We start from the raw sequence: 53,634 nt of genomic DNA on the forward strand, positions 1-53,634 counted from the left end.
GTTCGCGTGCGCCTTCAACGTTATCTAAAATCCAACGAATTTTAGTGGCCGAAAAATAAGGGTCGAGCAATAAGCCTGTTTTTTCGCTTATAGTTTGGCAAAGCTCATCAGTTGTTAGGCTTTCGCAATAGTCACTTGTGCGACGGTCTTGCCATACAATAGCGTTATAAATTGTTTTGCCTGTTTTTTTGTTCCACACTAAAGTGGTTTCGCGCTGGTTGGTGATACCAATGGCAATAATTTCTTCAGGCTTTACATCGTTTTTAGTTAACACTTCGCGACTAGTGCTAAGCACTGTTTGCCAAATATCGTTAGGGTCGTGTTCTACCCAACCATTTTGTGGAAAATGCTGCGAAAATTCTTGTTGTGCTGTACCAAAAACGTCTGCATCTTTTGTAAACAAGATGGCCCGAGAGCTTGTGGTTCCTTGATCAATTGAGAGTATGTATTTGGACATAATTATTAATATTATTTATCTTATATATAGCTAGATTGCCTTTAACTGAGGCTAATGGCAATGATTTTTTCTTAAAATTCCTGATTAAAAAGTAAGCGTGTTTTTTTAACAGGTAACTCTTTAATAAAACACGTTTTACTTTGAGGTGATTTTAAGTGCGAACACGGCTATAAAAAAAGATAGCCGTGTTGAGTAAGTTATTTAGCGTGTGGTTTAGCTTGCTGCCAATCCATACCGGTAGAAAAGCGATTATCAAACCCGCGCCACTGTGGTAGTGGTTTACCGTCAACAACAGCTTGGTCGCCGTTTTGTGGTAAATCTAAGTATTCACATTGAGTGGTTATGCCTTTTACATGACAGTCCATCATCGCAAGTACAAAATGCTTGTTGGTTTCGTTAATTGTGCGCATAGACCACGAAGGCTCGTAGTAATGGCCTATATCTAGCTCACTGCTGCTTTGTGCAATAGCAGGGGCTGGGTGTGGTGCAATATTATGGCGTGCATTTTTGTAAGTAAGCATGTACTTATCTTTGCTGCCTGTTTGGTTATAAAGGTTTTTAATACCTTCATAGCCAGAAATGTCATCTAAGTTACCGGCGACATAAAGCGAAGGTACTTTAATATTTCCCATCGCTTTGGCATCAAATATAGCGTGCTGTCCGCCCCATGGTGCAAAGGCCACCATCGCTTTTATACGCGGGTCTACTTTTGGGTTTTGGTATTGCCCACCAGCGCAGCTGTTTAGTAATTGCTGTACTTGTTTAATTTGAGCTGGGTCTTTCATACCTGTAAACATAGCCGTAGTTTGCTCATTAAAAGCGTAACAACCACCTATCGTATTTACAGCGCCATAGCCACCCATTGAGTAACCAATTACGCCTGCGCTTTTGTTATCTACCTGCTTGCTTGCAAAGTTGTTTTGCTCATTAAAGTAATTAATAACAAACTGCTGATCGCGTGAGCGATTTATAAGCGTGCTAAAAAAGCCAGAGAACGGCGCATTTTTAAAATCAACATCGGCATTGGTTGAGTCAGTATGATCAATAGCTACCACAATGTAACCGTGCGACGCTAAATGCTCGCCAAGGTAGTACATAATTGTACGGTAACCGGTATAACCGTGCGAAAGCACTATCACAGGGTAGTGTTCTTTATTATTAATGGCGACATCACGCATTGCATCGGCTTGCAGAGTAAACTCTTTACCTGAGCGAGTTTCATCTGTGTAGCTGCTAAGTGGCGCTTTTGCTGTATTTGCAGCCGGATACCACACTTCTACTTTTAAAGGGCGATCTTTTTGACCTTGTGTAGCGGGGTCAAATTGCGCAGGGTTAACTAAATCAAGTGTTTGCACACCTACATTGTAGCTACCTTTAGCTGCAAGCTCTGGGAGTACTTCGCTAGTGATTGGCGGGTATAGCTGCTCTGGTTTATTAGATTCAGCAACAGCTACACTGGCAGATAAACTGCACGTAGCAAGTAATATGGCTTTTGAAAGCGCCTTGAGTGTGTGTGTCATTGTGTGTCCTTGTTGTGTATTTTTATTTTTTAATTTGTCAGTTCAGCTGACTCGATGGCATTGCTATATTGCAGCTGCCATTGTGCTCGTAAGGTATCCATTATGTTCATAACTCGTAAGCTAGTACCCAGTGGTAATACGCTGCTTTGGGTTTGTTTTTGTAATATACACTGCGTGACATGTGCAATTTCAAACTTAAAGTTTTCATCGTCGCTAAAGTCGTATTCAAAGTACTGAGGGTCTTGGTCGTTTATGTGTAGCTCTAGCGTTTTTGCACCTACAAACTGAGGTATTCTAATATAGCCAAGCTCACCATTAATACATGCTTCTGTTGGGCCATTTTGCTGCAGTGCGCTGGCAAGAGATGCAAATTGCCCGTTACCGTAATCAACTATAGCAGTGCTTCGCTCATCAACGCCGGTTGTGCTTTTATGTACAAAGGATTTGATGTGTTCAGGGGTTTTATTAAATACCACATCAGCAATCGAAATAGGGTAAATACCTAAATCGAGCAGGGCGCCACCCGCTGTTACAGGGTTCATTAATCGGTGAGTGTCGGCAAAGCTGCCAGGTAAACTAAAGTTGGCATTAACACTGTGCACATTACCAATAACACCTTCACTTAGGAGCTGTTGTAATTTTACTATAGCTGGTAAAAACCGCATCCAAACACCTTCCATTAAAAAGCAGTTTTGTTGCTTGGCAAGCTTAGTGAGGCTTTGTAACTGCTCAGCATTAACGGTAATTGGTTTTTCGCTTAGCACGTGCTTATTGTGTGTTAAGCATTCGGCTATCGTTTTAAAGTGTTGATCGTGCGTATTGGCAATATAAATAGCGTCAATGTTTGGGCATTGAATAAGTGCTTGGTAGCTCTCATAGCCTTGAATATTGTACGATGTGGCAAATTCTTTAGCGCGCTGCATACTCGTTGAAGCCGCGCCAATAAGCTGTGCATCACTACAATGCGCAATGCTTTTAGCAAAGGTGTGAGCTATATTGCCACACCCAATAATTCCCCAATTAACCTTTGCCATGCTTATTCCTTAAGTTTATTTAAAAAGACGTAATTTGTAATCCTGAGCCCGCTGAACATACGTAAATATCAGCATTTAGGCTAAAACGCTCAAAGTAATGCTTTTCTACCGCAGCTTTAATTAGTGGTACTTCCGCATCGCGACACAAACATACAATAGCACCACCAAAGCCGCCACCCGTCATACGTACTGCGCCGCGATCGCCCATCGCTTCTTTACAAATTTCTACTAGGCCATCGGTTGCTGGTACGGTTACTTCAAAGTCGTGTTTGAGAGATTGATGCGATGCAGCCATTAATTCGCGAAGCGCATCCATATCGTTATTTTGTAGTGCAGTAGTTGCTGCAATTACACGGTCGTTTTCGCTAATTACGTGGTGTGCACGTTTATATTCGTTTTCGCTTAATGTCGCTTTTACTGCTTGCAAGCCAGTCATGGTTGCTTGGCGAAGTGTTTCTACACCCATTTTTACAGCAGCTTGTTCGCAGTCAATACGGCGCTGGTTGTATTCGCTATCAACCAACTTGCGCGGGTAGTTAGAGTTAACAATAACAATATTTAAATCATCAGGAACTTTAACTGATTTGGTTGCTAGGTTTTCACAGTCGATTAATAGTGCATGCCCATTTTCGCCTTTAGCTGAAATAAGCTGATCCATAATGCCGCATTGGCAATGCATAAAGTCATTTTCGGCTTCTTGGCCAAATAGCGCAATTTGCTCTGGCGGTAAACCAAGCTGTGCAACATGGTTAAACATACCGCCAACTGCAACTTCTAGTGCTGCCGATGACGACAAGCCACTACCTTGCGGTAAGTTACTGTCAATTAGTAGATCGGCGCCACGCAGTGTGTAGCCCGCTCTTTTAAGAACATAAGAAACAGCACGAATGTAGTTACCCCATTGCGATTGGCCTTCAGTGATTTCTTCATCAACGCTAAAGCTGTCTTTTTCGCCTGGGTAATTTAAAGAATGCACAGTGATAATATTGTCGTCGCGCTCTTTAAACATTACTTGGGTACGAAACTCTAACGAACACGGTAAAACAAAACCGTCGTTGTAGTCGGTAAATTCGCCAATGAGGTTTACACGCCCCGGTGCTGCTGCAATACCTTGAGCAGGCGCGCCATACAGTGACAAAAATTGTTGTTGGAATTCGTTAAGCTTCATCTGTGTGTCCTGCTGTATCTTTATAGTGTGTTGTACTGGCTGCTTTTAAAATAGAAGCAGCGGTTTCTGCGCTTAAATCGCGTTGGCTTTCGCCTAGCATTTCGTAGCCTACCATGTGTTTTTTAACAGTAGCAGAACGAAGTAGCGGCGGATAAAAGTGTGCATGTAAGCGCCAATGCTGCTCATTAGAGCCTCTATTAGCGGGTGCATTGTGCCAACCCATTGAGTAGGGGAAGCTGCAATTAAATACGTTGTCGTACTTAGTGGTTAATACTTTAAGTGCCTGAGCCAAAGAGTCGGTTTGCGCATCGTTTAGCTGGCTAAAGTTTTGAATGTTATCTTTAGTTACTAGCATTGTTTCAAACGGCCATGCAGCCCAAAATGGCACAACAACAAGCCAATGTTCGTTTTCAAATACAACACGAGTTTTATCTGCTTGCTCTTTTTGCGCGTAATCGGCAAGCATGGCTGTGCCATGCTTTTTATAATAGGCAAGCTGCTGGTTATCTTCGGCTTCTATTTCGGTTGATAAATGCGAGTGAGCCCATACTTGGCCGTGAGGATGAGGTTGCGAACAACCCATGATCTCGCCTTTATTTTCAAAAACTTGTACGCATTCGTACTGCTGTGCAAGCTCAGTGTAATTTTGTTTCCAGGTTTTTACTACTTCGTGCAATGCGTTTTGGCTAAGCTCTGGTAGTGTTTTATTATGCTCTGGAGAAAAACAAATTACGCGGCATTCGCCACTGGCTTCGTCGGCAATAAATAAATCGCTGTCTGACTCTAAGCTTTGTAATTGCTCGCTGGCATTAGGTGTTAATGCGCCAAAGTCATTTCTAAATATGTGTGTGTATTTGTAATCTGGATTGCTGTCGCCATTTGCACGGGTATTGCTTGGGCAAAGTGGGCAGCTTTCATCGTGTTTTGGTAATACGTTTTCGTTAACGGCTTCTGTTGCGCCTAACCATGGGCGGTTATTACGATGTGGTGACACTAATACCCAACGACCCGTTAGCGGATTTTTACGTCTGTGAGTACTTTCTAATAAAGCCATGTTAACTCTCCAACCCACTTGGGTAATTAGTTTGCCAGCGCCATGTGTCGTTTGTCATGTCGCTAAGTGTTAGTTCTGCGTGCCAGTTAAGTGTGTTTTGCGCTTTTGTGGCATCGGCGTAGTTACAGGCAATATCACCTGCTCGGCGCGGCGCAATCTTATACGGAATATCTTTATTGGCTGATGCGCTAAATGCGTTGATCATATCAAGCACAGAATAACCTTGCCCTGTGCCTAAGTTGTAAGCATGAAAGGCGGTATCTGTTTTATGCTGCATAAATGCCGCAACATGACCTTTAGCTAAATCTAAAACATGAATATAGTCGCGCACGCCTGTGCCATCTTCGGTGTCGTAGTCGTCACCAAAAATATTGACCACGTCACGTTTACCTACTGCAGTTTGAGCAATAAAAGGCATTAAGTTATTAGGAATACCATTAGGGCTTTCACCTAATAAACCACTTGGGTGTGCACCTACTGGGTTAAAGTAACGAAGCGCAATACCCATAAATTGACTGTTGGCATTACATACGTCTTGCATGGCTTGTTCAACCATGACTTTAGTCCAACCATAAGGATTAGTTGCGCGTATAGGATGCTTTTCGTCAATAGGGAGGTAGTCTGGCTCACCGTATACTGTAGCCGATGAGCTAAATATAATATGGTTAACGCCTGCCTCTTGCATGTTTTGTAGCATGCTTAATGTGCCCGACACATTATTTTGATAATAACGCAGTGGTTGCTCAGTTGATTCGCCAACGGCTTTTAAAGCCGCAAAGTGAAAAACAGCTTCGGCTTTAGTATGTTTTAGGGCGAGTTTAAATTGTTGCTCGTCTTGAATGTCACCCAATATAAACTCAAACCGAGTGCCAGTAATCTTTTCGAGTTGGTCAAGTACCCGCGAACTAGCATTAGACAAGTTATCATAAATAACAGGTGTAATACCTGCTTCATGCAATGCAATACATGTGTGGCTACCTATGTAACCCATGCCGCCAGTGACTAAAACTTTCATGTTTATTCTCGAAAAGTGTATTTATATGATAAATACTACTATTAAGGTGGTTTAAAAACAATAGTTATGATTGTTGGATAATTCAAATAAAAGCATAAAAAACATTCAGATTAAACACTCGCCTGCCTCTAAATAGCATGCTTTTATTTTAACTAACAAAGGCTTAGATTTATCAATTGATTAGATAAACTGTTTCGATTATTGACCTAATTTCAGCGGTAGGGGGGCTGCTAATATAGCGAGAACAAAGTTAGGAGAGAGCAACATAAATAAAACAGTTTTACTTACCGGTGCTACCGATAGCACTGGCTAGAAACGCAAAGATGTTATTAACCCAAGCACTGTATTTATGAAACCTGTGGGTGGCTTTGTAAGGTTTAGAGAAAATAGCCATTGTTGATCTAAAGAGCTCACTTTATCAGTGAGCTCTTTTTATTTAGTTGCATTACTGCTCTTGCTGCAAGCGCTCGTATAGCCAATCTTTTAATTCCGTACGTTCGTGTTTTAGCTGATGCATTTGCTCGTCGCTTATGGGGGCATCTTTGAGCTCTAACACTCTAATTTCTTTATCTAGCTTGTCGTACTTATCTGCTTTTTTTGCAAATTCAGTATCGCTGTCATTTAACTCGGCAATGGTCTTTAAGTACTCTGGAAAGTCATTAGTTAATGAGTGGTCTTCGCCTAACATATTCGCTCCTTAATAGGATATAAATGAGCTCACAAGTAAGTGAGTTGTATAAGTGAATTACTGCCTTTCATATAATACACTGGGGCTTACATAGATATAATTCAACCATTGAGCCGCTAATTTGATGTAGCGCAAACAATCTGTTTATTTTGCTCAGTAAGGTATTTCACCAAAGTATTTAATAGAGCGATCAATAAACGCACGTACTTTAGAGGTCAATAATTTATTGTTGGGGTATACAGCCTAAAAGGTGTGTTAACTACTCGCGAAAAGCTTAAAGCTCGATATTATTGCTCAAGGTGCAAGGAATCTCTGGCTTGAGAGAATAAGTTTAAATATCACCATGATTTAATACGTTAATAAATCTCTTAACCAGAGTTCGGGTTAAGTGAACCAGTACCCACTAAAGACTTTAAAGAACTTTTAGCAAAAACAGTTAATTTTTAACACTTTTTGCTAATTTATGTTGGCTAGTTAATAGTGGTAGAATGCAGCGCTTAGTACCATTTGTGTGAAGTAAGTGGTCAATAATTTATAAGGTTTGTTGTGTAATGCTGTTAATGATCGATAACTACGATTCGTTTACTTACAACTTAGTGCAATATTTTCAGCGTTTAGATCAAGACGTTTTAGTGAAACGTAATGACGAGCTAAGCATTGCACAAATAAAGCAGTTGAACCCGAAACACATCGTTTTATCGCCGGGGCCATGCACCCCTAACGAAGCGGGTATTTCACTAAATGTTGTTGAGCAACTAAAAGGGCAATATCCTATTTTAGGAATTTGCTTGGGGCATCAAACTATCGCACAAGCTTTAGGAGGAGATGTAATACGTGCTAAAAAAGTAATGCACGGTAAAACATCACCCATAGTTCACACTAATAAAGGGGTGTTTAAAGGTTTAGCTAACCCGTTAACAGTGTGTCGTTATCATTCTTTAGTGGTTAAATCACAAACTTTGCCTAAAGAACTTGAAGTAACCGCATGGACTCAGACTGAGCAAGGCGAGTTTGACGAAATTATGGGGTTACTTCATAAAGAACTAGCAATCGAAGGTGTGCAGTTTCACCCCGAAGCTATTCTAACTGATCAAGGCTTAGAACTGCTTGATAACTTTTTAACTCGCTTCTAATGTTATAATACACAGAGCATTTAATACTTTATTAATGGATGTCATGACTGAACTTGTAGCCCAGCAGCGTACTGCCAAAATACTAAACCAACGGGCTCATGACTTATTGCTTGGGCACAGCTTTGCGCATCAGCAAATTGGTTTCATCCATACATTAGATATAGATTACGGCGAACCCATGAAGCAACGTACTTTGCTTCAGGTTGAAGTGGCCGCACAGAATAAACGCCAGCAAAGCAGTACTGCACATCATAAGTACCGCGCTCAAGCGAGTGAGCAACTGCACAAAACAATTGAAACAGCTATATATAAGCAGCTCGAAGATATAGATGGCGTAATTCACAGTACTATAGGTATTGAAGATGGTATTGCCAATATACTCGATATATTAGCGGTAAAGTCAGCGTCGGTAGGGCGTTTAGAGCCATTGGTAAATGATATAAGCTGGTTGGGTAGAGAGTTAGTAACGCTTGTTAATTTACCTTACTATCGTAATCAGCGTAGTAAAAATACGTCTGTAAAAGTAGATAAACCATCGCTTGCCCTTCGTTATATTGGCCTTGATAACTTACAGCTAGTTATTCCTACATTTGCTGCGCGTCATTGGATGCCACATAGCACCGAACCATTTTCATTATTAAAACGCCGGCTACGCGACAGCGCGATGGCAAACGCGATTGCTGCGCAAAAAATTGCACAAATTAATAATGTGAATGACGTACATGCATTTACCCTTGGAATGCTTTTAGATGTAGGGCGAATTGCATTAGTGCGCTTGTACTTAAAAACGTTTGAGAAAGTATGGCAACGCAAAGTGCAGTTAGCCCGAAATGAAAACCAAAAAGATTTACACACCGCATTATTAGAGCTACAGCCCGACCCGCTATTTTTAACCACTCTACTTAGCAATAAGTCGATAGAAGTAAGCGCCAAAGTAATAGACAAAATGGCTTTTAAATATTTACCGTTTAAAGGTGTAATGCAGCAGCTAGTAAATGGGGTAGATAAGGGCGATACATTACTGCCATTAACAGAAGTAATGCTAAAGGCACGTTGCTACTCTCAATATCTTAATTTAAAAGAGCATCAACTTATTGAGCCTGATGAAACTCTAAGCTGGTTTTCGTACTTTAAGTTCACTAAAACGGAACTAAAAACCCTCCAATCGAGTAATTTTACCAATTTAGCTATTCAAATTGACTAAAAATCTGAATTTTTTGTTAATTTTTTTGCGACTAACCATTCATTCTCACTCTATTGTTATATTGCATATTTGCCGATTAAAGCGTGCTTGCCTTGGTGCTCATGCGGTTAGTTGTCTAAAACCAAGTATGAATGGCTATGCAAATAGTTATTCACTATCTATGAAATAATATCTTTAGCCCTTTATTTTCAAGGGATACATGAAAGTTTTTAACGAGACAGATATAAGTAATTCTGAAATAATGTGCGTCTGAAAATTGAACCACAAAGCAATTTTGCGCAATTATCAGGTTACTGATCTTGCCTATAAAGTTGGTTACAAATATTAACCAAACACCTATTTTGATGTTTTGTGTTGCTCACAATTAAGAGGAAATAAAATGACAGTCAATCGCGAATTATTTGATCACGTAATGGTTCCTAACTACGCACCTTCAAGCGTAATTCCTGTTCGAGGCGAAGGTTCTCGCGTATGGGATCAAGAAGGTCGAGAGTTTATCGACTTTGCTGGTGGTATTGCAGTTAACTGTCTTGGCCATTGCCACCCTGCATTAGTAGGCGCATTAAAAGAGCAAGGCGAAAAAATCTGGCATCTATCAAATGTAATGACCAATGAGCCGGCACTTCGCCTAGCTAAAAAAATGGTTGATGCTACATTTGCTGAAAAAGTTTATTTTGCCAACTCAGGCGCAGAAGCAAACGAAGCAGCGCTTAAGTTAGCGCGTCGTTTTGCACTTGATAAGTTTGGCGCAGAAAAATCACAAATCATCGCGTTCAACAAAGGTTTCCACGGTCGTACATTCTTTACCGTAACTGTTGGCGGCCAAGCTGCATATTCAGATGGTTTTGGTCCTAAGCCTGGCGACATTGTACATTGTGATTACAATGACCTAGCTGCTTTTGAAGCGCTAATCAGCGACAAAACATGTGCCGTAATGATGGAACCTCTTCAAGGTGAAGGCGGTATTGTTTCACCCACTGACGAGTTTGCTCAAGGCGTTCGCGATTTATGTACTAAGCATAACGCACTGCTTATTTTTGATGAAGTACAAACAGGTGTTGGTCGTACTGGCGATTTATACGCATACCAAGGCTTAAACATAGTACCTGATATTTTAACTTCAGCTAAAGCACTTGGCGGCGGTTTCCCTATTGGCGCTATGATCACAACAACTGAAATTGCACAGCATCTTAAAGTAGGTACTCATGGTTCTACTTATGGCGGCAACCCGCTTGCGTGTGCTGTTGCAGAAGCTGCATTTGATACAGTAAATACGCCAGAAGTACTTGCTGGCGTAAAAGCTAAAGCAGCATTATTTAATGAACTACTTACTGCGGTTAACGAAAAATATAACGTATTTAGCGAAATCCGTGGCCAAGGTTTATTAATTGGTGCAGTAGTGAACGAGCAATATAAAGGTCGTGCAAAAGAGTTTTTAGTGGCAGGTACTGAGCAAGGCCTTATGTCATTAGTTGCTGGTGCAGACGTAATACGTTTCACTCCATCTTTAGTAATTCCTGATGCGGACATTTGCGAAGGTATGGCACGCTTTGAAAAAGCAGTAGTAAGCGTAGTAAACGTATAAGCGACTTAAGCCAACCAATAAAGGGCAAGCACTGCTTGCCCTGCAATTCCTATTTACCGTTATTTATAAGGGAGCAAGCGGACTCATGATGATCCTTCGCCCAATCCAGCAAAATGATTATTCAGCATTACTGAAAATTGCCCACGAATCAGGGCATGGTTTTACGTCTTTGCCATTAAACGAAGAACTATTGCAAAAAAAGATCGACCATTCAGTAAGCTCTTTTGCTAAACAAACGTCACAACCTGGTGACGAAGGCTACCTGTTTGTTCTTGAAGATAGCGAAACCGGTGAAGTTGTAGGGACATCTGCAATTGAAGCTGCGGTAGGGCTTGATGATGCATTTTATCATTATCACTTAAGTAAAGTGATTCACTCTTCGCGCACATTAGGCGTATACAAAGCGGTTGATATTCTAACGCTATGTAACGACTACACAGGTGCTACAGAGCTTTGCACATTGTTTTTAAAAGATGGTTATCGTAAAAATTGTAACGGTAAGCTACTTTCAAAAGCGCGCTTTATGTTTATAAAACAGCATCAAGAGCGTTTTGCGCAAACAGTAATCGCAGAAATGCGCGGTGTGTCTGACGAAAACGGCAGCAGCCCTTTTTGGCAGTGGCTTGAAGAGCACTTTTTCTCTATGGATTTTCCAACAGCCGATTACCTAACAGGTATTGGCCAAAAGGTTTTCATTGCTGAACTAATGCCTAAATACCCAATTTACGTAAACTTGCTAAGTAAAGATGCGCAAGCCGTAATTGGTAAAGTACACGACAACACTCGCCCAGCAATCGAGTTATTAAAAAGCGAAGGCTTTACGTTTAATGGCTACGTAGATATTTTTGACGGTGGCCCAACGGTTGAAGCAAAAGTAGATAACATTGCGACTATTCGTAATGCAAATCACTTTAACGTTGAAATTGGCGAAATGACTGGCGACACTATGGTGTTACTAGCTAACGAAAAGCTTGAAGGTTTCAGAGCAACCGTTGCACCAATGACATTTGACGAGCGCGCAAAAAGCCTTATTTTATCGCAAGAAATAGCAGATGCACTGCATTTGCAAACTGGCGATATTGTTAGTGCAACCACGATTTAATTTAGGAGAAAGTATATGACTCATCCTGCACAATTTATAAATGGTCAATGGTCACAAGGCCAAGGCACAGAATTTAATTCAGTAAACCCTGCAAATAACGACGTTATTTGGCAGGCTTCATCGGCAACTGCGACGCAAGTAGACACCGCAGTAAATGCAGCGCGCGAAGCGTTTTATGCATGGGCTGATAAAAGCTTTACTGAGCGTTTAGAAATAATTAAAGCATTTGCAGCGCAATTAAAAGAAAACAGCGAAGAGCTCGCTATTACTATTGCACAAGAAACAGGTAAGCCACTGTGGGAAACTCGCACAGAAGCGGGTGCTATGGTTGGTAAAATTGCCATTTCTGAAAAAGCATTTTTAGAGCGCACTGGCGACGTAGAAAACGCAATGCCACTTGGCCGTGCGATGATTCGTCATAAGCCACATGGTGTTGTAGCCGTATTTGGTCCGTATAACTTTCCGGGTCACTTACCTAATGGCCACATTGTGCCAGCGCTTTTAGCAGGTAACACGGTTGTGTTTAAACCGTCTGAACTTACTCCTAAAGTAGCTGAGCTTACGCTTAAACTGTGGGAAAAAGCAGGTTTACCAGCAGGTGTCATTAACCTTGTACAAGGTGAAGTAGAAACGGGTAAAGCCCTTGCTGCTCACAAAGGTATTGATGGCTTGTTCTTTACGGGTTCTTCGCGTACTGGTCATATTTTACATGAACAGTTTGCGGGTCAACCGGGTAAAATTTTAGCGCTAGAAATGGGTGGTAATAATCCACTTATTATTACTGACGTTGAAGATACTAAAGCGGTTGTTCACGATATTATTCAATCAGCGTTTATCTCAAGCGGCCAGCGTTGTACATGTGCACGTAAATTGTTTTTACCTAAAGGTAGCAAAGGCGATGCAATTTTAGAGCGCCTTATCACTGCAACTAAAGCGATTAAAGTAGGCAACTACGATGATGCAGACCAGCCATTTATGGGCTCTATGATCTCATCAGCTGCAGCTGCAGGCATGGTTAAAGCGCAAAAAGAGCTTGTTGAGCTTGGTGGTGAAGTATTAGTAGAACTTGAGCACACAGCTAATACTGGCTTTGTAACACCAGGTATTATTGAGTGTACAAATATTAGTGACTTCCCAGATGAAGAGCATTTTGGACCACTTTTAAAAGTATTCCGCTTTGACGACTTTGACCAAGCCATTGATAAAGCAAACGATACAACCTTTGGTTTATCGGCTGGTTTATTAAGTGACAGTGCAGCAGATTACGACCATTTCTTACGTCGTATTCGTGCAGGTATTGTTAACTGGAATCGCCCAATTACTGGCGCATCAAGCGCAGCACCGTTTGGTGGTATTGGCGCATCGGGCAACCACAGAGCAAGTGCGTATTACGCAGCCGATTACTGTGCATACCCAGTTGCTTCGGTAGAGCTTGAAAAAGTAGCTATGCCAGCAACACTAAGCCCAGGCTTAAAAATAGATTAAGTAGTAATACTACTTAATTATTATAAAAGCAGCTTCGGCTGCTTTTTTTGTATTGCTAACGCGCAAAGCTAGCAATCAACAGCGCTTTCTGCTTAAATCAAAAATAATTAATTATACAAAGGTGGTACAAAAATGGTTTTAGATAGGCAAGGGTACGATGATTTGATCATGTATCTAACTCAAAATTTAGCATTGTTTGAGAAGCCAGGCGAAATAAAACCAGGTGCCCCAACAGTAATGGAATTAATCGAAGACGTTATTGCACAAAATGTGATGCTTATTTGCGAGCAGCACACAAACCTCAACACAGAGCAGCGTAGTCAAATTGTACGCGAAGTTGATGGCATAGTTTACGATTTAGAAGAAGTCCTCAGCAGCATCACCTCACAGCCTGTCACGGTTGAACAGCATGCCTTTATAGATGAATTTGCAGGTTTAGTAAAAAACCTCTTTGATAGCGCTTTAACACAACAATCTTAGCCATTTTATAGCCCTGCGTTGCATTTTCATTTGCAACTACGGCTAACTTGCTTACAATCAAGAAAATATTTTTTTGAGATATAACAATGCAAGCAAATGTAAAATGGGTTGAAGGCGATACGTTTATTGGTCGTTCTAATTCTAACCACAATGTTGTGTTTGATGGCGGCAGCGATAGTGCAGCACCAAGCCCAATGGAAATGGTTTTAATGTCAGTTGGCTGTTGTTCATCAGTTGATGTGGTTAGTATTTTAAAAAAAGCCAAACAAGATTTTTCAGATGTACAAGTACAACTAAGTGCAGAGCGCGCCGAAACAGCCCCACGTGTGTTTACCAAAATCAACTTACACTTTGTTGTTAAAGGCAATAATGTGTCTGAAAAGCACCTTGCACGCGCCGTTTCACTCTCTGCTGAAAAGTATTGCTCAGTTGCATTAATGCTTGATAAAACAGTAGAAATTACGCATAGCCACGAAGTTGTGCAAGATCAAGCAAAATAACGCTTTTTCCACGAGGGAAATTCGTATAAAATCCGCGAACTTTTCATTCTGCAGGTGCAGAACCCACTAATTTATAGGTTGGTTTATTATGAACAAACCCTTCGATAAACTTAAACTTCATGGCTTTAACAATTTAACCAAAAGTTTAAGCTTTAGTATTTATGATATTTGTTACGCAAAGACCGAGCAACAACGTAAAGAATATATTGAATATATCGATGAGCAGTACAGTGCAGATAGACTAACCGACATTTTAGGTGAAGTTGTTGATATTATTGGTGCTAATATTTTAAATGTAGCGCGCCAAGATTATGAACCGCAAGGCGCAAGTGTAACTATTTTGGTTTCAGAAGAACCAGTAGAAGAGCAGCAAAATTACGATGCTGACGAAGCACCAGGCCCATTACCTGATTCAGTTGTTGCACACCTAGATAAAAGCCACATTTGTGTACACACATACCCAGAAGCTCACCCTGATGATGGTATTTGTACATTCCGTGCTGATATTGAAGTGTCTACTTGTGGCATTATTTCGCCACTTAAAGCGTTAAACTTCTTAATTCATAGCCTTGAGTCAGACGTAGTAACAATTGACTACCGCGTACGTGGTTTTACCCGCGACATAAACGGTGTTAAGCACTACATTGATCATGCTATTAGCTCGATTCAAAACTTCATGACAGAAGATACAAAAGAAGCGTACCAAATGATGGACGTGAACGTGTATCAAGAAAACCTGTTCCATACCAAAATGATGTTAAAAGAAACCGATCTAAACACGTATTTGTTCGGCCTTTCTACGGCAGATTTATCAGAGGGCGAAGAAGACGAAATTCGCTCAAAGCTGACCCGTGAAATGCAAGAAATATTCTATGGCCGTAACCTGCCAGATACAGAATAATAGCAACGAATTAAATTAAAAATGGCGCTCAGTGAGCGCCATTTTTTTATACTTTATTTTACAAGCAATAGCTGTGTTTGTCGGCCATTTAAATACCAGACACCGCTTTTATCAAAAATAGCATCTTCCTCTAGCATTATTCTTATTTCTTTATTCCACTGTTTTATAAACACAGCATTGTTAAGCTCAATTGAGTAAGCCGTATTTAAATGAAGCGGATAGTCACCATCTCCCGGTACACCTTGCTGAGAATCCCACATACCTAATGTAGTGCCAGCAGCATGACCATGATAGCCAATAGGATGAGTATAAATAGTGGGTTTTAATCCCTGATCAATAGCGGCTTTTCGTGCTGCAGCTAAAACCTCATTACCGGTTTTACCTACCGCAAATTGACTGGTAAATATGTCTTGTAGTTTATTACCGCTTTTTAGTGCTTCAACTAAGTAACTAGGTGCACTCGTTTCGTTTTCTTTGAGCACATACGCATGCTGCTGCGTGTCGGTATTTAAGCGTAAATCAGTAATACCAAAATCGACATGAAGCAAGTCACCGGCTTGTATAACGTTATCATCGTAGCCATTGGTAAAGCTTTCTTCATGATTAAACGACTTCGCATCGGCGCGCTGAATAGCAACACTTGGGTGAAACCATGTTTGTAGTTTGAGCTCTTTTACGCGCTCTCTAAACCACCATACCAAGTCATCGCTAGTTGTTTCACCAACCGTAATTGTTTTACCCGAAAACCCCTCTGCAATAATATGATGGGCAATAGCGACAATATGTTTATACATTTTAACTTCTTCAGGAATGCGTTGCTCTAACCACGCAACAGCAAGCGGCTCTGCAGAAATTATTTTATTGTGATAAGTGGCGGGCAAGTTAGCCATTAAGGTTTTGTAATCGCCTAGCACAAGGCCATCGGCATGTGCCCAGTCGGTAGAAGTATTAAGCGCAATGTTGCGAGGTTTGTATTGCTCAATAAGCGTATTGAGTGCCTGCCACTGGCTAGGTTGTGTTTGTTTATCCCACCCTTTTTTAAATACGTTACCTATTTTATAAGGCGCAATAGCGTAAGCATCAACACCACTTTGTTTATTAAGTGCAAATAGTAAAATCGTGGTGCGTCTGGCTGAAAGCCATGTTGCAGGCAGCATTGTTTTTAATATTGGATCTTCGTTATATTCACGACTTATAAGTAGCCACATATCAGTGTTGTGCTGCTTCATTAATGAGGGCATTAAGGTATTAACTCTAAGCTCAGTTATTTTATCTATAAACGCAGCGCGCTCTTTCATCGATAAAATAGCGGGAGCGTCATCAGCTTTAACAAAGAGGCTTAAAACAAGCGTAGTTAGCAAGCTTACATAAAGTAGGAGTTGTTTAGTAAAGTGCATAATTGTTTTATTTTTAGGCTAGTTAATTTATAAAATGCCTGAAGAGCGACTATAAAAAAACAATTTGAGATAAACAGCACACAAAAAAGCCCAGCTAAAAAAGTAGCCGGGCTTTTGTATAAACAGCTTTATTACTTAAGCATGCTGTATAAAAGTGCAAATACAGCAAGCGAGCCAACCGCTAATATAAATAGCGTGCTAAAGCGATTTCGGTATTTATTAAGTGCAGGTACTTTATAAACTGCAATCATTGGCATAATGAATAAAATCATCGCGATGATAGGGCCCGATAACTGATCCATCATGTCTAAAATACTTGGGTTTTTAACAGCACAAAACCAAATAGCTAAAAACATGATTAACACACCAATTTTATCGGTAACGCCAGCGCTTAAGCCTGTTTGTTTAGTTACTAATCCTGTAAAGCTTTCGCGTGCACCTAAAAAATGACCCAAAAACGACGATGTAATAGCAATAAAGGCAACAAGTGGCCCAAGTGTGGCAATAAACGAGTTATCAGTAATATTAGCAAGGTAGGATAAAACCGATACGTTAGCCGCTTTAGCCGCTGCCATTTGCTCGCCTGTAAGCGACAGCACGCAAGAGAACACAAATAACAGTACAAAGGTAATAAGTAGCAAGCTAGTGCGCTTTAAAATGGCCTCAGACTTACGTGTAGCTTGTTCGCCGTAATGACCGCGTTGCACATTTACAAAGCTTGAGATAGCCGCTGCGTGGCTAAACGAAAACACAATTATAGGAATCGATAACCACAATGTTTTACCAAAGCTGCCTATTTCAGGCACAGTCATATCTGGCATTTGCCAGCTAGGGATTAAATAAAGTGATAAAAAGAACAATATGCCCACAAGCGGATAAACTAAAATAGCAAAGGCACGTAGCATTAAGCGCTCGCCGCCCATCATTAAGCTAATCATACCTGCAACTAATACACCCGAAAGTAGCACGCGAGAAGGTGATTCCATCCCCATTTGATTAACCATAAAACTATCAACGGTATTGGTTAAACCTACACCGTAAATAAGCAAAATTGGGAATATAGATAAAAAGTACAACAAGGAAATTAACCGCCCCGCAGTCACACCAAAATGCTCTTCAACTACGTCGGTAAAATCGGCATCTTTATTTTTTGATGAAAGTACAAAGCGCGCTAATCCACGGTGCGCAAAAAAGGTCATTGGGAACGCTAAACACGCCATAATAATTAACGGCCAAAAACCGCCAATACCAATGTTAATAGGTAAAAATAAAATACCCGCACCAACGGCGGTACCAAATAAACTTAATGTCCACTGCGTATCGTGCAGGTTCCATTTAGTTTTTGTGTTTGAATTTTTGCTTGAATTTGTGTGTGTGTTTGGTGATGCATTTGAAAGCGTTGCATCTTGAGATGTTGTCATGTGTGTGCTCATCCATTATTTAAATAATAACTGCGCCGAAGGGTATAGTTTTTAGAGACATTTTTCATGTTTTGAAGAGATTTTTAGACTAATTAATTAGGCTCAATTGGAGGGTAAGTGTCATGAATACGAAACAGTGGTGTAAAAGTGAGCAAAAGCCTTTAATGGCAAGCCACATTATAGAGTTACTGTATGGGTAGGTTGGTTAGTTGGAGCGAAACCCAACACGCTATAGTGTCACGCGAGCAGGAAAGCCGAGGAAGGCGGTTTTCATAACGTAAAAATAGGGGAAGATCATTTTTATTGGTTTTCATTTAAAAATCAAAATCTGCTCCCAAAAGCTGCTAAGTAGAAGCCATTAATCTCAACTTCATAAGAGATTTTTATTAAACTCCGTTATACTTCCTACAATTGAATATGCCAAACGAAGTAAATAGGCCACTAACTGCAATGAGCAAAGATATTCTCTTCCATACTACTTTTGCGCACGAAACCAGTAAAACATGGGTTGTATTTGTCCATGGAGCAGGTGGTAGTTCGGCAATCTGGTTTCGTCAGCTTAAAGCCTATAAAAAAGAATATAATGTGTTGTTGCTAGATCTTCGTGGTCATGGAAAATCGAATAACTTAGTACAAAACTTTGTTGATAATAATTATTCATTTAATAATGTCTCTAAAGACATTATCGATGTGTTAGATCATAACAATATCACCAGCGCACACTTTGTTGGTATTTCATTGGGCACAATTATTATTAGAAATATTGCTGAAATTGCGCCGCAATATGTTTCTAGCATGGTGCTAGGTGGAGCGGTTACTCGTTTTAATACGCGCAGTAATACATTGGTTTATTTAGGTAATACTTTTAAACACTTCCTGCCTTATATGTGGCTGTATCGCTTATTTGCTTTTATTATGATGCCGAAAAAGCGTCATAAAGAATCTCGACTTTTGTTTGTTCGTGAAGCAAAACGCTTGTGCCAAAAAGAGTTTATAAAATGGTTTAAATTAGCCATGGACGTAAATCCTTTAATGCAATATTTCAAAGAAAAAGACATTGATATTCCCATTCTTTACATTATGGGCAAAGAAGATCATATGTTCCTTGGCCCTGTTAAAGAAATGGTTAAGCGTCATAAAAATAGCGTACTGCAAACTATTCACCATTGCGGCCATGTCTGCAATGTGGAACGCCCTGACTTATTCAATCAGCACTCGCTTGCGTTTATCGCCCAGCAAAATCGTTAAGGGTTGTAGAAGGAATAAGATCGGTACATTCTTTTTGGATTTTCGCCCTAAACTCAAAACAAGACCTAAAGGAATAAAACTCCATTTTTATATCAAAGCGTAGGTTGGGTAGAGCGAAGCGAAACCCAACAAGCCATAGCGTCATTCGAGCGGTAAAGCCAAGAGGCGACTTTATTTCTTAAACTTGCTTATCCAATAATATTCAATTGATATACACTGGCAAGGTAACGTATTGATAAGGATATTAAGTTGTCGCAAGTTAAAACTCTCCCTATTACAGCCACACGCTGGCTCTCTCTTTTATTGTGCGCAATTACCGCCGCAACAATTACTGTATTTTTAAGCAAAGCCGGTTTTGTACAAAAGGCATATTCGAGTTGGAGCGCTATTTTAGCTGCGAATCCGGTTTTACATTACAGCGGTGCTTTTTTAGCGGGTATTGGCATAAAGCTGTTGCTTGATAAATTTTATATATCGCACCCTAAACGCGATATTGGATTTAGCTGGCGATACCCGCCAGTGACAATGAGCTTATGGTTATCGGTAACTATTATAGGGGCTATTTTGTATTTCACTTCAAACCAAGAAGAGTTAATAGCTGCTACTTCTTGTTTTGAGTATTTCATCGTATTAATTTTAGGCTCTTCCATAATTACAGCTTATCAACAAAGCAATGAAAGAATTAGCCTTAATTTAGTTGTATGCTTTTCTCTTATCGCAGTGATTAGTACAGCTTTCATTTATTGGCATATCAGTCAGATAGGCTTTAGTTGGCCGCTTTTTATAACAGTAGATATTTACATATTCTCTGCAATATTTTTGATAATCAAATATATAAATGAATGCATTAAAGCTAAATGGAATCGTAATCAAATAACTTTGGAGCGTACGAAAAATCTGAGTTCTGGTGATTTTAAAACATTAGATCAGTTTAAAAGTTGGTTTAAAGACGATTCGACTATTAAAAGCACAGAGGAATTAGAGCCAGACTTACAGGTGTATGCCAAGCGTATCACCGAGCGGCTGCAAAATGGTGGTGATAAGTATGAAAAAGATTTAGCGCAGCACATAGCATTATGTGGACCTTATGGTTGCGGAAAAAGCAGTATCGTCGAAAGTATTGTGAATGATTTGGCAAAAAACTCTGAAAAAGAGAGTACTTGGATACACAGCGATATATCAACATGGGGCGCTGCAAGCGGGAATGTTGCTCATGTGATACTCAGCAATATTATTGATGATATAAGCCAATATATTGATATGTGTGCCTTTCGTACACTACCTAAACATTACACTGAAGCACTAAAGTCGGGTGGTAGTATGTTTCAGTTTGCATCTACGTTACTCGCAGGCCCTGTTGATATTGAGGGAAGTTTTCAAAAACTTAATGATGTACTAAAAACAACAAACCATAAACTACTCATTACTTTGCAAGACGTTGATCGTGGTACTGGCGATGAAAATGAGAAACGTTTGAATGATATAGCCGCGCTGCTGGATAGATTGAAAGATAAAAACTTAAGTCATATCAATTTTATCGTTGCGATGGGTAATGAGAAGTCCTTGTATATTGAAGTACAAAGCAAGCTGGCCGATCACATCGAAACGATAGTATCCGAAGATTCAAAGAAAACTTTATGTAAGTGGGCAAAGCTATGCACTAAAGAAGTATTCGAGAATGATATGTTGTTAACACATTCTTCAATAAGTAGTTCTGAACAATATTTCAACCAAACCCCTCTTACTTTTCGTCAGACTTTTTATCAGCCAGCTATTATTTCTAATAACTTTATAGTTTCAATTCGAGTTTTGAAGCGAGTGATGCGACGCGTAAGTAAGTGTTGGACTAAAGAAAAGTTATTGGGAGAGGTCGATTTTGGCTCTTTGTTATTACTCACTACATTACGTGAGGCTGAGCCTGCGTTATTTAATGCTTTTGTAAACTCGTACACAAGCTTAGTTAATGTTAAACCGTTACCAGTAGCTAAAACAGAAGATGGAAAACAAAAAACAATAAATGAAACCCTCTCAAACTTGATAGCTGATTTTACAAATAGTGAAGCTACGCATGTTTACAATGCTTTATTCAAGGAATTACTAAATCTTAAAGAAGATATAACTAATAAAAGCGGAAATGGTTTAAAAAGTGATAAAAATAGTGGCGAGCAACATTTAGGTGTAAAACTAGATACTGTTGATTATTTAAAGCGTATTTTACTGGAAACAGTCCCTGAAAATGAGCTAAGAGATCAGATTGTTATTGATTCTATAAAATCTTTATCAACTCAAGAATTAGCAAAAAATATTTGTAGTGATTATCGATGGCAAGAGGCATTTAAACGTTTTGGGCGCATACTTTTTTCATGTGATAAAAACCAAGATAGAGTAGAACAAATAGTTTTAGATGTTTTACAAAATATTGGAGATGATAAAAATGGCTTTTTGACTGAAGATCTTTTTAATGAATATACAAAGCAAACTATTGATAGTGGTAATTTAAAAAGCGTTTTAGACATGCTAGTAAATTTAGAAAGTGGAGAAAAGTTGCTTGAGTTACAACTGGAAAGGTTGCAACGAAATTTTGAAGGAAAAACCAAAATAAGAGATGTAAATGGGCATTATGGGGACATTAAAGATGAAGCAGATAGAAAGGAAGCTGCAAGCTATAGTAATGAGCTTTTTCAGGACATTAATATAGTTAATTTTTTAAGTGAAAACGCACATAAATTGTCTGAACAATCTTTTTACGTGTGCCTAAGATTTATAACTTTTGCGCAGTTAGCCGATGATGAATTTAACTTTTTAAATAGCCTAATGAAAAATCTATTGGAAGTTGTAATCAAAAATAAAAACACTCGGACTATTGAGTTTTTAGCTGAGGCAGCATCGCGTAACCATAATGGCGTTCGGGGTTTGCAAGAGCACTTTTCAGAGCTTTCACCTGACCAGAAAGGAGATATTTTACAAACACTCGCAAAGCTTAAAGATAATCAAGAAAATAATTCAGATATCGATTTGGCAATAAAAAACTTAAGTTTTTCTGAGGCGTTGTAATCGCTCTGTGTAGCGAAGCGCCTCGGTGTTCTTGGTGGTGAAACTATTTGCGGTATAGGTTTTTATGGTTTAAAGCCATCTCCTACGGGAGGCATGGGTCTAACGACTGGCGGTTAAATATTAAGCATGTTGGGTTTCGTTCCACTCAACCCAACCTACGGTGTTTAGGTTTACATCGAACCGCTAGTAGTTAACAGCTCTAGGCCCTTACTCTTCTATCGCACTCACAATAAAATACGGATTTAAGTATTCATCTTTGGTGTTATAAATAAGCGGGCTGCCATCAAGCTTAGTGACTTTAGCACCGGCTATTTCGGCGATTGCATGGCCTGCGCCTGTATCCCATTCGCAAGTTGGACCTAAGCGTGGGTAAATATCGGCGCTGCCTTCGGCCACTAAACACAGCTTTAGTGAGCTGCCTTTAGACACCATTTCAACCTCATCAAAGCGTTTTACAAACTCAGCTAAATCGGGTGATGGGTGCGAGCGGCTGCCTACAACGCGAATTAACCCTTTGTTAGGTTTAGTCGTTACTTTAAGCTCAATTCGCTCATCGCCTTTATCTTTAAAAGCACCAATGGCTTCGGCGGCTAAATACGATACGCCAAGGGCAGGTGCATCTACTACGGCTAAAATAGGAATACCATTTTTAATTAGAGCGATGTTTACGGTAAATTCACCGTTCTTTTTAATAAATTCTTTAGTGCCGTCGATTGGGTCAACTAACCAGTAGCTTTTCCACGTTTGGCGTACATCCCAGCTTATGTCGGCGTTTTCTTCACTGAGTATTGGAATGTCGGGTGTGAGCTGTTGAAGCCCTGCCACAATCAATTTATGAGCTGCTAAATCGGCGTCGGTTACGGGGCTTTCATCGGCTTTGTACTCAACGTTAAAGTCCTTTTCGTAAATTCCCATTATCGCTTGGCCTGCTTTGCGGGCAAGGATGAGGGTTTCTTCTAGCAGTTCGGTTTGATTCATGGGGTTAACCTATATTATGTGCTTTTGTTTTAGATACGTTATCAGTTGTGTAACCGATTGGTCTAGGGTGTTTTTACTTGTATCTAAAATTATTTCTGGATTGTTTGGCACTTCGTAGCTTGAATCGATACCCGTGAAGTGTTTTATCTCCCCTGCGCGGGCTTTTTTGTATAAGCCTTTTGGATCGCGGCTTTCGCATACATCCAGTGGGGTATCGATAAATACTTCAATAAATTCGCCGTCATCTACTAGGCTGCGCACCATATCGCGCTCCGCTCTAAAAGGCGATATAAACGCAGTAAGTACTAACAAGCCAGCGTCGGTCATTAGTTTAGCGGTTTCGCCTACGCGGCGTATGTTTTCAATGCGGTCTTCGTCGCTAAAGCCTAGGTCTTTACATAAACCGTGGCGTACGTTGTCGCCATCGAGCAGGTAAGTGTGCGTACCTTGCTGATTAAGCGCCGCTTCTAGTGCGTTTGCTACGGTGCTTTTGCCAGAGCCTGAAAAGCCGGTAAACCATAAAATAGCGGGCTTATGTTTTTTTTGCTCACTACGCTGTGCTTTTGTAGTTGCGTAGTTATGCCAAACTATATTTTCATCCATAGTGAGAGTCTCTTATGCTGTGAGCGCAGGTATTAAAATGGAAATACCAGCGGGATCAAGGTTAATACCGTGATTGAATAAATAATAGAAAGGGGTAAGCCCATCACTATGTAATCTTTTAAGCGATAGTTACCCGCGCTATAAACCATTAGATTAGTTTGATACCCAAATGGCGATATAAAGCTAGCTGATGCGCCAAAGGCAACCGCCATAATAAATGGCAGCGGGTCTACATTAAAACCAACCGCGAGCGAGTAAGCAACAGGGAACGACAAGGCAGCTGCTGCGTTATTAGTAATAAGCTCGGTAAATAATACGGTCATTAAAAATATGGCAATAAATGCGCCGTAAGGACCAAAATCCCCAAGTACCATAAACATGGCGTCGGATATTTGCCCAGCAAGTCCGGTGCCTATCATTAACTTGGCAAGGCCAATGGCACTACCTACTACCACTAATAACTCAAGTGGAAAACGGCGTTTTACTTCGTTAAGTTTTATGGTGCCACTGAGCATTAAGCCAATCAGTAATACTAATAAGCCTTTAACCAGCGGCACTATGCCAATAATGCTTAAACCCAGTACTGCTGCAAAGCACAGTAGCACAATATTTGATTGCTTAGGTGCAAGGTGGGCTTGTAAGTCAAACCCTGAAATATACACAAATTCGCGCTTTAAATTAGGCAAGGTGTAAAAGTTTTTGCCTGGGGCAAGTATTAGTGAGTCGCCAGCTTGTAATTGCACTTGCCCAAGGCCGCCTTGTAAGCGGTCGTGACCACGGCGAATGGCAATAACGGCTGCATGAAACTGTTCTCTAAAGCGGGCTTCTTTTACGGTTTTACCTATAAATTTTGAAGACTGACTTACAACTACTTCTACTAAGTGTTCTATGTCTTTTTGATGATTCTCGTGCACTACTTTTAGGCCGTCGAAACGGGTAAGTAATGGCACCGATTTTATGTCACCTACAAAAAGCAGCACGTCATCTTTTTGAATAATTTGCTGCGGGGTGACTGCGCAAATGCGGCTTCCATCGCGAATAATTTCAGCGAGGAATAAGTCTTTTAAATCACGCAGGCCGTTTTCTTCAACGGTTTGGCCTATTAACTTTGAGTTTGCTTGTACTTTACCTTCTAGGTAAAAAGGCACGACTTCTTGGTCGCTTTTACCGTTGTCGGGTAAGTATTTAAGCATCACTAAAATGGTAATTAGGCCTACGCTTAACGCGCCTAAACCCACTAAGGTAAAGTCAAAAAAGCCCAGTGGTTCCATGCCCGCATCAACTGCAAAGCCATTGACGATTAAGTTGGTTGATGTACCAATAAGCGTAATGGTGCCGCCCAAAATAGCAGTGTACGACAGCGGTAATAATAGCTTTGAAGGGGAGTGATTAGGGTTGTCTTTTATCGCGGTAATAAGCGATGCAACAACGGCGGTATTGTTAGTAAACGACGATAAAAAGGCGGTCGATAATCCCAGCTTTGTTACCGATTTTACTAAACTACCTTTAGATAGCGATTGCGCTAACTTTTGAATTAGAGTGGTTTTTTCTATTGCGGTCGACACTAGCACTAATAGCACCAAGGTGATAAGCGACGGGTTAGCATAATTAATTAACATGCTTTCAAGATCGATTAGCCCTGCTAAGTAGCTGGTGCCAATGGCGCTTACAAATAACCATGCTGGATTAATACGGGTGCCAAAAAGGCACCCGACTAAGGTAAGCATAATGCCTGTTAAAACGAGCTGTTCTACCATGCTTTTAAATTCCTAACAGGCTAAAGTTAACTTATAACTTAGAAATATCAAGCGCTTGCCAATGCGGAAAGTGCTTGCGTACTAAGCTGTTAAATTCAACTTCAAATTCGCTAAAGTTACTTTGCTGTGCTTGGCTTTGCAGTACTTGTTCAATCATGCCCGCAGCAACGGTTAAGTTTGATAAGCGGTCGATTAATATAAACGAACCTGTTTCGTGATTGCTGTGGTACTCGTCTGCCAAAATGGTTTCGGTTAGTTCAAGCGTTACAATCGCAATTTCGTTTAACTGCAGTGAGTCGCTAGTGCCGTGTTCAAGCGTGTTCACATCAATTGTGTGATCAATCTTTTTAACAATAGCTGAGGTGTTTTTGCTGCTTAGTTTTAGGTTATAGCTTTTACCTAATACTAATGGCGATTCATGCATCCACACAATTTTAGCTTGCAGCTGGTTGGTAACCACGGCCGTTGAGTTTGCAGGAACGATTACATCCCCTCGGCTAATATCAATTTCGTTATTTAGGGTAACGGTAATTGCTTGGCCTGCTTGTGCGCTATCTAGGTTGCCATCAAAGGTAACAATTTCTTTGATGCTTGATGTTTTACCCGACGGTAATACTTTTATAGCATCGCCTACATGTATCTTGCCCGATGTCAGTGTGCCCTGAAAACCACGGAAGTTTAAGTTAGGACGCACAACATATTGCACCGGTAGGCGCGCTTCAAAGCCTGTATCTGTTTCGGCTGCTGGCGAATCTTCTAGTAATTCAAGTAGCGGCTTGTCGGTGTAATACGGTGTATGAGCAGAGCGAGTTACTACGTTGTCGCCTTTAAGCGCCGACATAGGCACAAACTTAATGTTTGATACGTTAAGTTGCTCAGCAAATTTAAGGTAATCGGCCTTAATTTTTTCATACACTGTTTCGTCAAAATCAACGATATCCATTTTATTAACGGCAACAACAAACTGCTTAATGCCCAGCGAGTCACAAATAAAGCTGTGACGCTTGGTTTGTACTTGCACGCCGTAACGCGCATCAACCAAAATAATGGCTACATCACTTGTTGATGCACCTGTTACCATGTTGCGCGTGTATTGCTCGTGCCCAGGTGTGTCGGCAATAATAAATTTACGCTTAGCCGTTGAAAAGTAACGGTACGCTACGTCAATGGTAATGCCTTGCTCGCGCTCAGCTTGTAGGCCATCAACTAATAATGCAAGGTCAAGATCTTCACCTGCGTTACCTACTTTTTCGTTATCTTTATGAAGGGCAGCTAGCTGATCTTCATAAATTTGGTGGCTGTCGTGCAGTAGGCGGCCAATCAATGTTGATTTACCGTCATCTACGCTGCCACAGGTAAGCATACGCAATAAGCTTTTGTCTTGTTGGCGTGCTAGGTAGGCGTCTATGCCTATTTCTTTTACTTCGTTAAATATATCGTTATTTTGGCTAGACATTAAAAATACCCCTCACGTTTTTTCTTCTCCATTGAGCCGGCTGAATCATGGTCAATAACACGACCTTCACGTTCAGATGACGTAGATAGCAGCATTTCTTCGATGATTTCGGTTAAAGTACTTGCTGTTGACTCAACTGCACCGGTAAGTGGGTAGCAGCCTAATGTACGAAAACGTACAGATTTCATTTGCGGTACTTCACCTTTATTAAGTGGCATACGCTCATCGTCAACCATAATTAGGGTGCCATCGCGATCAACAACAGGGCGCTCTTTTGCTAGGTAAAGCGGTACCATGTCGATGTTTTCTTGGTAAATGTATTGCCAAATATCAAGCTCAGTCCAGTTAGATAACGGGAAAACACGAATGCTTTCGCCCGGATTAACTTGGCTGTTATAGGTGTTCCAAAGCTCAGGACGTTGGTTTTTAGGATCCCAGCGATGGTGTTTGTCGCGGAACGAGTAAACACGTTCTTTTGCGCGTGACTTTTCTTCGTCGCGGCGTGCGCCACCAAATGCAGCATCAAAACCATATTTGTTAAGTGCTTGCTTTAAGCCTTGGGTTTTCATTATGTCGGTATGTTTACCCGAGCCATGCGTAAACGGGCCTACACCCATTTCAATGCCTTCTGGATTTTTGTGTACCAGTAGGTCAAAACCGTATTCTTTAGCTATACGGTCGCGAAACTCAATCATTTCACGAAACTTCCAATTGGTGTCTACGTGCAATAACGGAAACGGAATTTTTGCAGGGTAAAATGCTTTACGCGCTAAGTGCAAAAGTACCGACGAATCTTTACCAATAGAGTAAAGCATTACTGGGTTCTCAAACTCAGCGGCGACTTCGCGCATGATTTTGATACTTTCAGCTTCAAGTTGCTGAAGGTGAGTTAAAGCCATTGTTAGTCGTCCTACTAAAATGATTAAAAGTTACAAATTTAAAATTCGGTTATGTATTTGATACATCTGTTAGCGGCTGTGCAAAGCTGCTTGTTTGTTCGTTTTTCCCAAACCACGCTAGTTGCGAGTGCAGGGCGGCTACTTCACCAATAATGAGTAACGCAGGCGATATAATGCTGTTGCGCTGGATTAAGTCGGCAAGTTCGCCTAATTGGCCTGTTACTACACGCTGATTTTTGCGTGTACCGTTTTCGATAATGGCAACAGGTGTGTCGGCTTTGCGGCCATGTTTTAAAAGCTCGCTTTGTATGTGCGGCGATTTAATTACGCCCATGTAAATAGCAAGCGTTTGATTTGCTTTTGCTAGCGATTGCCAATCAAGTTCTTGGCCGTCTTTTTTACAGTGGCCAGTTACAAATTGAATGGCTTGTGCATGGTCACGATGCGTAAGCGGAATACCCGCATACGCACTACAACCTGCAGCGGCTGTAATACCCGGTACAATTTGATAATTTACGTTGTTAGCAGCCAGTACTTGTACTTCTTCGCCACCACGGCCATAAATAAACGGATCGCCACCTTTAATGCGGCACACTTTTTTGCCTTGTTTAGCAAGGTCGACCAGCATTTGGTTGGTGTCGTCTTGAACAACACTATGATCGCCTAAACGTTTGCCTACACAAATAAGGTCAGCATCGCGGCGCACTAATTCCATAATTTCGTCAGACACTAAAAAGTCGTAAACGACGACGTCGGCTTGTTGCATAAGTTGTAGTGCTTTAAGTGTTAAAAGCTCTGGATCGCCAGGGCCTGCACCTACTATATATACTTCGCCTTCAGGTTCTGCTTTAGCATCTAGCATTTGCTCTAGTTGTTGCTGTGCGGCTTGAGTATCACCGGTTTGCACTTTACTCACGACAGATGAGTCGAATACGCCTTCCCAAAATTGGCGGCGGTCTGAAAAATGTTTAAAGCGTTTTTTTACTTTGTCTCTAAAGCCACCAACAAGTGTTGCAAGTGGACCAATATGATGCGGAATAAGGGTTTCGAGCTTTTCGCGTAAGCGACGTGCAAGTACCGGCGCTGTGCCTGCACTTGATATCGCAATCGTAATTGGGTCGCGGTCAACAATGGATGGAAATATAAACGTACATTTAGGTTGGTCATCAACCACGTTTACAAATACATTGCGGGCATTGGCAAGTTCAAATACGTTGTTGTTTACTTCATCGCGGTCGGTTGCTGCAATAACAAGCATTTTGCCATCGAGATGCGATTCATCAAAATAAGCATCAATAAGCGTTACTTCATTATTATGCGCATGCTCTTTTAGTTCGTCGCAAAACCAAGGCGCTACTAAAGTAACGCTCGCTCTCGCTTTTAAAAACGCGCGACATTTGCGTAATGCGACCTCTCCACCGCCAACAACCAATACTGGTTTGTTGTCGAGTTTGGTAAAGATAGGTAAATACTGCACGTTAATAAGACCCCTAAACAAATTCAAATATAAGAAAACACTTTATTCTGATAAGCAGAATATAGCGGCTATCAATAAGTAAAAAATAATTAAAACCAAGTTGATATAACCAAAAGTTATAATAGGTAGGCTTTTTAGGCCTAAGAGCTAGTTAACAAGGGATTGCGCCGAGTTACAAGTAAAATAACCAGCTTATAGTGTTTGGTTATGAGCTATAGCGAGTTTGGTTTAATTTGTTAATATGGAGGCATATCAAATTTTGTACTTATACCAATTGCATTAAATTAGTGATCTATTATAGCGACGAGAAAATAGCTCAATAACAAGGCTAAAATTATGATACATAGTTGTTCTATATAAATAATTTTTAACGTAGTTAGTAAGTTATTTAATACGCTAGAATGATTATGTTTTTAATAAAATTGGTATTACATAAGCAACGGAGCTCTAATGACACAACACCAAAAAGATGCCGCATTAGCAGTCGCACTGATGGATTTAACAAGCTTAAACACCAGCGATACAACCAAAAACATTCAAGCGCTTGTTGATAGTATAAACCCGACGCTGGGCACACCTGCTGCAGTATGTGTTTATAGCGACTTTGTTGATGATGCAAAAATAGCACTCGCAGCGCGTGAGCTTAACCACGTAAAAGTTGCAACGGTCACTAACTTTCCAACGGGTGATGCGCCACTGAGTGATGTAATTAACGAAACACTTATTGCAATAGAGCGCGGCGCTGACGAAATTGATTTGGTTATTCCTTACAAAAAACTCATAGCGGGCGATGTTCAAACAGTACTTAGCTATGTAAGCGAAAGTAAAAAAGCATGTGGGTCGCGCGCGAAACTAAAAGTAATAATAGAAAGCGGTGAGCTAAAAACTGAAGCACTTATAACTCAAGCCACTGAGCTTGCAATTGAAGGCGGTGCTGATTTTGTAAAAACCAGTACGGGTAAAGTGGCTATTAATGCGACTCTTGAATCAACAAAAATTATGCTAGCAGCCATTAAAAACTCGGATAAACGTGTGGGCTTTAAAGCTGCCGGCGGTGTTAAAACTGTTGCCGATGCCAGTGATTATTTAGCGCTAGCACGCGCAATAATGGGTGATGATTATTTGCAAGCAAATACATTTAGATTTGGTGCTTCAAGCTTACTGAATGATGTTTACAAGGTGTTGAATGAAACGCAGCAGTGATGAGGAAAAACGTCAGTTAGAGCATGATGCTGCTAAATTGTTTTTACGTTGCTATGAGCAGCAGTTGGGTGTTCATATGCGCAACATTTGGCATAATGAGCCTAATAAACCTGACGTTAGTTGTTATCAAGAGAGTGAACAGCTTGATATAGAAATTGCTCATTTATATGCCAGCGAAACAGAAGCGATGGCTGTTTTAGGACGATCGTTGTCAATGCAAATGCAACGAGATTTGGCAGATATGGCACAAAAGCCAAGTGAACAGAGGTTGCGGGCTGCATTAGAGCGGTTGCTGAAACAAAAAGCGAAAAAACGTTATTATTCAGAGCGTACTTGGCTTGTTATTCGTAACGCCAGTACTATTTGGCACAAAGCTGACTTTGAAGCTGTGATCAATGACCTTAACTTTCCAAGAACCTATCAATTTGAGCAAATTTGGTTAGTGTGTGATTTTTATCGTGGTGAGTTATTACGTATAGATTGAAAAACGGCTCTAAGTAACAGCCGTTTTTCATTTTAAACTTAAAGCTAATATTTATTAATTAAACTTAAACATGTTGCCTATACTTTCGAGGCTTGATTTGTTCGTTTTAGCAATACAACCACTATCATCAAGTGACTTTTTAGTTGTTTCATCAGCTAAACCCGTTACCTTTAGTTTTTTGTCTTGTTGGTACTCACGAAGTGCGATAACTGTTTTACGATCGTACTCAACATCCTGTGTTTCAAATTCTTCGTAATCAGGCTGGTTTCTTAGGTAACCCAAACATACTAAGCTTAGGCGCGACATTGCTAAATCCATCTTTTCATAATGTGGCATTCTATGGGTTGGTACATCAACTGTTACAGCACTCTTGCTGGCTGTTTTTGCTTGTACAGCTGCCGGTGGCGGCGCAGTGTAACCCGGTGCTAAAGTGTTGTTACTGTTATAGCGATAGTAAGTATCTGGAATTTTAGTTTCTAAAAATTCAACCGCTTTAATAATAACTTCACGAAGGGCTTTTTCTTTAGGGGTATCAGACCATCCACTAATATTACCGCCAACAAGTGCGCCACCAAAGTTGGTTGCGGCTCCAGTAAAGTCAAAATCTTTACTGCCCCCTTCAACACTTGTTGCAGCTAAAATGCGTGATGTGCGTGTATCTATTAGACGAAGATCAATCGCCATATGAGAGCCTGAGAAACCAGCGGATACAGAGCTAAATACATCACCCATAAAGCCGCCACTGCCAACACTTGCACCAGAGCTATCGTCATCAAATTCAGTTACCGCTGCAATAACGACTATTTCAGCGCCTTCAATCTCACCATAAGCGGCACCCGATGATGCACTAACGCGACCTGAGGCTGCTAGGTCTTGTTCTGATAAAACAGCATCAAGCGCTTGGCGCTCTAAAACAATAAACCGATTTGTTGATACGAGAGCCGTAGTTAATTGATCAGCCATACCGTCACCTATTTCTTTACGCCACCATTTTGAGTTGTTTGATTTGTCGGTAAAGCGTGCAACAGCAATACGAGCTTTAGGCCCATTGTATTGTTCTTGGGCGACAGTGTTTATGTCTGGTGAATTTTGACCTGACGTAACATTTGTGGAGGTGCTTTGACAAGCGCTCAGAGTGGTAGTTAATAGTGCCGTTAATAATAGTTTTTGTGGTGCTTTTAACATATGACTGTCCTTAATTAATACGCTCAAGGGAAATATGGTGCATTTCCTTTAATATTTAAATTCATGTTAATTTAGTTAAATCAGTAGGTTAATAATAGTACTGGTGCGAAATGTTTAGTCACACAGGCGAAATTTATCAGGATTGTTCGCGAAACTGTTTTGGGGACATATTATATTTTGCTTTAAAGCACCGGGCAAAGTAGCTTTGTGAATTAAAGCCAACTTGCTGTGCTACTAGACCAATTGCAAGCTCACTATTCTTTAAAAGCTCTTGTGCAAATTCCAAACGAATATTTCGAATGTAATCGCTTGGTGTTAGGTTGTACAAGGCTTTCATTTTTAATTGTAAAGCGCGAGGGCTAAGGTAGAGCGCTGCTGCAAATTCTTCTACGCTAAATGCTTCGTCTTGGTAATGCTCTTTTACTGTCGTTTTTACACGCTCGGTAAATACATAATCTTTACTTTGCGCCATTTGTGGGTCGAGCTGGGTTGTTTGTGATAAAGCAGGTAGTTGTTGTTTTAAATGTTGATTAAGTACTTCTCTAATCGTTAATAACCCTTGAACGCGGCTGAGTAACAGCTGCGGCTCAAAAGGTTTACTCAAATAGTCATCAGCAAGTAAGTCTAGGCCCTTTAATTTACTATGCGTATCTGCCTTTGCTGAAAGTAATAACACCGGAATATGGCTAATAGCCGTGTCGCTGCGCAGTGCTTTAATAAACTGATAGCCATCCATAACAGGCATCATTACATCACTTATTACCAAGTCAGGCATTTCGTTTTTACATAAAGCTAAACCTAGCTCTCCGTTAGCTGCACTTATACACGTGAAGCTACTAATAAATAGTGACGTTATTAAATCACGCATTTCATCGTTGTCTTCAATAATAAGAATCTTATTACTTTTTACTACACATAAATTATTGCTTTTAGATACAGCAAGAGCAGTAAGGTTAGAGGTTTCGTCTATTTGATTTATTGGGAGTGAAACAGTAAAACAACTTCCTTTATTTAATTCACTTTTAAGTTCAATAGTTCCTCCATATTGCTCAACTAGCTGCTTCACCAGCGCTAAGCCAATACCGCTACCGCTTTGATTACTCGTATTTATGCGTGTAAATCGTTGAAAAACGGTCTCAAGGTGCTCTTTATCAATACCAACACCAGTATCTGAGACTGTGATGATTAATGTTTGTTTTTTAGTTAATAGCTGAAGTAATACTTTGCCAGTGTTTGGGGTGTATTTTTGGGCGTTACTTAATAAGTTACTGATAATAGAAATTGTATGATTTAGCTCTGATTTAATGTGAATAGTTTTTTGCGTTAAATCTTCAAATTTAAATGTAATATTTTTTTGCTCAAATAAAGGGGTGAAATCTTCAATTAATTGTTCAACTACCGGCTTTATAGCATAGGGTGTGACGTGTTTTACTGCAGTGCTTGGGCGCTGGCTGAGCTGTAAAAGTTGGTTTATTTGATCCAATAGCTTATAGCTATTACGTTGAATCATCGCTAGTTTTTGTTGGGTGTCTGAATCCTTATGGCTTTTTTGTAAACTCTCAAGTGGCGCTAATATTAAGCTCAATGGTGTTTTAAGTTCATGGCTAACATTATCTAATAGTTGGGTTTTTAAGTTGCTAAGTTCTTTCTCTTTTAAGTTTGCTTGCTCTGCAACGTTAGCTCTATACCTTGCTGTTATAATTAACCACATTATAAATAATACGATAATGATGTAAGTGACATAGGCAACATTGTTCTTCCACCAAGGTGGAGTAACTGTAAGCGCAACCATTGTTTTATCATCACTCCATTGACCGTATTGATCTTTAACTTTTACAATAAAGTGATAGCTTCCAGCGGGAAGTTGAGAATAACTAACTTGCCTCTGGTTTTTGTTTGCGTATAAAAACTGCTTATCTAACCCAGCTAACTTGTAAGCATATTGGTATTGAGAAGGGGGCTCTGCACTGTTTAAAGCAGAAAATTTAAAGCCGATAACACCATCTTCTTCTTTAAAAAAGAGTCTGTCTGTATAGCTTATAAGCTTAGCCGTTTGGGTCTTGTTTTTTATATATTGCTGCGTCGCGACTGACTGGTTATAAATAAGTAAGTCTGTAATAACGGGTTCTGGGGGTTGAGTTGCTAGGGTTAGTTTTAACGGATCAAATTGATTAAAACCATTAATACCACCAAAAAATAGCTCGCCGTCATCTGCTTGAAAAGCGGCACCTAAAATAAAAGAATGATGCTGTATACCGTTTGCGGGTAAAAAATGCTGCATTTGTTGGGTTTGAGGAGCGTAACGGGTTAGGCCTTGGTTGCTGCTTAGCCACAAGTAACCGCTGCTATCTTGTTTAATTGCAAAAATATTATCGTTAAGTAAGCCATCAAACTCTGTAATGTTTATTACTTTGTTTGTTTGGATATTTAACTTATTGAGCCCGCCAAAAGTACCTACCCATAAAGTGTTTTTATCTTGTAAATGCAAGGATGTAACCATGTCATGCGTTAAACTATTAGGCTTTTTAAGATCGCTTTGGTAATGGGTGAATGTTTCATCATGTAAAGAAAGTTTATTTAACCCTGCGCGGGTTCCTGCCCATATAGCGTTGTTGTCGCTGTCATAAGTAATACTAAAAACAGTATTATTTGAGATACTATTTTTATCTGCGGTGTATTTAAAATTTGTAACCTGTAAAGTATCGGGATTAAATCGCGTTAAGCCTTCGTTACTGCCCAGCCATAAATTACCACTTAGATCACCTTCGATTGCATAAATACGGTTACTACTGAGTTGATGGCTTTGCACAGTAAAAGCCGAAAAGTTATCATTAATTGGGTTGTAAAGCAGTAAACCACCTCCGTATGTGCCTATCCATACGCGTTTATTGGCATCTTCATAAAGACTAAATATATTGTTATTAGTTAAGCCTATATCTTGATTTTTATCTGTTTTATAGCGTTTAAATCCTATGTCAGTTTGTTTGTTAAGTCCGTCGCGCGTACCCACCCAAAGTAAGTTGTTACTGTCTTTGAGTATTGCTCTTACAAAGTCATTCGAGATAGAAGCTGGGTTATTGCTTTGATGTTTTTGATGACCAAACTGAGCCTGCCTTTTATCATAGCGATGTAATCCATAGCCGTCTGTACCAATCCAAATAATGCCTTGAGGGTCTTGGTAAAGTGATAATAGGTGATCGTTAGCTAAGCCATGTTTTAAATCTGGAGAGTGAGTAAGTTGACGAAACTCGCTACTTAATAAATTATCTGTAGCTTGGTAATAAAGACCATGACCATAAGTGCTTACCCATAATTTTTTTTCATCATCAAAAAGTATATCTGTGACCCAAACATTTTTGAGTTGCTCAAAGTTATAAAATGCGAGTGTGTTTGAGTCAAAAACACTTAGACCAGTCTTACCTCCTATAATAAATTTGCCGCTTGTTGCTTTTTTTAATTGCCAGAGCTGTTCAGGGCTATTAGATATATGTTCGAACCGATGTGTTTGTGTATCGAACTTAATCAGCCCGATACTACTTGCTAACCAAAGGTTTTTTTGATCATCAAAAAGCACATCCTTAAAAACAACATTTAAGTGATTCGTGCCCTGATAAGAAAATAATTCGGTAGTACCTGTGTATGTATCTAAACGAGTAAGTTGCCCTTTATCGTGACCAATCCAAATGATTTGTGGCGAATTAGAAGAAATTGATGAAATACGTTCGTTTGTAATAGGAGGGGTTGAATACTGGTTAAAAACACTAAAACTTCCTGTTTCAGTATTTAATAAGTTAAGTCCATTACTTGTTGTAGCAAACCAAATGTGGCCGTTTCCTAAATTCAGGCAGTCCGTAATCCAATTTCCCGAAATACTAGGGTGTGAAGGATTGAATTTATAGTGCTTAAATTCATACCCATCAAATCGGTTTAAGCCACCTTGGGTAGCAAACCAATGAAACCCTTTTTCATCAGTGGTACTGCAGGTAATTGAATTTTGTGATAAACCTTGTTCATTTGTATATGTATCTAAGTACAATGGCAGGGCATAAGAACTAATATGAAATAATAATAGAAAGCTAATAATTTTGTATCTTATGATTGTTTTTATTGCTTTCACAGACTTCCTATCTAATTGTGAGTCCCTATAATTTGGACAATCATAAACTGCTTTTTAATCAATGTTAAGATTGATTTTTTAATGCAATGCCGAGATTTTCCAATGTGGGTATCTTTTAGGCTTGTGTTAATGGACTGCGTAAGTATAATAGGCATCCACTTTGCAGGGGCGTAGTTCCAATTGGTAGAACAGCGGTCTCCAAAACCGATGGTTGGGAGTTCGAATCTCTCCGCCCCTGCCAGTTTTACTTGTGGTTTGAGTAGTCTGAGATTAAAAACCGGTTTAAATTAAGTCTGTTTTTAAGTTTAGATTTTAATGGATTAACCTTACCGTAGTGTAGGGTTGTTGTGTCTGTAGTTAAGGTAATAATATTATGAGCACGAATGTAGAAACACCATCAAGTGCGATGGAGTCAGTAAAGTGGTTAGTAGCAATCGCGCTACTTGCAGGCGCAGTTGTTGGTAATCACATGTATGCAGATCAATCTGTACTACTACGTGCTATCGGCGTTGTTGTTGCAATAGCGGCCGGATTAGCAATTGCCTCGCAAACATTTAAGGGACGTAACTTTCTTGCTTTCGCTAAAGAAGCTCGAATTGAAGTACGCAAAGTTATTTGGCCAACGCGCCAAGAAACTACCCACACGACATTAATTGTAATGGTTGCAACAGTGATTATGGCACTTATCCTTTGGGGATTAGATGGCATTTTATTCCGCGCTGTAGGCTTTTTAACTGGATTGGAGATCTGATCCCATGTCGGATGAGAACGAGAACAAAGAAATTAAGTTACGTTGGTATGTAGTACAAGCCTTTTCTGGTTACGAAAAGCGTGTAGCTCAAACGTTAACTGAACACATTAAAATCGAAGGTCTTGAATCGAGCTTTGGTGAGATACTAGTACCAACTGAAGAAGTTGTTGAGATGCGCGCTGGCCAAAAGCGTAAATCTGAGCGTAAATTCTTTCCAGGTTATGTATTAGTACAAATGGATATGAATGACGCAAGCTGGCACTTAGTGAACAGCACTGAACGTGTAATGGGCTTTATTGGTGGAACGTCTGATCGTCCTGCTCCAATAACTCCTAAAGAAGCAGAACGCATTCTTAATCGCCTTCAAGAAAATGCTGAAGCACCTAAACCTGCTACATTATTTGAACCAGGTGAAGTTGTTCGCGTTACAGACGGACCATTTGCAGATTTCAGTGGTGTAGTTGAAGAAGTTGACTACGAAAAGAGCCGCGTAAAAGTATCTGTACTTATTTTTGGTCGTTCTACGCCAGTTGAGCTTGAATTCGGTCAAGTTGAGCAAGATAAGTAATTGATTAAAAAAGCTTCGCTAATTTTTATTTAAATTTTGGCATGAAGCTTGAAAAAGGCCGCTGATTAACTTATAATCAGCGGCCTTTTTGTATTAAGGTAAAATTTATTTTTACTGTGCAAAAAGTACGAAACCAATTTTTAAACTGGGAAGCCGTTAGAGTACGCGTCCTCGCGCGCACAAGGCTGAGACCCACCAAATGAGGTATTTATAATGGCTAAAAAAGTTGAAGCTCTAATCAAGCTACAAGTTGCCGCTGGTATGGCTAATCCTAGTCCTCCAGTAGGTCCTGCACTAGGTCAACACGGTGTAAACATCATGGAATTCTGTAAAGCGTTTAACGCACGTACAGAGTCTATCGAAAAAGGCGCTCCAGTTCCTGTAGTGATCTCTGTTTACGGTGACCGTTCATTTACGTTCGACATGAAAACGCCACCTGCTGCTTACTTACTTAAGAAAGCTGCTGGTATCAAGTCAGGCTCAGGCCGTCCTAACACTGATAAAGTAGGCACAGTAACTCGTGCTCAACTTGAAGAAATTGTTGAGACAAAACGAACTGACCTTACAGCTGCCGATATGGACGCAGCGGTTCGCACTATCGCAGGTTCTGCGCGTGCGATGGGCTTGAACGTAGAGGACTAAGAAATGGCTAAATTAACTAAACGTATGCGTACTATCCGCGAAAAAGTGGAAGTAACAAAAGATTACGAAATCAATGAAGCAGTTGCTCTTTTAAAAGAGTTAGCGACAGCTAAATTCGTAGAAAGTGTTGACGTTGCCGTTAACCTTGGTATCGATGCTCGTAAATCTGATCAAAACGTTCGTGGTGCTACTGTACTACCTAACGGTACTGGTCGTGACGTTCGTGTTGCTGTATTCACACAAGGCGCTAATGCAGAAGCTGCAAAAGAAGCCGGTGCTGAATTAGTAGGCATGGAAGATCTTGCTGAACTAGTTAAAAAAGGCGAGATGAACTTTGACGTTGTTGTTGCATCACCAGACGCTATGCGTGTTGTTGGTCAACTAGGTCAAATCTTAGGCCCACGTGGTCTAATGCCAAACCCTAAAACTGGTACTGTAACGCCTAACGTTGCAGAAGCAGTTAAAAATGCTAAAGCAGGTCAAGTACGTTACCGTAATGACAAAAATGGCATCATCCATACTACTATTGGTAAGGTTGATTTCACTGCAGAGCAATTACAACAAAACCTTGAGTCTCTAATTGTTGCGCTTAAGAAGGCTAAACCTTCTCAAGCTAAAGGTGTTTACTTGAAGAAAGTAACTATCTCTACAACAATGGGCGCAGGCGTTTCTGTTGACCAAAACACTTTAAGCACAACTGTAGCTTAATCAGTGTTTACATGGCGTGAAATTTGTACTATAATTTCGCGCCATTTTGTTGATTAATTTATTAATTGGCAAAGTAAAGAATTCGGGTTGAAGTCCATAATTTCGTTAAGCCTTCGGGGTTAACGATAAATTGGGCTTCCGTCCAAGACCGTAGGTGGCTTCGGCCTTAATATTCACCTACGTAGACGGTGTAGACCCCAGATAGATTTTTCCTAATCCTTCTGGCTCTCGCCGTAAAAAGCATCTCTACCTTGTTTGGTAGGGAAGAGTAGAACAGGGGAATCCGATAATCGGTATCCCCATTAAACCAGGAGTAACACCCATGGCTTTAAATCTTCAAGGCAAAAAAGCAATAGTTGCTGAAGTCAACGAAGCAGCCAATGGTGCTCTATCTGCAGTTGTTGCAGATTCTCGTGGTGTAACAGTTGGCGCAATCACTGCCCTTCGTAAAGAAGCTCGTGCAAATGGTGTTTGGATGAAAGTTGTCCGTAACACTTTAGCAAAACGTGCTCTTGAAGGAACAGATTTTGAGTGTCTTTCTGATTCATTTGTTGGTCCAAGCTTAATCGCTTTCTCATCAGAGCACCCAGGTGCTGCTGCGCGTATCTTTTCAGATTTCGCGAAAAAGAATGAGAAATTCGAGCTTAAAACGGCCGCTTTTGAAGGAAATGTTGTTGATGCAGCAATGCTTGCTACATTACCTACATACGACGAAGCTGTTGCACGCTTAATGAGTGCTATGAAAGAAGCGTCTGCTGGCAAATTGTGTAAAACAATTGAAGCAGTACGTGTACAGAAAGAAGAGCAAGCTGCTTAATTTTAAGCTGTTTAATCTCACTTTCGGTGTAAAATTTATTTGGACGTAATGTCCGTTAATTATTAGGAAATTTGTAATGTCTGTATCTAAAGACCAAATCCTTGACGCAATTGCTGAAATGTCAGTAATGGACGTTGTTGCTCTTATCGAAGCAATGGAAGAAAAATTCGGCGTAACTGCTGCAGCTGCAATGGTAGCTGGTCCAGCTGCTGAAGCTGCTGAAGAGAAAACAGAATTTGACGTAATCCTTACTGGCGCTGGCGCTAACAAGGTTTCTGCAATCAAAGCTGTTCGTAGCGCAACTGGCCTTGGCCTTAAAGAAGCGAAAGCTCTTGTTGAAGCTGCTCCTACACCTGTTAAAGAAGGTGTATCTAAAGAAGAAGCTGAAGCACTTGCAAAAGATCTTACTGAAGCTGGTGCTGAAGTTGAGGTTAAGTAATTTAGCTTTTGCTAAGTTCGCTGCCTGAGAAATCAGGCAAGGGCTGGTGATTATTTAATCACCGGCCTTTTTGCGCTATAGAGTGATGCACTCTTTTAGCTCAAATAAAATCTGATTTTTTCTTTACTTTCAACGCTTTATAGTTTGCTAGTGTTAAAGTGGGATCTAATTAGAACAACAGTTAAATGTTGTAAAATCTTGGCATAGCTGCCAGTTAAGTCTGTTCTTACAAGAACAGGTCGGGTCAAAGATCAGCAAGCTGAGGAACCCCATGGCTTACTCTTATTCTGAAAAGAAACGTATCCGTAAGGATTTTGGTAAACGTCCACAAGTTTTGGATATACCTTTTTTACTGTCTACACAGTTAGAATCGTTTAAAAAATTCTTAGTGCCGGACGCTGATGGCGATCATGGTTTGGAAGCTGCCTTCCGTTCTGTGTTCCCTATTAAAAGCTACTCGGGAAATTCTGAGCTTCAATACGTAAGTTACCGTATTGGTGAGCCAGTTTTCGATGTAAAAGAATGTCAAATTCGCGGTGTGACTTATTCTGCTCCACTTCGCGTGAAACTGCGTCTTGTTGTTATGGACAAAGAAGCACCAGGCACAGTTAAAGACATTAAAGAGCAAGAAGTTTACATGGGCGAAATTCCGCTCATGACAGATACCGGTACTTTTGTAATCAATGGTACAGAGCGTGTTATCGTTTCTCAGCTACACCGTAGCCCTGGTGTATTCTTTGATAACGACCGCGGTAAAACCCATTCATCGGGTAAAGTATTATATAACGCACGCGTTATACCTTACCGTGGTTCATGGTTAGACTTCGAATTTGATGCAAAAGATAACTTATATGTACGTATTGACCGTCGTCGTAAATTACCGGCGTCTATCATCCTACGTGCACTAGAGTATTCTAGCGAACAAATCCTAGATATGTTCTTCGATAACACTACGTTTGAAGTAACGAATGGTAAAGTTCTTATGGAACTTGTACCTTCGCGTTTACGTGGTGAAACTGCCGCTTTTGATATCAAGAGCGAAGACGGTGAAGTATTTGTTGAAAGCGGTCGTCGTGTTACGGCTCGCCACATCAAGAGCATCGAAAAGAAAGGCATTAAGCAATTAGAAGTACCACATGAGTACATCATTGGCCGTATTGTAGCTAAAAACTATGTTGATGAGTCAACTGGTGAAGTTATTGCAAATGCAAATGACGAGCTAACTCTAGAGCTAATGGCTGAATTGGTTAAAGCCGGTTACACTAAAATTGATACGTTATATATCAATGAAGTGGACAGCGGTGCTTACATGTCAAATACATTAAACATTGACTCTGCAAGCAGCCGTTTAGAAGCACTAGTAGAAATTTACCGCATGATGCGCCCAGGCGAGCCACCGACGAAAGACGCGGCTGAAGCCTTATTCCAGAACTTGTTCTTCTCTGAAGAACGTTATGACTTATCTACTGTAGGTCGTATGAAGTTCAATAGCCGTGTTGGTTACGATACAGACACAGGCCCTGGCACATTAAGCAAAGAAGACATCGTGTCTGTTATGAAAGTATTAATTGCTATTCGTAACGGTCAAGGCGATGTTGATGATATCGATCACTTAGGCAACCGTCGTATACGTAGTGTTGGCGAAATGGCTGAGAACCAATTCCGTGTTGGTCTAGTACGTGTTGAACGTGCTGTACGTGAGCGTTTAAGCTTAGGTGACCTTGACGCGATAATGCCACAAGATCTTATTAACGCTAAGCCTATTTCGGCAGCGGTTAAAGAGTTCTTCGGCTCGTCTCAGTTATCACAGTTTATGGACCAAAATAACCCACTATCAGAAGTTACGCATAAACGTCGTATCTCTGCATTAGGTCCGGGCGGTCTAACTCGTGAACGCGCAGGCTTTGAAGTACGTGACGTTCACGTAACTCACTATGGTCGCGTATGTCCAATCGAGACTCCTGAGGGTCCAAATATCGGTCTAATTAACTCGTTGTCTACGTACGCACGTACAAATGACTACGGTTTCTTAGAAACACCTTACCGCAAAGTGGTAGACGGTGTTGTAACTGATGAAGTTGATTATTTATCAGCCATTGAAGAAGGTCAGTTTGTTATCGCACAGGCGAACTCAAACTTAACTGAAACCAATGAGTTTGTTGATGAACTTATCCCATGTCGTCACAAAGGTGAATCTACCTTTATGGGTCGCATGGACCAGCAGTATATGGATGTATCACCACAACAGGTGATCTCTGTAGCGGCAGCACTTATCCCGTTCCTAGAACACGATGATGCTAACCGTGCATTGATGGGTTCAAACATGCAACGTCAAGCAGTACCAACATTGAAAGCGGATAAGCCGTTAGTAGGTACTGGTATTGAGTTAACACTAGCGAAAGATTCTGGTGTAACTATCGTTGCTAAACGTGGTGGTGAAGTAATGTATGCTGACGCAAGTCGCATCGTTGTAAATGTACATGAAGAAGAACGCATTCCTGGTGAAGCGGGCATCGACATCTACAACTTAACCAAATACACACGTTCAAACCAAAATACATGTATTAACCAAAAACCAACTTGTATGGTTGGCGAACCGGTTACTCGTGGTGACGTGTTAGCAGATGGTCCTTCGACTGACTTAGGTGACTTAGCCCTTGGTCAAAACCTTCGCGTGGCATTCATGCCATGGAACGGTTATAACTTCGAAGATTCAATCTTGTTATCAGAGCGCGTAGTTGAAGAAGATCGTCTAACGACTATCCATATTCAAGAACTACAGTGTGTTGCCCGTGATACTAAATTAGGTCCAGAAGAGATCACTGCAGATATCCCGAATGTGGGTGAGTCTGCGCTAGGCAAGCTTGATGAATCAGGCGTTGTATATATTGGTGCTGAAGTTAAAGGCGGCGATATCCTAGTAGGTAAAGTGACTCCTAAAGGCGAGACACAGCTTACACCTGAAGAGAAGCTACTGCGTGCTATCTTCGGCGAAAAAGCGTCTGACGTTAAAGACAGCTCTTTACGTGTACCAAATTCTGTAACTGGTACTGTAATTGACGTGCAAGTTTTCACCCGTGATGGTGTTGAAAAAGATAAACGCGCGTTAGAAGTTGAAGACATGCAGCTTCGCGAAGCGAAGAAAGACTTCAACGAAGAGTTCCGTATTTTAGAAGCTGGCGTTTTAGACCGTGCACGTAAGCTACTTATAGCTGCTGGTTTTGATGAAGATAAACTTGCATCTCTAAATGCTGAAAAAGTACTTACGCAAAGCCTTGCTGAAGAAGACAAGCAAGCTGAGCTTGAGCAACTAGCTGCACAGTACGATGAACTTAAAGCTGAATACGATAAGAAGTTTGAAAACAAACGTCGTAAAATTACCCAAGGTGATGACTTAGCACCAGGCGTACTTAAGATTGTTAAAGTATACCTAGCTGTTAAACGTCGTATCCAACCGGGTGATAAAATGGCGGGTCGTCATGGTAACAAAGGTGTTATCTCGACTATCGTACCAGTAGAAGATATGCCTTACGATGACAAAGGTCGTACGGTAGATATCGTATTGAATCCACTAGGTGTACCATCACGTATGAACATCGGTCAGATCCTTGAAACACATATGGGTCTTGCTGCACGTGGTATCGGTGAACGTATTGAAGAGATGATGAAAGAGCAACGTGAGCTTCATGAGCTACGTGACTTCATCAAGCAAGCATACGAAATTGGCGAATCTCGCCAAGTTGTAGATATTGCTAGCTTCACTGATGACGAAATTCGTCGTCTAGCTGAAAACTTAAAAGGTGGTTTACCAATAGCTACTCCTGCATTTGATGGCGCGAAAGAAAGCGAAATCAAAGACATGCTTGAGCTTGCGGGCTATCCTCGTAGTGGTCAGGTTACACTTTATGATGGCCGTACTGGCGATCAGTTTGAACGTCAAGTAACTGTTGGTTACATGTACATGCTTAAACTTAACCACTTGGTTGACGATAAGATGCACGCACGTTCTACTGGTTCTTACAGCCTTGTTACTCAGCAGCCGCTGGGTGGTAAAGCACAGTTCGGTGGCCAGCGTTTTGGTGAGATGGAAGTATGGGCACTTGAAGCTTATGGTGCTGCTTACACTCTACAAGAAATGCTAACAGTGAAATCGGATGACGTGAACGGTCGTACTAAGATGTATAAAAACATCGTTGATGGTAACCATAAAATGGAACCAGGTATGCCAGAATCGTTCAACGTATTGTTGAAAGAAATCCGCTCACTAGGTATCAACATCGAGTTGGAAGAAAATTAAGCCAATTAGATGCTGCAGTTAACGCTGCAGCATCTGTTACGGCTGAATAGAATGTAGGGACGAGATTATCCGTCCTCAAGATTAACTCCGACAGGAGAGCTAAGGTGAAAGACTTACTTAAGTTTCTGAAGCAACAAAATAAGACCGAAGAATTCGATGCAATTCGCATTGGTCTTGCTTCACCAGACATGGTTCGTTCATGGTCATACGGTGAAGTAAAGAAACCTGAGACTATTAACTACCGTACTTTCAAGCCTGAGCGCGATGGCTTATTCTGTGCCCGTATTTTCGGCCCAGTGAAAGATTATGAGTGTTTATGTGGTAAATATAAACGCCTTAAACACCGTGGTGTGATCTGTGAAAAGTGTGGCGTTGAAGTAACACTCACTAAAGTGCGACGCGATCGTATGGGTCATATCGACCTTGCGAGCCCAGTTGCACATATATGGTTTTTAAAATCATTACCGTCACGTATTGGCTTAATGCTAGATATGACGCTTCGTGATATTGAACGTGTTCTTTACTTCGAATCATTCGTAGTAACTGAACCTGGTATGACAACGCTTGAGCGTGGTCAGTTATTAGGTGAAGAAGAATACTTAGATTCACTAGAAGAGCACGGTGATGAGTTTGAAGCTAAGATGGGTGCTGAAGCAGTTTTAGACTTGCTTCGTGAACTTGATCTTGCTCAATTAATTGCTGAGATGCGTGAAGAGTTACCAACAATTAACTCTGAAACTAAGCGTAAAAAAATCACTAAACGTCTTAAGTTAATGGAATCGTTCCACCAATCAGGTAATAACCCTGAGTGGATGATCATGACAGTACTTCCAGTATTGCCACCTGATCTACGCCCATTAGTACCATTAGACGGTGGTCGTTTTGCGACATCTGATCTAAATGACCTTTACCGTCGTGTTATTAACCGTAATAACCGTCTTAAGCGTTTACTAGATTTAGCAGCACCAGACATTATTGTACGTAACGAAAAACGTATGTTACAAGAAGCGGTAGATGCGCTACTTGATAACGGTCGTCGTGGTCGTGCAATTACAGGTTCTAACAAACGTCCTCTTAAATCTCTTGCTGATATGATCAAGGGTAAGCAAGGTCGTTTCCGTCAGAACTTACTTGGTAAGCGTGTAGATTATTCAGGCCGTTCTGTAATCACAGTTGGTCCTACACTTAAGCTTCACCAATGTGGTCTTCCTAAGAAGATGGCACTAGAGCTATTCAAACCATTCATCTATGGCAAATTAGAACGTCGCGGCATGGCTACGACAATCAAAGCTGCTAAGAAGATGGTTGAACGTGAAGTTCCGGAAGTATGGGATGTACTTGACGAAGTAATTCGTGAACATCCAGTATTACTTAACCGTGCACCAACACTTCACCGTTTGGGTATCCAAGCGTTTGAGCCTGTGCTTATCGAAGGTAAAGCGATTCATTTGCATCCATTAGTATGTGCGGCTTACAACGCCGATTTCGATGGTGACCAAATGGCGGTACACGTACCGTTAACAATCGAAGCGCAGCTTGAAGCTCGTGCATTGATGATGTCAACAAACAACATTCTATCTCCTGCGAATGGTGAGCCAATCATCGTTCCTTCACAGGATGTTGTATTGGGTCTTTATTACATGACTCGTGACCGCATTAACGCTAAAGGCGAAGGCGCGATATTTAAAGATCCAAAAGAAGCAGAAAAAGCATACCGCAGTGGCAATGCAGACCTTCACGCAATTGTGAAAGTACGTATTAGCCAATCAGTTAAAAACGAAGACGGCGTAGTAGAAGATACTATTACTGTTATCGATACAACTGTTGGTCGTGCGATTCTGTCTCTAATTTTACCTAAAGGCATGCCGTTTGCGTCAATCAACCAGCCGCTAGGTAAAAAGCAGATTTCTGGCTTATTGAATGAGTGTTACCGTCGTCTAGGTCTTAAAGATACAGTTATCTTTGCTGACCAAGTTATGTACACCGGTTTCCATTATGCAATGAAGTCAGGTGTTTCTATCGGTATTGATGACTTAGTTATCCCACCGGTTAAAGCACAGATAATTGAATCAGCTGAAGCTGAAGTTACTGAAATCAACCAACAATTCCAATCAGGTCTTGTAACGGCTGGTGAAAAGTACAACAAAGTTATCGATATCTGGTCACGTGTAAACGAAAACTTATCACGTGAGATGATGTCTAACTTGTCGAAAGACACAGTTATCAATGCACAAGGTGAAGAAGTAGAGCAACCGTCATTTAACTCAGTGTTTATGATGGCCGACTCAGGTGCTCGTGGTAGTGCTGCACAGATTCGTCAGTTGGCGGGTATGCGTGGTCTAATGGCACGTCCAGATGGTTCAATCATCGAGACTCCAATCACAGCTAACTTCCGTGAAGGTCTAAACGTACTTCAGTACTTCATCTCAACGCATGGTGCGCGTAAAGGTCTTGCCGATACAGCACTTAAAACAGCAAACTCGGGTTACCTAACGCGTCGTCTAGTAGACGTTGCACAAGATTTGGTAATCAATGAAGATGACTGTGGCACAGAAGATGGCTTAACAATGAAACCGCTTATTGAAGGTGGTGATGTTGTAGAAGCACTTCGTGAACGTGTTCTAGGTCGTGTTGTTGCTGAAGATATTGTGATTCCAGGTACTAATACAGTGCTTGTTGAACGCAATATCATGCTAGACGAAAAACTGTGTGATCTTTTAGAAGAGCATTCAGTAGATGAAGTTCGTGTACGTTCTGTTATCACTTGTGATAATGACTTTGGTGTTTGTGCTAACTGTTACGGTCGTGACCTAGCACGTGGTCATATCATCAACGCTGGTGAATCAGTGGGTGTTATCGCGGCACAGTCAATCGGTGAGCCGGGTACACAGTTAACAATGCGTACCTTCCACATCGGTGGGGCGGCATCTAGAGCGTCTGCAGAAAATAATGTACAAGTTAAAACTAACGGTACATTAAAACTTCATAACTCTAAGTATGTATTAAACACAGACGGTAAGATTGTTATTACCTCTCGTTCTACGGAAATTACTATCATTGATAGTCATGGTCGTGAGAAAGAGCGTTATAAAGTACCTTACGGTGCGGTATTAACAGTGCAAGACAATGCTGAAGTTCTAGGTAACGATATCGTTGCTACTTGGGACCCGCATAGTCACCCAATCGTTCTTGAGCATAAATCAAAAGTATCGTTCAGCGATATCGATGATTCAAATACTGAAGCACAGACTGATGAGCTAACTGGTTTAACCCGTGTAGTTGTAAAAGATCTTGCTAAAGTAAATACGAAAGAACCAAAGCTTATCATCGAAAGTGAAGAGCGCGGTCTGCAAGAAACACGTCTTCCTTCATTCACGACGATTGAAGTTATTGACGGCGTTACAGCAAACCCAGGTGACGTGTTAGCACGTATTCCGCAAGAAGGTTCGAAAACTCGTGATATCACGGGTGGTCTACCACGCGTAGCCGACTTATTTGAAGCTCGTAAGCCAAAAGAACCAGCTATATTAGCTGAAGTAACTGGTACAATTAGCTTCGGTAAAGAGACTAAAGGTAAGAAACGTTTAGTTATTACTCCAGCTGAAGGTGATCATTACGAAGAGATGATTCCTAAATGGCGTCAACTTAACGTGTTTGAAGGTGAGCAAGTGTCTAAAGGTGAAGTTATCGCCGATGGTCCTGAATCACCGCATGACATCTTGCGCCTACGTGGTGTGACTCATGTTGCTAACTATATCGTTAACGAAGTGCAAGAGGTTTACCGTTTGCAAGGCGTTAAGATCAATGACAAGCACATTGAAACCATTATCCGTCAAATGTTACGTAAATGTACCATTATGCACGGCGGTGATACTGACTTCTTAGCCGGTGAACAAATCGAAGTGGCGCGCGTTAATATCGCAAACCGTGACCTTGAAAAACAAGGTAAGATACCAGCTAAGTTTGAAATCCAGTTAATGGGTATCACAAAAGCATCACTAGCAACAGAATCTTTCATCTCTGCAGCGTCTTTCCAAGAGACAACACGTGTTCTTACAGATGCGGCAGTGAATGGTAAGAGCGATGAGCTTCGCGGTCTTAAAGAAAACGTAATTGTGGGTCGTTTGATCCCAGCCGGTACCGGTTTTGCGTATCATCAAGAACGTATGGCTCGCCGTAAACAAAGCAAAGTAGTAGTAGAAGAGCAAACAGTAAGTGCAGAAGAGGCAACTCAAGCACTTACAGACGCTCTAAATGCTGATTTGTCTGGAAATCAATAAACTGTTCTTAATCAATAGATTAAGTAATCGCAAGGCAGTTATATGCTGTCTTGCGGTTAGTTTAGGTTGACAGGTTAAACTTTGCTCATTAAAATTCCGCCACCCATTTACTTGTGTGCTTAATGCAGGCTCGTAAATAAAGGGCGGATTTTTTATTTTTTTCAGTAGTAATTTTAATTTCAGGAGCTATTTAAATGGCAACTATTAACCAGCTAGTGCGTAAGCCACGCCGTAGCAAGGTTACGAAAAGTAACTCAGCTGCACTAAAAGCGTGTCCGCAAAAGCGCGGTGTATGTACTCGCGTATATACAACTACACCTAAGAAACCAAACTCGGCGTTACGTAAAGTAGCACGTGTACGTTTAACTAACGGTTTCGAAGTAACTTCATACATTGGCGGTGAAGGTCATAACCTTCAAGAGCATAGTGTAATCCTAATCCGTGGTGGTCGTGTTAAAGATTTACCAGGTGTGCGTTTTCACACTGTTCGTGGTGCACTTGACTGTGCAGGCGTTAGCGATCGTCGTCAAGCTCGTTCTAAATACGGTACAAAACGCCCTAAAGGCTAATTGTATTCCGTTAGTAAGGCCAAGCACTAAATATATATAATTATTGTTTTGGGTGATTGACTCGAAAGAGCAAACCTGAATAAACCGGAGATACAAAATGCCTAGAAGACGCGTAATCGGTCAACGTAAAATTCTTCCAGATCCTAAGTTCGGATCGGAACTTCTTGCTAAATTCGTTAACATCGTGATGTTAGACGGCAAGAAATCTACTGCTGAAAAAATTGTTTATGGTGCGCTAGACGTGGCTGCTGAGAAATCAGGCAAGTCGCACCTAGAAATCTTTGAAACTGCACTTGATAACATCCGCCCACAGGTAGAAGTTAAATCTCGCCGTGTTGGTGGTTCAACTTATCAAGTACCAGTTGAAGTACGTCCAGTTCGTCGTAACGCATTAGGTATGCGTTGGTTAGTAGACGCTGCACGTAAGCGTGGCGAAAAATCTATGGGCTTACGTTTAGCTCAAGAAATCGTTGACGCTTCTGATAATAAAGGCACTGCGGTTAAGAAACGTGAAGACGTTCACCGTATGGCTGAAGCGAATAAAGCATTCGCTCATTACCGTTGGTAATCTGTCTTTAACCTTTAAGAGGATCATATGGCACGTACAACTCCACTTGAGCGCTATCGTAATATAGGTATTGTTGCTCACGTAGATGCAGGCAAAACCACCACAACAGAACGTGTTCTGTTCTACACGGGTCTCTCTCATAAGATCGGTGAAGTACATGATGGCGCTGCAACTATGGATTGGATGGAGCAGGAACAAGAGCGTGGAATCACAATCACTTCTGCTGCAACAACGTGTTTTTGGAAAGGGATGGACGCTCAATTTGACGCCCATCGTATCAATATTATTGATACTCCAGGACACGTAGATTTCACTATCGAAGTAGAGCGTTCTTTACGCGTATTAGATGGTGCGGTAGTTGTTCTTTGTGCTTCATCTGGTGTACAGCCGCAAACTGAGACAGTTTGGCGTCAAGCGAACAAATACGAAGTTCCGAGAATGATCTTCGTAAATAAAATGGATCGCACGGGCGCTGACTTCTTAGCTGTGGTTAGCCAGGTGAAATCTCGTCTTGGAGCAACGCCTGTTCCAATTCAGTTGCCTGTAGGCGCTGAGGACGACTTTAAAGGTGTTATTGATCTTATAAAAATGAAAGTGATTAACTGGAACGAAGCGGACCAGGGTATGACTTTCTCTTATGAGGCAATACCGGCAGAACTTCTGGAATTGGCTGAAGAATGGCGCTCTCACTTAGTTGAAAGCGCTGCTGAAGCAACAGAAGAACTAATGGATAAATACTTAGAAGGTGAAGAGTTAAGTGAAGCAGAAATTAAAAATGCTTTACGCCAACGAACATTAGCTAATGAGATTGTTCCAGTTACTTGTGGTAGCGCATTTAAAAACAAAGGTGTTCAAGCTGTGCTTGATTGCGTTGTTGAATATATGCCTTCACCAGAGCAAGTGAAACAAATCCAAGGTATCCTAGAAAATGGTACTGAGGAAGAACGTCCAGCTAATGATAAAGCGCCGTTTGCTGCACTCGCTTTTAAGATTGCAACAGACCCGTTTGTTGGAACCTTGACCTTTTTCCGTGTTTACTCTGGTACTGTTAAACAGGGTGACACGGTATATAATCCAGTAAAAAGTAAGCGTGAGCGACTTGGCCGTATCGTACAGATGCATTCAAACTCTCGTGAAGAGATCAAAGAAGTTTTCGCAGGCGACATCGCGGCAGCTATTGGTCTTAAAGACGTAACAACAGGTGAAACACTGTGTGATCCGAATTCTATTATTACGCTTGAGCGTATGGAATTCCCTGAACCAGTAATCTCTATTGCGGTTGAGCCTCGCACTATAGCTGACCAAGATAAGATGGGTATCGCGCTGGGTAAACTAGCTGCTGAAGACCCTTCTTTTCGAGTACAAACTGACGAAGAATCAGGCCAGGTTATAATCTCTGGCATGGGTGAACTTCACCTAGATATCATCGTCGACCGTATGAAACGTGAATTCAGTGTTGAATGTAACGTTGGTAAGCCGCAGGTCTCATACCGAGAAGCTATTCGTTCAACTGTTAAGGTTGAAGGGAAGTTTATACGTCAGTCAGGTGGTCGTGGTCAATATGGTCACGTTTGGATTAAACTTGAACCGATGGATATTACGGATGATGAGTCACCAATTTACGAGTTCGTTAACGAAACCGTAGGTGGTTCTGTTCCTAAAGAGTTCGTCCCTGCGGTAGACAAAGGTATCCAAGAGCAAATGTCTCAAGGTGTACTGGCAGGCTACCCATTACTTGGCGTTAAAGCGACTTTATATGATGGTTCATTCCATGATGTAGATTCGAATGAAATGGCATTTAAAATAGCAGGTTCACTGGCAATGAGAGATGGGGCGCTTAAAGCTAACCCTGTACTACTAGAGCCAGTAATGAAGGTTGAAGTACTTACTCCTGATTCAAATATGGGTGATGTAGTTGGCGACTTAAACCGTCGCCGCGGCATAATCGAAGGCATGGAAGATGCATTAGGTGGACTTAAGCAAATTAATGCGCAGGTTCCTCTTTCTGAAATGTTTGGTTATGCGACTGCTTTACGATCTGCAACACAGGGCCGTGCCTCATACTCTATGGAGTTTGTGAAGTACGCTGAAGCCTCTAAAAACGTTGCAGATACAATAATTTCAGCTCGCGCTGTTATATAATTTTAGCTTGTCTGGCTCAATAGTGAGTCAGGCTTTAATTTCTTTATTAGGAATTTTTTAAGATGGCAAAAGAAAAGTTTGAACGCGTAAAACCGCACGTAAACGTTGGTACAATCGGCCACGTTGACCACGGTAAAACTACACTAACTGCAGCAATCACTAACGTACTTGCAAAAGTATACGGCGGTGTTGCTAAAGATTTCGCATCAATCGACAACGCTCCTGAAGAGCGCGAACGTGGTATCACTATTTCAACGTCTCACGTTGAATACGATACTCCTTCACGTCACTACGCACACGTAGATTGTCCTGGTCACGCCGATTATGTTAAAAACATGATCACTGGTGCTGCTCAAATGGACGGCGCGATCTTAGTAGTTGCTGCGACTGATGGCCCTATGCCACAAACGCGTGAGCACATCCTTCTTTCTCGTCAAGTTGGCGTTCCTTACATCATCGTGTTCATGAACAAATGTGACATGGTAGATGACGAAGAGCTACTTGAACTAGTAGAAATGGAAGTTCGTGAACTTCTTTCAGAATACGATTTCCCAGGTGATGACTTACCTCTAATTGCTGGTTCTGCGCTTAAAGCGTTAGAAGGCGAGAAAGAGTGGGAAGATAAGATTGTTGAGCTTGCAAACGCACTTGATACTTACATCCCAGAGCCAGAGCGTGACATTGATAAGCCTTTCATCATGCCTATCGAAGACGTTTTCTCAATCCAGGGTCGTGGTACTGTTGTAACTGGTCGTGTTGAAGCTGGTATCATCCGCATCAATGACGAAGTAGAAATTGTTGGTATCAATGATACAACTCGTTCTACTTGTACTGGTGTTGAAATGTTCCGTAAGCTTCTAGACGAAGGTCGTGCTGGCGAAAACATCGGCGCACTTCTACGTGGTACTAAACGTGAAGATGTTGAACGTGGTCAAGTACTAGCTAAGCCTGGTTCAATCAACCCACATACTACATTCACTTCAGAAGTATACGTACTTTCGAAAGATGAAGGTGGTCGTCATACTCCATTCTTCAAAGGTTACCGTCCACAGTTCTACTTCCGTACAACTGACGTAACAGGTGACGTACAGTTACCAGATGGCGTAGAAATGGTAATGCCTGGTGATAACATCAAGATGACAGTAACTCTAATCGCACCAATCGCGATGGATGAAGGTCTTCGTTTTGCTATCCGTGAAGGTGGTCGTACTGTAGGTGCTGGTGTTGTAGCAACTATCGTAGCGTAAT

41 protein-coding genes and 1 tRNA gene (1 of these 42 running past the window's edge) are annotated in these 53,634 nt (G+C 40.9%); 25 read left to right on the forward strand and 17 right to left on the reverse strand.

Features of this window, described 5'->3' with window-relative positions; genetic code table 11:
* From glpK to L659_RS0103165, 7 genes are all read right to left on the reverse strand, one after another.
* A protein-coding gene (gene glpK / locus L659_RS0103135; RefSeq protein ID WP_032826852.1) for a glycerol kinase GlpK crosses the window boundary here: on the reverse strand, positions 1-457 show its beginning. It extends 1,040 nt beyond the left edge of the window; only the first 457 of its 1,497 coding nucleotides appear in the window; its start codon is at positions 455-457; its stop codon lies beyond the left edge, outside the window.
* Positions 458-654: 197 nt separating this feature from the next.
* On the reverse strand, positions 655-1,977 hold the full coding sequence (locus L659_RS0103140; RefSeq protein ID WP_024589570.1) for an alpha/beta hydrolase family protein: 1,323 nt from the start codon (positions 1,975-1,977) through the stop codon (positions 655-657).
* A gap of 29 nt (positions 1,978-2,006) precedes the next feature.
* Entirely contained in the window at positions 2,007-3,011 is a 1,005-nt protein-coding gene (locus L659_RS0103145) for a Gfo/Idh/MocA family protein (RefSeq protein ID WP_024589571.1), read from the reverse strand.
* A 19-nt stretch (positions 3,012-3,030) separates the two neighbouring features.
* Positions 3,031-4,179, reverse strand: a complete 1,149-nt coding sequence (gene galK, locus L659_RS0103150; RefSeq protein ID WP_024589572.1) for a galactokinase — start codon at positions 4,177-4,179, stop codon at positions 3,031-3,033.
* Positions 4,169-5,233, reverse strand: a complete 1,065-nt coding sequence (locus tag L659_RS0103155) for a UDP-glucose--hexose-1-phosphate uridylyltransferase (protein ID WP_024589573.1) — start codon at positions 5,231-5,233, stop codon at positions 4,169-4,171. Before L659_RS0103155 ends, galK begins: the two co-directional genes overlap by 11 nt.
* A 1-nt stretch (position 5,234) precedes the next feature.
* Positions 5,235-6,248, reverse strand: a complete 1,014-nt coding sequence (gene galE / locus L659_RS0103160; protein ID WP_024589574.1) for a UDP-glucose 4-epimerase GalE — start codon at positions 6,246-6,248, stop codon at positions 5,235-5,237.
* 445 nt (positions 6,249-6,693) lie between these two features.
* Entirely contained in the window at positions 6,694-6,936 is a 243-nt protein-coding gene (locus L659_RS0103165) for a YdcH family protein (protein WP_024589575.1), read from the reverse strand.
* 551 nt (positions 6,937-7,487) lie between these two features.
* Here L659_RS0103165 and L659_RS0103170 point away from each other — a divergent pair.
* From L659_RS0103170 to speD, 8 genes are all read left to right on the forward strand, one after another.
* Positions 7,488-8,069, forward strand: coding sequence for an anthranilate synthase component II (locus tag L659_RS0103170; protein ID WP_024589576.1), 582 nt, complete (start codon positions 7,488-7,490; stop codon positions 8,067-8,069).
* A 43-nt stretch (positions 8,070-8,112) separates the two neighbouring features.
* Entirely contained in the window at positions 8,113-9,273 is a 1,161-nt protein-coding gene (locus tag L659_RS0103175; protein ID WP_024589577.1) for an HDOD domain-containing protein, read from the forward strand.
* 379 nt (positions 9,274-9,652) lie between these two features.
* The gene (locus tag L659_RS0103180) at positions 9,653-10,858 is read left to right on the forward strand and encodes an aspartate aminotransferase family protein (RefSeq protein WP_024589578.1); all 1,206 of its coding nucleotides are present in this window, start codon (positions 9,653-9,655) and stop codon (positions 10,856-10,858) included.
* An 85-nt stretch (positions 10,859-10,943) separates the two neighbouring features.
* The gene (gene astA, locus L659_RS0103185) at positions 10,944-11,960 is read left to right on the forward strand and encodes an arginine N-succinyltransferase (protein ID WP_024589579.1); all 1,017 of its coding nucleotides are present in this window, start codon (positions 10,944-10,946) and stop codon (positions 11,958-11,960) included.
* A gap of 15 nt (positions 11,961-11,975) precedes the next feature.
* Positions 11,976-13,445 (forward strand): succinylglutamate-semialdehyde dehydrogenase, encoded by a 1,470-nt coding sequence (gene astD, locus L659_RS0103190; RefSeq protein WP_024589580.1) that lies wholly within the window; start codon positions 11,976-11,978, stop codon positions 13,443-13,445.
* Between the two features lie 132 nt (positions 13,446-13,577).
* A complete protein-coding gene (locus tag L659_RS0103195) occupies positions 13,578-13,925 on the forward strand; it encodes a DUF3802 family protein (RefSeq protein ID WP_007580087.1) in 348 nt (115 codons plus the stop codon).
* Between the two features lie 86 nt (positions 13,926-14,011).
* A complete protein-coding gene (locus L659_RS0103200; protein ID WP_002958863.1) occupies positions 14,012-14,425 on the forward strand; it encodes an OsmC family protein in 414 nt (137 codons plus the stop codon).
* A gap of 88 nt (positions 14,426-14,513) precedes the next feature.
* Complete coding sequence (gene speD / locus L659_RS0103205) at positions 14,514-15,326, forward strand: adenosylmethionine decarboxylase (RefSeq protein ID WP_007376266.1); 813 nt, start codon at positions 14,514-14,516, stop codon at positions 15,324-15,326.
* Between the two features lie 53 nt (positions 15,327-15,379).
* Here speD and L659_RS0103210 read toward each other — a convergent pair whose 3' ends face one another.
* The gene (locus tag L659_RS0103210; RefSeq protein WP_024589581.1) at positions 15,380-16,723 is read right to left on the reverse strand and encodes a M24 family metallopeptidase; all 1,344 of its coding nucleotides are present in this window, start codon (positions 16,721-16,723) and stop codon (positions 15,380-15,382) included.
* A gap of 131 nt (positions 16,724-16,854) precedes the next feature.
* Positions 16,855-18,144, reverse strand: coding sequence for an aromatic amino acid transport family protein (locus L659_RS0103215; RefSeq protein ID WP_007580094.1), 1,290 nt, complete (start codon positions 18,142-18,144; stop codon positions 16,855-16,857).
* 450 nt (positions 18,145-18,594) lie between these two features.
* Here L659_RS0103215 and L659_RS0103220 point away from each other — a divergent pair, with 450 nt between their 5' ends.
* Both L659_RS0103220 and L659_RS0103225 read left to right on the forward strand, forming a co-directional pair.
* Positions 18,595-19,392 (forward strand): alpha/beta fold hydrolase, encoded by a 798-nt coding sequence (locus tag L659_RS0103220; RefSeq protein WP_024589582.1) that lies wholly within the window; start codon positions 18,595-18,597, stop codon positions 19,390-19,392.
* A 249-nt stretch (positions 19,393-19,641) separates the two neighbouring features.
* A complete protein-coding gene (locus L659_RS0103225; protein WP_024589583.1) occupies positions 19,642-22,446 on the forward strand; it encodes a P-loop NTPase fold protein in 2,805 nt (934 codons plus the stop codon).
* A gap of 207 nt (positions 22,447-22,653) precedes the next feature.
* Here L659_RS0103225 and cysQ read toward each other — a convergent pair whose 3' ends face one another.
* From cysQ to cysG, 6 genes are read right to left on the reverse strand one after another with little or no spacing between them, the layout of a single operon-like run.
* Positions 22,654-23,424: a 3'(2'),5'-bisphosphate nucleotidase CysQ gene (gene cysQ / locus L659_RS0103230; RefSeq protein WP_024589584.1), complete on the reverse strand. Its 771-nt coding sequence runs from the start codon at positions 23,422-23,424 to the stop codon at positions 22,654-22,656.
* Positions 23,425-23,433: 9 nt separating this feature from the next.
* Positions 23,434-24,027 carry an adenylyl-sulfate kinase gene (gene cysC, locus L659_RS0103235; protein ID WP_010555008.1) on the reverse strand — a complete coding sequence of 198 codons (594 nt, stop codon included), beginning with the start codon at positions 24,025-24,027 and terminating at the stop codon, positions 23,434-23,436.
* A 32-nt stretch (positions 24,028-24,059) separates the two neighbouring features.
* Positions 24,060-25,784 carry an SLC13 family permease gene (locus L659_RS0103240; protein ID WP_024589585.1) on the reverse strand — a complete coding sequence of 575 codons (1,725 nt, stop codon included), beginning with the start codon at positions 25,782-25,784 and terminating at the stop codon, positions 24,060-24,062.
* Positions 25,785-25,815: 31 nt separating this feature from the next.
* Positions 25,816-27,240 (reverse strand): sulfate adenylyltransferase subunit CysN, encoded by a 1,425-nt coding sequence (gene cysN / locus L659_RS0103245; protein WP_024589586.1) that lies wholly within the window; start codon positions 27,238-27,240, stop codon positions 25,816-25,818.
* A complete protein-coding gene (cysD, locus tag L659_RS0103250) occupies positions 27,240-28,139 on the reverse strand; it encodes a sulfate adenylyltransferase subunit CysD (protein WP_024589587.1) in 900 nt (299 codons plus the stop codon). Before cysD ends, cysN begins: the two co-directional genes overlap by 1 nt.
* 49 nt (positions 28,140-28,188) lie before the next feature.
* Positions 28,189-29,616 (reverse strand): siroheme synthase CysG, encoded by a 1,428-nt coding sequence (gene cysG / locus L659_RS0103255; protein ID WP_024589588.1) that lies wholly within the window; start codon positions 29,614-29,616, stop codon positions 28,189-28,191.
* 450 nt (positions 29,617-30,066) lie between these two features.
* On the opposite strand from cysG, the gene deoC reads away from it, so the two are divergent.
* Complete coding sequence (gene deoC, locus L659_RS0103260; protein ID WP_024589589.1) at positions 30,067-30,819, forward strand: deoxyribose-phosphate aldolase; 753 nt, start codon at positions 30,067-30,069, stop codon at positions 30,817-30,819.
* Entirely contained in the window at positions 30,803-31,303 is a 501-nt protein-coding gene (locus tag L659_RS0103265) for a hypothetical protein (RefSeq protein WP_024589590.1), read from the forward strand. Before deoC ends, L659_RS0103265 begins: the two co-directional genes overlap by 17 nt.
* Before the next feature lie 54 nt (positions 31,304-31,357).
* Here the strand turns inward: L659_RS0103265 and L659_RS0103270 are convergent, their stop codons facing one another.
* Positions 31,358-32,488, reverse strand: a complete 1,131-nt coding sequence (locus L659_RS0103270; RefSeq protein WP_024589591.1) for a CsgG/HfaB family protein — start codon at positions 32,486-32,488, stop codon at positions 31,358-31,360.
* Between the two features lie 136 nt (positions 32,489-32,624).
* Complete coding sequence (locus L659_RS0103275) at positions 32,625-36,605, reverse strand: hybrid sensor histidine kinase/response regulator transcription factor (protein ID WP_024589592.1); 3,981 nt, start codon at positions 36,603-36,605, stop codon at positions 32,625-32,627.
* Between the two features lie 164 nt (positions 36,606-36,769).
* On the opposite strand from L659_RS0103275, the gene L659_RS0103280 reads away from it, so the two are divergent.
* The 13 genes from L659_RS0103280 to tuf all read left to right on the forward strand — a co-directional run bounded on the left by L659_RS0103280 (position 36,770) and on the right by tuf (position 53,633).
* A tRNA-Trp gene (locus L659_RS0103280) sits at positions 36,770-36,846 on the forward strand.
* Between the two features lie 132 nt (positions 36,847-36,978).
* A complete protein-coding gene (gene secE, locus L659_RS0103285) occupies positions 36,979-37,356 on the forward strand; it encodes a preprotein translocase subunit SecE (RefSeq protein WP_002958877.1) in 378 nt (125 codons plus the stop codon).
* A 4-nt stretch (positions 37,357-37,360) separates the two neighbouring features.
* Positions 37,361-37,924, forward strand: a complete 564-nt coding sequence (nusG, locus tag L659_RS0103290; protein WP_007580122.1) for a transcription termination/antitermination protein NusG — start codon at positions 37,361-37,363, stop codon at positions 37,922-37,924.
* 213 nt (positions 37,925-38,137) lie between these two features.
* Positions 38,138-38,566 carry a 50S ribosomal protein L11 gene (gene rplK, locus L659_RS0103295; protein WP_002958879.1) on the forward strand — a complete coding sequence of 143 codons (429 nt, stop codon included), beginning with the start codon at positions 38,138-38,140 and terminating at the stop codon, positions 38,564-38,566.
* A gap of 3 nt (positions 38,567-38,569) precedes the next feature.
* Positions 38,570-39,274, forward strand: coding sequence for a 50S ribosomal protein L1 (gene rplA / locus L659_RS0103300; RefSeq protein WP_007580124.1), 705 nt, complete (start codon positions 38,570-38,572; stop codon positions 39,272-39,274).
* Positions 39,275-39,596: 322 nt separating this feature from the next.
* Entirely contained in the window at positions 39,597-40,091 is a 495-nt protein-coding gene (gene rplJ / locus L659_RS0103305) for a 50S ribosomal protein L10 (RefSeq protein WP_002958881.1), read from the forward strand.
* A gap of 76 nt (positions 40,092-40,167) precedes the next feature.
* On the forward strand, positions 40,168-40,530 hold the full coding sequence (rplL, locus tag L659_RS0103310) for a 50S ribosomal protein L7/L12 (protein WP_002958882.1): 363 nt from the start codon (positions 40,168-40,170) through the stop codon (positions 40,528-40,530).
* Between the two features lie 271 nt (positions 40,531-40,801).
* Positions 40,802-44,827: a DNA-directed RNA polymerase subunit beta gene (gene rpoB / locus L659_RS0103315; protein ID WP_007580127.1), complete on the forward strand. Its 4,026-nt coding sequence runs from the start codon at positions 40,802-40,804 to the stop codon at positions 44,825-44,827.
* Between the two features lie 104 nt (positions 44,828-44,931).
* Positions 44,932-49,107, forward strand: a complete 4,176-nt coding sequence (gene rpoC, locus L659_RS0103320; protein WP_007580130.1) for a DNA-directed RNA polymerase subunit beta' — start codon at positions 44,932-44,934, stop codon at positions 49,105-49,107.
* Positions 49,108-49,301: 194 nt separating this feature from the next.
* Positions 49,302-49,676, forward strand: a complete 375-nt coding sequence (gene rpsL / locus L659_RS0103325) for a 30S ribosomal protein S12 (RefSeq protein ID WP_008165517.1) — start codon at positions 49,302-49,304, stop codon at positions 49,674-49,676.
* Between the two features lie 97 nt (positions 49,677-49,773).
* Complete coding sequence (gene rpsG, locus L659_RS0103330; RefSeq protein WP_010555004.1) at positions 49,774-50,244, forward strand: 30S ribosomal protein S7; 471 nt, start codon at positions 49,774-49,776, stop codon at positions 50,242-50,244.
* Positions 50,245-50,271: 27 nt separating this feature from the next.
* Positions 50,272-52,386 carry an elongation factor G gene (fusA, locus tag L659_RS0103335; protein WP_007580132.1) on the forward strand — a complete coding sequence of 705 codons (2,115 nt, stop codon included), beginning with the start codon at positions 50,272-50,274 and terminating at the stop codon, positions 52,384-52,386.
* 62 nt (positions 52,387-52,448) lie between these two features.
* Positions 52,449-53,633, forward strand: a complete 1,185-nt coding sequence (tuf, locus tag L659_RS0103340) for an elongation factor Tu (protein WP_024589451.1) — start codon at positions 52,449-52,451, stop codon at positions 53,631-53,633.
* Position 53,634: the final 1 nt, after the last annotated feature.

Source organism: Pseudoalteromonas sp. S8-8, from assembly GCF_000497875.1.
Lineage (GTDB): Bacteria > Pseudomonadota > Gammaproteobacteria > Enterobacterales > Alteromonadaceae > Pseudoalteromonas > Pseudoalteromonas arctica.

Coding starts and splice junctions, on each gene's coding strand:
- rplJ (WP_002958881.1), top strand. CDS start 39,597: ATGGCTTTAAATCTTCAAGGCAAAAAAGCAATAGTTGCTGAAGTCAAC.
- L659_RS0103180 (WP_024589578.1), top strand. CDS start 9,653: ATGACAGTCAATCGCGAATTATTTGATCACGTAATGGTTCCTAACTAC.
- rpsG (WP_010555004.1), top strand. CDS start 49,774: ATGCCTAGAAGACGCGTAATCGGTCAACGTAAAATTCTTCCAGATCCT.
- speD (WP_007376266.1), top strand. CDS start 14,514: ATGAACAAACCCTTCGATAAACTTAAACTTCATGGCTTTAACAATTTA.
- L659_RS0103165 (WP_024589575.1), bottom strand. CDS start 6,936: ATGTTAGGCGAAGACCACTCATTAACTAATGACTTTCCAGAGTACTTA.
- nusG (WP_007580122.1), top strand. CDS start 37,361: ATGTCGGATGAGAACGAGAACAAAGAAATTAAGTTACGTTGGTATGTA.
- cysC (WP_010555008.1), bottom strand. CDS start 24,027: ATGGATGAAAATATAGTTTGGCATAACTACGCAACTACAAAAGCACAG.
- tuf (WP_024589451.1), top strand. CDS start 52,449: ATGGCAAAAGAAAAGTTTGAACGCGTAAAACCGCACGTAAACGTTGGT.
- L659_RS0103145 (WP_024589571.1), bottom strand. CDS start 3,011: ATGGCAAAGGTTAATTGGGGAATTATTGGGTGTGGCAATATAGCTCAC.
- galE (WP_024589574.1), bottom strand. CDS start 6,248: ATGAAAGTTTTAGTCACTGGCGGCATGGGTTACATAGGTAGCCACACA.
- astA (WP_024589579.1), top strand. CDS start 10,944: ATGATGATCCTTCGCCCAATCCAGCAAAATGATTATTCAGCATTACTG.
- L659_RS0103270 (WP_024589591.1), bottom strand. CDS start 32,488: ATGTTAAAAGCACCACAAAAACTATTATTAACGGCACTATTAACTACC.
- fusA (WP_007580132.1), top strand. CDS start 50,272: ATGGCACGTACAACTCCACTTGAGCGCTATCGTAATATAGGTATTGTT.
- L659_RS0103215 (WP_007580094.1), bottom strand. CDS start 18,144: ATGACAACATCTCAAGATGCAACGCTTTCAAATGCATCACCAAACACA.
- rpsL (WP_008165517.1), top strand. CDS start 49,302: ATGGCAACTATTAACCAGCTAGTGCGTAAGCCACGCCGTAGCAAGGTT.
- rplK (WP_002958879.1), top strand. CDS start 38,138: ATGGCTAAAAAAGTTGAAGCTCTAATCAAGCTACAAGTTGCCGCTGGT.
- L659_RS0103155 (WP_024589573.1), bottom strand. CDS start 5,233: ATGGCTTTATTAGAAAGTACTCACAGACGTAAAAATCCGCTAACGGGT.
- L659_RS0103170 (WP_024589576.1), top strand. CDS start 7,488: ATGCTGTTAATGATCGATAACTACGATTCGTTTACTTACAACTTAGTG.
- L659_RS0103140 (WP_024589570.1), bottom strand. CDS start 1,977: ATGACACACACACTCAAGGCGCTTTCAAAAGCCATATTACTTGCTACG.
- rpoB (WP_007580127.1), top strand. CDS start 40,802: ATGGCTTACTCTTATTCTGAAAAGAAACGTATCCGTAAGGATTTTGGT.
- L659_RS0103200 (WP_002958863.1), top strand. CDS start 14,012: ATGCAAGCAAATGTAAAATGGGTTGAAGGCGATACGTTTATTGGTCGT.
- cysN (WP_024589586.1), bottom strand. CDS start 27,240: ATGTCTAGCCAAAATAACGATATATTTAACGAAGTAAAAGAAATAGGC.
- galK (WP_024589572.1), bottom strand. CDS start 4,179: ATGAAGCTTAACGAATTCCAACAACAATTTTTGTCACTGTATGGCGCG.
- L659_RS0103265 (WP_024589590.1), top strand. CDS start 30,803: ATGAAACGCAGCAGTGATGAGGAAAAACGTCAGTTAGAGCATGATGCT.
- L659_RS0103175 (WP_024589577.1), top strand. CDS start 8,113: ATGACTGAACTTGTAGCCCAGCAGCGTACTGCCAAAATACTAAACCAA.
- astD (WP_024589580.1), top strand. CDS start 11,976: ATGACTCATCCTGCACAATTTATAAATGGTCAATGGTCACAAGGCCAA.
- rplL (WP_002958882.1), top strand. CDS start 40,168: ATGTCTGTATCTAAAGACCAAATCCTTGACGCAATTGCTGAAATGTCA.
- L659_RS0103210 (WP_024589581.1), bottom strand. CDS start 16,723: ATGCACTTTACTAAACAACTCCTACTTTATGTAAGCTTGCTAACTACG.
- L659_RS0103195 (WP_007580087.1), top strand. CDS start 13,578: ATGGTTTTAGATAGGCAAGGGTACGATGATTTGATCATGTATCTAACT.
- deoC (WP_024589589.1), top strand. CDS start 30,067: ATGACACAACACCAAAAAGATGCCGCATTAGCAGTCGCACTGATGGAT.
- rplA (WP_007580124.1), top strand. CDS start 38,570: ATGGCTAAATTAACTAAACGTATGCGTACTATCCGCGAAAAAGTGGAA.
- L659_RS0103240 (WP_024589585.1), bottom strand. CDS start 25,784: ATGGTAGAACAGCTCGTTTTAACAGGCATTATGCTTACCTTAGTCGGG.
- cysD (WP_024589587.1), bottom strand. CDS start 28,139: ATGGCTTTAACTCACCTTCAGCAACTTGAAGCTGAAAGTATCAAAATC.
- cysQ (WP_024589584.1), bottom strand. CDS start 23,424: ATGAATCAAACCGAACTGCTAGAAGAAACCCTCATCCTTGCCCGCAAA.
- L659_RS0103220 (WP_024589582.1), top strand. CDS start 18,595: ATGAGCAAAGATATTCTCTTCCATACTACTTTTGCGCACGAAACCAGT.
- secE (WP_002958877.1), top strand. CDS start 36,979: ATGAGCACGAATGTAGAAACACCATCAAGTGCGATGGAGTCAGTAAAG.